A 57671-nucleotide genomic window follows, 5' to 3' on the forward strand; every position below is an offset into this window, starting at 1 on the left:
TCAACCTGTTTATGCTTTTTCAAACTTTGCAGCAGAACCAAAAAGGGCAACTTGTTTTACCGGAAAAGTCTGTCCAAAACCAGAAAGAATTTATTCATAAATTGTTTGGCTTAGCTTCATAAGATAGAAATGAAGAGAAAATTGCTACTCTATGTTTCTAACTAATATTTTCGCACCAGAACCCAAAAAGCTACCTAATGAAATAACCTATCTAATTTATGGGAGGCACTTCAAATTGCCGTGCCCTTACAAAATAGACCTCCCCCAATAACCCCCGAAAATAAACATTTTTTGAAAAATTTATAAAAAGGAAAATCGACAAAAATCTCTAAAAAAAAGTCTCTATACTAGGTTTTTTGAAAATCCTAATATAAAAATTAAAATAATATAAATACCCATAATTATTCCTAGTATTGTTTTATCAGGAAAAATTTTACTTAATTTTCTGAATAAATTTTATCTACAAATATAATTTATTTATTAATCAGAAAATTCTACTTTTATGCTAATATTGGTGGTGCAGCTCTGTTGCAAATATTTGAATTACACAATTATCTATATAAGGGGGAATGTGAAATGGAAAAGGAATATATTCATGAAGAAATGCTAGAGCTTGAAGATCTTGAATTAGATGAAGAGGATTTACTAATTCGTGCAGGCAAGACATTAGGTTAAGTTTTAAAATAAGGAGGTTACATATGCAGTTTAACTGTATATGTAACTTTTTTTAAGGTAGGGTATACAGTATGAAAGAAAATAAGATTATTTTATTATATGAAAGATTTATTGAATTAGACTATGAAGAAGAGTTAGATAAAGTACCAAAATTAAAAAATAGAGGGGTACTTTTGAATTTTTGGAAAAAATGGTATGAAATTAGTGAAAAACAATTCGAATTTATAATTTGGAAGTCCATTAATACTGTAGATACTTTAGATGATCTAGTCAAAATAACTGGGACTTTAAGTTTGGCTTTAAGATTATTAAAAGTATTAAAAGAAAGAAATTTAGTTGAAATTATAGAAAATAAAATAAGGTTTTCACAAGATTTAACAAGTAGTATTTTATATGAACCAACCTCTCTTCCTAATACAGGATATGAGAATAAAATAAACAAAAAAAAATATGCTCAATTTAAAGCTACTTGGGATAGTTCGTTGAGGAGAGCTGAAATAATAAATCAAGAGTTATCATCTAATAAAAATATCTTTTTTTGCGGAGATGATGATTATACAAGTTTGGCCCTTAAACAATATAAAAACAGAGAAATAAGTGTAGGAGATATTGATGAAGAACTGATTGAATATTTTAAACATACAAACAATGATATTGAGTTTTATAATTTTGATGTTAGAAATGAAGTTATGGAAGATTTAAGGAATAAGTATGATGCAATACATTGTGACCCTATAGATGATGGTAGAGGGTTAGATTTGTGGTTAAATAGAGCTAATGAATTATTAAAAGGTCAAAAGGGTGATTTAATTTTTTTAAATATAAGTGTTAAAAGATTAGGTAATAGGGCGGTTTATTTGCAGAATTTCTTGACATCTTTAGGTTTTTATTTAAAAGAAATTATTCACGATTTAAGTTCTTATAAAGTGGCTGAAGAGCCTTACATTGATGAAGAATTAATAAAAAAGGACTTAGATGGCATTGGTTTTTCTAAAGATACATTCCATAATTTGTATATTCAAACAGATATGTTAGTTTTTGTACGATTAATAGATAAACCAACCCTTTTTCCGCAAGAATATTATGAGATTAGAAGAAAAATATAAAATAACTGCGAGGTAATATAATGTATGTTTTAGGAGTCAATGGGTGGGACTTTGATGTTCATGATGCAAGTGCGTGTTTATTTTATAATGGTAAATTAATAGCTGCAGCTGAAGAAGAAAGATTTATTCGTCAAAAAAAGGCATTAGATAAAATTCCATATAATTCAATAGCTTATTGTTTAAAGGAAGCTGAAATTACTCCAAATGAAGTAGATCATATTGTTATGGGCTGGGATGTAGAACAATTATATTTTGAGAAGTATTCAAAGAATCTTAACAAAGATGATTGTCTTGAAAAAATTTTTCCGAAGAGAATTTTTAAGAGAGATAAAGATCCTCAAATTCATATGTGTTCTCATCATTTGGCACATGCTTCTGGTGCGTTCTTTAGTTCGGGATTCAATGAAGCCACCATAATAGTTATTGATGGAAGTGGAGAAGAAGAGTCAATAACGATAGCAAAAGGAAAAGGTAATATAATAGAAGTACTAGAAAAATACCCGTTGGAACATTCTTTAGGTATTTTTTATGAAGCATTAACTGTATTTTCAGGTTTAGGGAGGCATAATGAAGGGAAGTTAATGGGCCTATCTTCATATGGGGAAGAAATATTTGAATTTCCTGATATACTGGAAAATCCTTTGAAACCAAATAAAAATACAGTTAGTATGAATGGTAAATATTTTTCGGTATTAAAAGATTGGATAAAAGTTATTAATAGTATAACAAAGATAGCTCCTAATTATAGTAAATATGAATATAATCCAATAGATTCAATACTATTAATGAATTCATCAGTAATGGAGTATAAAAATATTGCAGCCTCAGGTCAGGCAGCCTTGGAAAGAGCAATTGTTAAGCTTGTAAAAAAAGCTATTAATCTAACTGGAATAGATAATTTGTGTCTTTCGGGAGGAGTAGCATTAAATTGTATAGCGAATAGAATTATAGCTGATTTACCAGAAGTGGATAGTTTGTACATTCAACCAGGTGCTTCAGATAGTGGGGTAAGTATTGGAGCAGCTGCATGGTTTCTTGCCGAAAATGGTATAGCGCCTATGTTCACTGAAGATCATGTATATTCCGGTCCGGAATTTCCTGATTCTAGTATCTTAAATATATTAAAAAAATATAATCTATCATATATAGAATTAGGTTCTAATAAATATGATAAATGTTCCGAGTTATTAATTCAAAATAAGATAATAGGAAGATTTTCTGGAAAGATGGAATTCGGTCCTAGAGCTTTAGGAAATAGAAGCATAATAGCTAACCCTCAAAGGAGGGATATGTTAAATAAAGTAAATACCATTAAGAAAAGAGAGCAATGGAGACCATTGGCCCCTAGCATCATAGATGAAAACGCTTCTGTAGTATTAGAAGAAAAAATAAATAACCCTTATATGCTGTTAAATTCTACTGTTAAAAAAGAGGTACATCATTTAGTTCCAGCAATAGTTCATGTTGATGGATCAACAAGGGCTCAAGTAGTTACGAGGGCTATGAATTCTGATTATTATGAAACAATCTATAACTTTTACCAGAAAACAGGAATTCCTGCAGTTATGAATACATCGTTTAATGTAGGAAAAGAGCCAATTATATGTAACCCAAGTGATGCTATTAGGTCATTTTATGGATCAGAGTTGGATGCCCTTTTATTAGGTTCATTTTTGATTCTTAAATAAAGGAGGAGAGATTTTGAGAAATAGAAATTATTCTAATCTACAAGATGAAGGGATAAAGGATTTGGTACTTAATAAAAAAAGTTATCCTTACTACCCAGAATATATACTATTAGATTTAATAAAAGAGGAAACAATTTTTAAACGAGGGGCTTGCTCAAAGTATATTCATCATGAAGAGTTCAATACATGGCAGGAATATTTTTGTGGGGATTATTACGAAAAGCCTCAGGGGAAAAGAATTGCTTTTTTACAAGTTTGTTCTTGGGCTAAACCATATGACTTTTCATATATTGGTAAAAAAATTAGACAAGTTACAAATAAATACCCAATGGTTCATCCAATTATTCTATCAAATGCGGGAATTATACCATATGAATACCAAATGAATCCTACTTTTTGTGCGTACGATTGGATGGAAGATATTGAGGATCCAGTAAATTACGAAGCATTAATGAAAGAATATAGGGATATATTGATACAAAGAATTAGGAGATACCTGGAATCAAATTCATACGATGTAGTAGTACAATATGGTATACCGGTAAAAAAATATTCAATGGCTCCTGCAATTAAAGATATTTGTAAGGATCTAGGAATTGCTTTTCTTTTAACCCCAGATATAGAAACATATAGAAATAATAAAGGTAAATTAGTCGAGTTAAAGGATTCAGGAGAATTTTATTGTTTAGATGAAGTTTTGAATAGTATGGATAATTGTTTAAATAAGGTGAGTAGATATGTTGAATCTAACAATTGTAATACCAGCTTATAACGATATTAGATTGGAAAAGTGTTTAAAAAGTATTGATGAAAATGTAGAGGTAGTCGTTGTCTTAAATGGTGCAACAGAAGAAGTTAAAAAAATCGCATATTCTAGCGATGCAGTAATTGGGGAATTACCTACACCTAATTTAGCAAAAGCTTATAATTATGGAATTGAAATTTCTAGTAAAGATAATGTGTTAATTATGGATTCAGATTGTGTTTTTATGCCAGGTACCATCAATAAATTATATAAATTATTAGATGCAGGATCTTTGGCTAAAGGAAGGGTGATGTTTTCCTTTAACAGCAAAATTGGAAAAATCATTGCACGTGCAAGACATATACATACTTGCAAAAAAAATGCATATTCACCTCCATTGGCATTTAATAAAGGAATCTTAGCGAAGGTAAATGGATATTATTTTGATGAGAATTTATCTTGGACAGAGGATTATGATTTTGATATTAGAGTTCAATCTGCAAGTCTTAAGATTTTATATGATGATAATGCAAGAATTATTCATCCAGAGTTAAGCATTAAGCAAGATTTGAAAAGTTCATTTAATTATGGGGTAGGTCATGCACGTGGGGTTTTACACAAAAAAAATGGTTATTATGAACCTAAAAATAAAACGAGGTCGATTATTAACTCATATAAGTATATCAAAAAAAAATACGGTTATTTAACTGCTTTCTATCTCATATTTTGGCAGATTGCCTTTTATAGGGGATATGAAAAAGAAATACATTAAGGAGGAAAACAATGCAGCAACAATACGATGAAATTTCTGAATTATACGACATTATCATCCCAGAACCTGATGGTATTTTTGATTTTTACAGTGGTTTGGTAAAACCAAATGATGAAGTTTTAGATTTGGGGTGCGGTACTGGTAGATTATCTTTTATTCTCGCTGAAAAAGGCGCTAATGTAACTAGTGTTGATATATCAGCAGGAATGATTGAAAAAGCTAGTAAGAAGTTAGATGAGATGCCAAATATTAAGGATAAAATAGAATTTAAGGTTTCTTCTGCTACAGATTTTAAGTCTGAAAGAAAATTTGATTTTATATTTATGTCTGGTGGCGTATTTGAATATTTACTTACATCGTCACAACAAAAATTAGCTCTTAGAAATATTAAATTACTATTAAAAGAAGGCGGGATTTTTGTTTTCGATATTATTACACCTCCAACTATTCTTCCTTATTCTAAGAGAGTGAGTGATGGAGGAAATAGTCCTATTAAAGGGGAGAATTTTAAAAATTATAAAGTTAAATCATGGGATGTCGTAAAAGCAGATCATTATAAGCAAATAATTGAAACCACTTGTTATTTTGAGGTGTATGACATAGCAGATAATTTCTTAAGTGAAAAAAAATTCAGATTTCTTTCAAAATATACTTTACCATCCGAAATGCAGTATCTCTTAGAAATAGAAGGATTCAATATAAAAAATTTTCATGGTGATTACAATAAAAATCCTTTTGGGAGGAATAGTGAATTTATGGTTTATGAATGTAGGAAGCAAGGGGGAAATTTTAATGATATACAGTGCGAATAGACGCTCGTGAACTACTCGCCACTTAGCAAATCTTGAAGTGGGAGCTTCTCAGTTCCACGACGAAAGTAACCTTTCGTCTCCCTGAGCGTTACTTCGGGGTGTTCCACCCCTAGCTAGATGTCCAACGCTTGGACGCTCTCTTGGTACGGTTGATATTTTACGCAGGAACCGAATGGCTTGGTTTTCACACTCTATTTTCTTCCTGCAACCTCCTATATCAAGTTATCAAAGAACTTCATATAGCTAGTTTATCAAAAGTGTTTGGCTATGCCAAACCAAAATTCATCTCCCACCTACAGTTGGGCTATCGCCCTTCACACGCTTGAGGAAGGAGAATTCTTTCGGTAAATTCGTTAAAAAAGTATATTTTTCTAGTGGAAATAAAATGTATCCAGTTAGTATACTTCAGAGTAAATAATTTTTAATTAAAATAATAGGTAAATGATTTACCTGTTCAATAAAGGTGATGCTGAATGAAGGATATAGTAAAAAAACATTTAGTTATAGCGCCACACCATGACGATGAAGTCATTGGCTGTGGTGGAACAATTGCTCAAGCTATTAGTAAGAGTGAACATATAAAAGTAATAATAATTACAAAAGGAGATTTATCTGGAGGTGTAGGGGATTTAAATGAAATTATTTCAAATAGAGAGAACGAGTGTATAAATGCTTGTAATACATTAGGGATAGAAAAAGGAAATGTTAAATTTTTAAAGAAACCAGACAGATCACTTGTGTATTCTTTAGATTTTGTGGAAGAAATTATTCACGAAATCTCTATATATAAGCCTAATTTTATTTATTTCCCCCATGATATGGAAAGTGATAGGGATCATCGAATAGTAAATGAAGTTGTATCAGAAGCAATATTCCTGTGTCAATCAGGGTTCTTAAAAGAGAATTGTGCTCCGATGTGTTTACAGTATGAAGTATGGACTCCCATGAAAAACTATCAGGTTGTAAAAGATATTACCAGGTTTATTGAACTGAAAAAAGCATCAATTAAAAAATATGAATCCCAACTTAAAACATTAAATTTGGTTGATGGAGTTTTGGGGCTAAATTCTTATAGGGGTATGCAGGCAGGAGTGCAATTTGCAGAAGTTTTTAGAGTGGTAAGTAAGTAGTAAAAAGGAGAGAGAAGATGGATATCATTGAAATTGAAAATGTATCAAAAACTTTTGAAAGAGTAAAAATTGAAGAAGGATTAATAAACTCTTTCAAGAGTTTATTTAAAAGAGAAAAGGTCAAGGTTACTGCTTTAAGTGATGTGTCATTCAAAATAAAAGAAGGTAAAATAATAGGGCTTATTGGCGCGAATGGTGCTGGTAAGTCTACCTTAATGAAAGCAATGGTTGGGTTAATTAAACCAACTTCCGGGAGAATTTTGGTAAATGGATTTAACCCCCATGATAAGAAGAAAGATTTTTTAAAGTCAATTGGCGTTGTTTTAGGACAAAAAAATCAGCTATGGTGGGATCTTTCCCCTTACGAAACATTTTTATTACATAAAGAAATATATGAACTGTCTGATACAGAGTTTAGAAAGAATGTAGATGAATTAGCTAAAAATCTTGGGGTATCAGAAATTCTTAAATCGCCAGTAAGGAATCTATCGTTAGGAGAGAGAATGAAATGTGAGTTAATTGCTTCAATCTTACACTCACCTAAGATATTATTTTTAGATGAACCGACTATTGGATTGGATTTTCTTGCTCAAAAGAATATTAGAAATTTTCTCAAGAATTATTGCAAAGAAAGAAATACAACAGTTGTAATAACTAGCCATTATTTCCCGGATATATATGAGTTATGTGAAGAATTAATAATATTGAAGAATGGAGAAGTTGTTTTTAATAACAATTTCAAAAAAATAAAAGAAGAAATTAAGAGTTATAAATATATATATCTTAGCTTTGAAAATGAAATAAATTCTCAAAATCTTAAGAAATATGGAGAAGTTAAAGAATCGGATAAATTTAGTGTAACAATAAAAGTTCAAGATAAGTTAGTGAACGAGACCATATCTAGCATATTAAAAGAATTCAATGTTATTGACTACAATTTGACTGAAATGTCATCACAAGACCTCATTGAAGATATTTATTCAATGGAATCGACTGGAGTGAAAATAACAGTATGAAGAAGTATTTAAAACCAATGATGCTTTCATTTCAAGCGGTTTTTCAGTATCGTATGAATGTTGTATTATATATGATTTTTGGTTTAATACCGCTTGTGGCTTTAATACTATTGTGGCATTCTCTCTTTGAAACACAAAGCAATATTCAAGGTTATACTCTTGAAATGATGATTACTTATGTAATAATTGCTAAGTTAATTGAACTTTTACTAATTCCTGAAATGCACTGGTCGATAAATGAGGAAATACAATCCGGTGAATTATCAAAATATCTTATAAAACCATTTTCATATTTTGGATATTGGTTTAGTCATAATTTAGGTAACAAAATTATTCATTTACTGATGTCAGTGATACCGATAATACCGATAATATTCCTGAACAGGGATTATTTCCTTTTGCCTACTTTAAAATATACTTTCCTGTTCATTCTTTCAATAGTAGGAGCATTAATACTATATTATATGATTTATTATTTGATATCACTCTTCTCATTTTACTTTGTAGAGATATCATCCTTTTTCTTTACTGTAGATATAGTATTAGAATTATTATCTGGATCGCTTATTCCGCTTGAATTTTTACCAGCTCCGTTAAATACAATAACTCAGTTTTTACCTTTTTCATACTTAATTCACTTTCCGGTAAATGTATATTTAGGAAATTTAAGTGGCACTGAAATTGTAAATGGATTAATTTCACAAGTGATATGGTCTTTAGTTTTCTATGTCCTTATTAGAGTACTTTGGAAGAAGGGGTTAAATAAATATGAATCTGTTGGTGCATAAATATGATTAGATATTTAAAAATGTTAAAAGCAATTCTTAAAATTAATTTAAGTAATATTATGATGTATAGAGTTAACTTTTTTTTAAATATATTAGATAGCGTTGTTTGGTTCATTGTTACATTAGTATTTTTTAATAGTATATTTGATAGTTTTGGTAATATTAATGGTTGGAACACAAATGATATTTATTTGTTAATTGGAACAAGTGAGTTGATAAAATCTTTGATGTTTACTCTTTTTATTAATAATCTACCGTATATACCGAGTTTAGTTAACCAAGGAAGTTTAGATCAGATATTGTTTAAACCTATTAATAGTCAGTTTCTAGTTTCATTAAGAAAGCTTGATTTAGGGAATTTAGGGAACTGTTTACCAGCCGTACTGTTAATTAGTTATGCATTATTACAAAAGGGAGAGAGTGTTAGTATTGTAAATGGATTTTCTTTCTTGGGTCTATTGTTTTTAGGGATTATGCTCTCGTATTCTCTGTGGTTTATTGTAATGACTTTATCTATATGGTTAACCAAAGTTGAAGGTATGCATGAGTTATTTCTTGGTACTATGACATTACTTAGATACCCATCTTCCTTATATAAAGGAATAAGTCGATTTGTTTTTTTATTTGTTTTTCCTATTGTTATTGTTAGTAATATTCCAACTTATGCTTTAATTGGTCGATTAGAACTAAACGATGTATTCGTGTTAATGGGTTATTCTATTGGATTTTTTATTATTTCAATTTATTTTTGGAAGTTTGCCTTAAGATATTATAACAGTGCAAGTAGTTAAGGGGAGAATAAAATGTACTCTAATGATAAAGCAATAGTTGTTTTTAGTGGTGGACAAGATAGCACAACATGTTTATTTTGGGCAATGCAACAGTTTGCGGAGGTGGAAGCTGTAACATTTAACTACAATCAACGTCATAAGTTAGAAATTGATTGTGCAGCGGAAATTGCGAACGAGCTTGGCATTAAACATACAGTGATAGATATGAGCCTACTAAATCAGCTAGCTCCAAATGCGTTAACAAGAATAGATATGGAGATTACACACGAAGAAGGTGAATTACCATCGACATTTGTAGATGGGCGGAATTTACTATTCTTATCATTTGCTGCTGTATTAGCAAAACAAGTTGGAGCACGTCATATTGTAACGGGTGTATGTGAAACTGATTTTAGTGGTTATCCAGATTGCCGTGACGTGTTTGTAAAATCGTTAAACGTTACATTAAATTTATCCATGGATTATCCGTTTGTCATTCACACACCACTTATGTGGATTGATAAAGCAGAGACGTGGAAATTATCTGATGAACTTGGAGCATTCGAGTTTGTTAGAGAAAAAACATTAACTTGTTATAACGGAATCATTGGTGATGGTTGCGATGAATGTCCAGCATGTCAACTTCGTAAAACAGGATTAGATACGTACCTACAAGAACGCGAAGGAGGGAATGAATAATGGAAAACTTTTTCGGATTTCGCATTGTAGAAAATTTGCAAAAAATGGACAAGGATATTCAGCGTGAGCAATTAAAATACCATAATAAAAGAGTAATGGTCAGCAAGGAATTTACATTTGATGCAGCACACCATTTGCACTGTTATGAAGGGAAATGCAAAAATTTACATGGTCATACATACAAAGTTGTATTTGGTATTAGTGGATATGTAAATGACATTGGACTTGCAATTGACTTTGGAGATATAAAAGAAATTTGGAAAAACGAAATAGAGATTTATTTGGATCATCGCTATTTAAATGAGACATTACCAGTGATGAATACGACTGCGGAAAATATGGTTGTTTGGATTTATGAAAAGATGGCGGAAGCATTAACAAAAGGGAATCGAGCAGAAGAATATAAAGGAGCTCGTGTCGAATTCGTACGTCTCTTTGAAACACCAACGAGTTATGCAGAAGTAAGACGGGAGTGGATACTCGATGAGTAAGATTCCTGTGTTGGAGATATTTGGCCCAACCATTCAAGGAGAAGGAATGGTTATCGGACAAAAAACGATGTTCATTCGCACAGCAGGTTGTGACTATAGCTGCTCTTGGTGCGATTCAGCCTTTACATGGGATGGCTCAGCAAAAGAACAAGTTAGACAAATGGCGCCAGAAGAAATTTGGAATGAACTTGTTGAAATTGGTGGAGAAAATTTTTCTCACGTTACAATTTCAGGTGGGAATCCCGTTTTGCTGAAAAATATTCAGTTTCTTCTTACTGTATTAAAAGAGAATGGAATTCGTACAGCGATTGAGACGCAAGGGAGTAAGTGGCAAGAATGGTTACTTCAAATTGAAGAAGTGACAATTTCGCCTAAACCACCAAGTTCGAAGATGAAAACAGATTTTACGATGCTAGATTCTGTTATTCATAAATTAGAAAGAAAAGATTTTAGTTTAAAAGTAGTTGTATTTGAAGATTACGATTTTGAATATGCAGTAAAGGTGCACAAGCGATATCCGCAAGTACCATTTTTCTTACAAGTTGGGAACGATGATACGAAAACGGTGGATGATGCAGCGCTTATTAAAAACTTATTACAGAAATATGAACGGTTGATTGAAAAAGCTGTACAGTGTAAAGAAATGAATGATGCAAAAGTATTACCTCAACTTCATGCTTTAGTGTGGGGAAATAAACGAGGCGTATAAATAAGAGCATTTTATGAATAAATTGATAAGGGGAAATAATATATGAGCTTAAAAACAATCCAAAGTGTAGAAATAGATACTGACAAAATTGAAGTAGCAGTAAAAATGATTCTTGAAGCAATTGGAGAAGATATTAATAGGGAAGGTATTTTGGAAACCCCAAAGCGAGTAGCAAAAATGTATAAGGAAGTTTTTCAAGGTTTAGGTCAAAACCCTTCTGAACATTTGTTAAAAATATTTAATGAAAATCATGAAGAATTGGTATTAGTTAAAGAAATTCCGTTCTATTCTATGTGTGAACATCATTTGGTACCTTTTTTTGGAAGGGCCCACATAGGTTATATTCCTAATAATGGAAAAGTAACTGGGTTAAGCAAATTAGCTAGAGCTTTAGAAACCATATGCAAAAGACCACAGTTGCAGGAAAGAATAACCAATGAATTAGCAAATGTAATTTTTGAAACTTTAGAGCCAAAAGGAGTAATTGTAGTAATTGAAGCTGAGCATATGTGTATGACAATGAGAGGTGTGAAAAAACCTGGTTCAATGACTATAACTTCGTCATATAAAGGAATATTTAAAGATAATAGTACACTTCGAAGTGAAACTTTAAATTTGATAGAGAGATAGAATTATATCGATATTATGCTAAAAAAGTACATACAGAACCTATGTTAAATACAAATTTGTATTCTATTCATGAGCAAACGTATAGAAGAAAGTAGACGCTCATTATCCTAGTACGTCTAATCGAAAGGCATTGCTGAAGACTTTGGCAGTGCTTTTTCTAAATCAACTTTTTGATATTTTTCATTCTGCTCACAATATCACTTTATATTTTTTGAGAATATATTCACACCTATCGGCATATATCTTAAACACAATAGATATATGAAAGGGTGAGAGTATGATTTCATCATATTCAGTAAGATACATTTTAATAACAGGTAATACTTTTATAAAAAAAGTGATTACTGTATATGCATCTTCAGCTTTCTTTGCGATTGAAAAAATCAAAAAAGAATTAGAACGCCGCTTTTCTAATCCTACAAAAATTGAAGTCTATGCAGTATAAATATTTAAAACAATTCAAACGGACAAGGTGAAACGGGATATTTGTTTAACCTTGTCCTATCTCGAATTTATTATATATTAATTACATATTAAAATTCATCATCACCAATTAAATTTCCTACATCATTATCCTTTGTAAGTCTTTGCTTCAAGTAATTTTCTTTTGTAGTTCTATCATTTTTATGGCCAACTGCAGCTGCTATGACATGAGGTGCTAGCCCCTTATAATCATATAAGTACTGTACATAAAAATGTCTAAAGAAGTGAGGGGTAATTCGTATATTCTCTGTAAAAAGTAACTTGGTATCCTTAATAATTTTAGAAATATATTGTGACAAGTAATTCTCTCTATAAGCAGTATGGTTCTTTGTTTGAAATATAGTCCCACCATTTTTAGTCCCAATGTTTACAGGTAACCTTCTCCGGATTCGAAATGCAACAATACGATTAAAAATGTCCTTATTAATAGAAACAATCCGTTCATTATCTCCCTTTGTATCAACTGTTAAATAGTAACGTCCACGTATAGCGTCATACTCAAGATCTTCCCATTTGGCATGAGCGACTTCTGCAACACGTAATCCCGTAGTAGCCAGGACCGATAATAAAGCGTAATTGATTTCATTGTCCTTATAGTAATGAAGCAGATGCTTCACTTCCTCATATGATAACTCGCGTTTTGGTTTATGTTGTTTATTAACGGTCGTACTTAGAATCTCTACATGAAGAGGTTCCTGGATATATTGAATTTCATACAACCATTTCAAGTAAGAGCGGATTACACCAAGTTTTCTACTAATCGTAGATGCTTTGTACTTTTCTTTTGATTGATAGGAGATTGCCTCCTGGGATAACCACTTTTGGTAGTTTCGGATATGTCGTTTTCTTAAGTTCCTCCAAACTTGGCCAATTACATAATCTTTAACATCTTGCTGCAGAAATTCTGTGCTTTGTTTGATGAAAAAATAGAACTGGCTTAGATCACGTGCATATAGAGTCCTGGATGCATCCTTTATACGTTTTTCTTGGTCAAAATGTGTTTGCCGATTTAAGTAGTAGTACAATATTTCTTCATCTGAAAATCCCTCATATGTATATGAATCTTCTCTTTCGTTATTTTCCTTTTTAAATTCAGCTTCATTTATATAATCACGATTCCATAATGCAATTATGTTTGCGAAATTTTGTTTTTGTTTCTCTATATTTTCTAAAGAAGTTTCACTATGAATTGTAATCAATTCAAATTTCATTGTCATTCAACTCCTTATAAATTTCTTTTGTATCTATTATTATAACTGAATTACATTCAAAATTATTTACATATCAAAATTAAATTTTATAAAAATGAAAGTGTTATATAACCATAGAAAAACTCACATTTTCTATGGTATTAATTAAATTATTTTTTAATATTATCTTTTATATGTTTTCTAATTATATAATAGGTAATTTAATTAGAAAATGCATTTATCTTTCGCATATTTTTTAAAATAATTTAATTGTTTAATGTGTTATAATTAATTTAAATCATATATTTTAGTAATTTAACTTTACATAATAATATTATAAATTTCACATAAAGGCAGCATAATCGTAGGAGGAAAGATAATGTTTGAAATGCAAGAAATGAATATGAATACGAATGAAGTAAAGGCTTATTTAGAAATTAGTGGCTTCATTTTCAATACTCTTATGAAGAAAGGTCAATTAAATCCAATTAATAGAGATACCTGGCGTTTAGATGGCAGTTTTTTATTTAAGCGAGAAGATATAGAAAAATTAAAAGAAGAACGTGAAACAGAAGGAATTACCTTATATCAGGCAACCAAAGATTATAATGTGAGTATGTATCAGCTTGAAAAGTGGATAGAAGAAGGGGATTTGACTTGTACTATACAGAAACATCGTAATCGTGAAACGAAGTTTGTAAAAGAGGAAGAAATACACGGATTGGTACAGCAATTGGATCAGACAAATACTCTCTATACATTCTCACAAAAGCATAACGTAGTGTTGTTCCAAAAATTTATGGAGGGTAATAAATTAGCACGCATTATATCCATTCCGAAGCGTGGGGATATTGTTCTTCTTGATGAATTTGGAAACAATATGACACTGGAAGATGCAATAAATATGGGGTATGAACCTTCATATGTTTTATCCGATAAACCCAGAAGTCATCATCAAAAGTTTATAAAATTTCGTTTTCCCAAATCAAATCAATTACGTAGTAATATCTTTCATTTGATTGATTTAATATTACAGTATGCTTCACCACGAAACATAAAAGTATCTGAAGAAGATGGATTCTGGTATTTCGATATTCGCCAATCTGTTATTCAATTACCAATGCAGATGCAATTAGAATGGATTGAAAGCCTAACGCCGTATATAATAGAAGGAAAACTAACACAGCGTGTCAATAATAGTATATATTTAGACAGTAGCAGTGTGACTAAGCCAGTAACCATTACAAGCAATGAATACCATACAATCACAAAAATTGTAAAAGAAACGAACAGTTCTATTGAAGAATTTATTGCAAGCGCAATCCGAGATAAAATTAATCAACATATGTTGTATAAACGCTAAAAATCTCCCCATCAAAACAACATATATTAATGAAAAAGGAATTTTGTCAATTAGAAATAATATTAAACTAAAATCTAGCATGATAAAAATTCTTTAAAATTAGTAACTAAAAATATATTTCCAAACAAAATTCCCATCAAACTCATGGAATATCTCTCATATAGACTTAAAATCAACATTGTTAACCGTAAGTACTATTCTATTTAATAGGCTAATAAAGCCTCTTAAAAATGAATCTGAGGATTCATTTTTTTTTTACAATGTATGAAAAAAGAGGTTCTGGTGCAATCTTTGCACCAGAACCCAAAAATCTGTTTCTTTAAAATAAAGTTTTATCAATTATGTGCTAACAACCATTGATAAGTTAATGAATTCGAATTTTGAAAAAATGAATATTTTGGAGTATATGTTGTTGAGCATTAGCACCCTTTACCTGAGTAAAGAGAATGTTATTCATGTATGTAATTCATAACTTCTCGAATGTAACTTTCTAAAGGCTGTTTAGTATCTACAACTAAACACTTATATTCAGGAGGTTTTTTACTATTCTTGATAGTATATTTAAAAGATTCTTCAGACTGGATCTCTTTAATTTGGCTTAGCATTCTATCACGGTTTTTTAATCTGAAATTTATTTCATTGCTATCATCTAGGTAACATTCAATATATTTATATTTAACATTATATTTTTTTGATAAATCTGTTCCTTTTTCAACCATTTCTTCATACAAGCAAGGACTATCAAATATTACAGCCTGTCCCTCTGATAAGTGAAATTCACTTAAAGACCAATTAATATTGTATGAAATCTTACCAGCAAGCTTTACATCAATTGGAGCCTCCGCAATGGAAAGTAATAAAGCGGTTTTTACAATATCGTGGTCAATAATAACTGCTCCTGTTCTCTTAGCGATTTTTCGAGCAAGTGTTGACTTACCAGAGCCAGGGAAACCTGACATTTGAACAAAAAACATATAAAACACCCTCTCATGTATTCTCTTTTAACTATCCTTCACCCGTCAGTTTAACCGAGTGAAAATTCCAAATTTTTATTATGGGATTTTAACCAAACCTTATTACAAACGATCAATTTTTATTATACATTAACAAACTTTATTCAAAAGCCTCAAAAGGTTATTCTTTCTAAACAAGCTAGATTAGAAAGGATGACATTTTCTTATGAATCTCTCGATACAAGATGAACTACAACCATTTAGGATATTTTGACCTGGAAGATCTCCATCAAATGGATGAGAAAGGAGCCTGTTATATTTCTCGCTTAAAATTAAACACCCGAATTTATCAGAAGAATCCTAATCCAGAATATTTTAACGAATTTACCGAAAGAATTCTCCTTCCTCAAGCGTGTGAAGGGCGATAGCCCAACGGTAGGTGGGAGATGAATTTTGGTTTGGCATAGCCAAAAATTTTTGATAAACTAGCTATATGAAGTTCTTTGATAACTTGATATAGGAGGTTGCAGGAAGAAAATAGAGTGCGAAAACCAAGCCATTCGGTTCCTGCGTAAAATATCAACCGTACCAAGAGAGCGTCCAAGCGTTGGACATCTAGGGGTGGAACACCCCGAAGTAACGCTCAGGGAGACGAAAGGTTACTTTCGTCGTGGAACTGAGAAGCTCCCACTTCAAGCTTTGCTAAGTGGCGAGTAGTTCACGGACGGACGAATGAAAAAAAAGTCGGAGTATGTTCAATTAGACATGGAAGATCTCATGTTGCAGCTACAACCAGGACAAACCCACGAAATTCATAAAGCCTATATCGGATTGTATCAAAAGCTTCCAACTCGAGTGGTCCTACATCGATTGACAGAAGAACAAACATGAAAACGCTGGGAAAACCAGGCGTTAAAAGAGAAGAAGAAGGGCATTGTCATGAAAAAACGAATTAAGCGTTCAAGTGCGATGAACGTTTATATTTCGATTATTCCATTTTTTGGTAAAATTATAGTTTATCGTTTGGTTGCTGGTTCTGGGCCTAATTGCTTGAGGAACTAAAATATAGTCAGTGTCCAAATTGGTCACAGGGCTTCAACCTTAGGATTTCTCCACCAGTTGCCTGTCAGCTACGAGGCGACTTGGCTCGTACCTCGGTTGGACTTTCACCAACTAACAATTAACGGCTTGCTCGGCACACAACATAAAAAAACCGCTCCTTTTCAAGCGGTTTCCTCTTAGAATGAAGGTTATCCATTCTATGTGGCAATGTTTGCATGAAAACAATAAAAATTAATAATTTCCTACACAAAAAAACAGAAACAGAAAACCACTATCCAGCATTACGTTCCATTACAAGAACCAAACAACCCTTTTCAGACCATGGTTCATGTTCTGTATTAGGTCCATAACAGAGATAAGAACCTGCTCCATACTCAACATCATTGCTGATAAGAGCTCCATCTAATACGAATAATTCCTCGGTATCCTTATGCGTATGTTGAAGGAATTTTGCCCCCGGTGCAAATCGCACGACATAACGCAGTTCACCATTCTCATCTCGTAATGGAATTTGTTCTATACCATCCATAACAAATTTCCACTCACTGTTTGTGATATCAACGGAAAATAAATCTTTCATGTTATCATCTCCTTCTATACAAATAATAATTCACGATGATATATTGGTCAATATGAACAAAAATGAACTATTCTTCAGGAGGAATGAATTATGGAAATTCGTTTGTTACAGACATTTCAAGCTGTTGTCCAATGTGGTAGTCAGATAAAAGCAGCAAATCTGCTGCAATACGCACAATCTACCATCACCCTACACATCAATCAATTAGAAGAAAAACTCGGCATCGAACTGTTTGAGCGTAAAGGAAAACAAATGGTGCTAACCGAAGCCGGAAGACTTGTGAAAGAACAGGCAGATATTTTATTAAATCAAGTGGATGTAATCACCGAAACCGCAAAAGAATTTTCAATCGGTCAGAAAGGACTTATTCGGATTGGAGCAATTGATTCCATTGGCAAAACAAATTTGATTTCCGTACTAACAACATTTATGAAAGAACATCCACAAATTTGTCTTTCCATCGAAAGTGGCGTAACCCAACAATTTAGTCAACGGATTATCGCTAACGAACTTGATATTGCCTTATGTCCCCCTCCATCACCAGAATTAAATCTTGAATTTTATCCGTTATATGAAGAAAAGCTTTGTTTGATACTGCCAATCGACCATCCATTATCTACACAAGAAAAAATTTACATGTGTGATTTGGAAGATGAAAATTTCATTTTAACTGGACAATTGTGTGATTATCGGCGAAAAATAGAGCATGTATTTCTTCATCATGGCTTTCATTTACACTCTAATTACGATGCAGCAAACATGGAGATAGTTTTAAATCTTGTATTACAAGGGTTTGGTATTGCTATGCTACCTAGCAATTTCGTTGCCAATTCACCTCAATACGTTATTCGTGACATCGATGATATTTCATTCGCTTTACCTGTTGGATTAATCCGCAAAAAAAATAAAGTCCTCAGCCCTGCTACAGAAAAATTGGTAGCTAACATATTTTCATCCTGCTAAACAAGCACAAAAACCAGCTAATGTTTGTCAAGCAGATCTGCCTTGGTACCTAAAAGATTTTTTGTTATAATGTTTATGGAAATGACAAATTAACCTCCATCAGCGTGGAAGTTTATGGAATTTATTAGTTATGTGCGATAGGGCTCGCCTCGGGTAAGGATGGCATAAACGTGATGTATAAGCTTGTTGACGCAGGCGATCACGGCCACCTTGTAGGGCTTGCCCTCTTTCTTTTTCTTGTCATAGTAGGCCTTGATTCGCTCATTATTTCCTTTGCGCAAGCCACACTGTACTGCTATATATAAAGCTCGCCTTGCTTCCGGATTAAAACAGTCAGCTATCGCGAGAATTGAAGGCGCTAAAGTAATTCCGCGTATCGATACAATACAATTACTTGCAAAAACTCTGGGATTGAAATTGGATATTGTTGTCGATGAAAAGCTTCAGGATTAGCTATGGTATAGGGGTACAGCCGACATCGCTATCAAGCTAAAATTTTATAGTACCCCCAGAACGAAATTTTGTGCTAACTTGTAACAAAAAAGCTCATTTTTTCGTTTTGGGGTAATTCTGAATTCTTAAGTTGATGGGCATGTATGGTGACCCCTATTATAAGGATTCTGCAACAGGAAATAGGATAACTTTGCCCATCCCCCGAAAAAGGGGTATTAATACAAAGTATTCATCAGTTGTAGGGGTACGGAAACGATTCTGGGTATGAGGGGCCACTCTGGGATTTAATTACAAATTTAAAAAGAACTTTATTCAAGTTCTTTTAGGGTTCTCGCCACATCGTCATAAAGATAAGAAAAGTAAATACCCCAAAACGAGAAAATTGAAATCTCTAGGTGAAATGTACATTTTTCTATTTTTGGGGCAACCAATTTTTTAAGTTGATGGGCATGTATGGTCCCCCCACCTAGAAAAACCTTATAGTTTCCTAAATTTTTTCAATGCTTGTGTGTTTATAAAATACAACAGAAGCGCATATACGATTAATCCGAGTAGATACCCCCAAATTTGAAGAAAACCGTCTCCTTAAAATGAAAAAATACTCTCCTACTTTTAGGAGAGTATTTTTTCATTTATTATATATCTTAATTATTTATATTTTATTTCTTTTTTATATAAATCTGATTTATTTTGTTTTTTTATTAGATTTTATCAAATCATTTAGTAAAGAATCTAATTCCCTACTAAAAAAAAGTACCTTTTCATGAGTGAATCCATACTGTTTAACAAGCGATATCAATTCTTTTTTTTTTCAATCACCTGATCTAACTTCTTACAATTAGACATATTTTTTATACACTCCCATATTACCTAAATAAAGGTCATCAAGGCGGAATTTCTTCAGACATCAAATACAAAATCTATGAACTAAAAAAGATATACACACTGAATTTATTACACACCTTGATATGCTTGTTTATATACTTCTCTTAATTCTGAAATCAATGGCAGTTTCGGATTTGCTGGTGTACATTGATCTTCAAATGCTCTTTCTGATAAAACATCCACAACATTTTCAAATGCTTCTTGTTTTACCCCTTGTCCTGCAATGCTCATATTAATATTTAATTCTTTCCCAAGACTGATAATTGCTTGTACAAGTGATTCCACACCCTCTTCTACGGTACTCGCTGGCAATCCCAGTGCTCTTGCAATATCTGCATAACGTTCATCTGCTACAAAGTGCTCATATTTTGGGAACAATGCATGTTTTCTCGGTTTAATAGCATTATATCGAATTACATGCGGCATTAAGATCGCGTTAGCGCGTCCATGCGGAATGTGAAATTCTGGTCCAAGCTTATGTGCCAAACTATGATTAATACCAAGAAATGCATTTGCAAACGCCATACCTGCAATTGCAGAAGCATTATGCATTTTCTCACGTGCCTTTTCATCATTTCCATCTTTATATGCTCTCGGTAAATATTTAAATACGAGATCAATTGCTTTTAAAGCCAACCCATCTGTATAGTCATTTGCCAAAATAGACACGTATGCTTCAATCGCATGTGTTAGCACATCCATTCCAGTGTCCGCTGTTACATGAGGTGGCACTGTCATGACAAACTGTGGATCGATAATCGCTACATCTGGTGTTAATTCATAATCAGCAAGTGGATATTTTATATTATTTTTTTTATCTGTAATAACTGCAAATGGTGTCACTTCTGACCCTGTTCCCGACGTTGTTGGAATCGCAACAAATTGTGCTTTTTGCCCTAGTGTTGGAAATTTACATGTACGTTTTCTAATATCTAAAAACTTTTGTTTTATTCCAAAGAATTTTGTTTCTGGATATTCATAGAATAGCCACATTCCTTTTGCTGCATCCATCGCTGAACCTCCGCCCAATGCAATAATTACATCAGGTTTGAAACTTCTCATCATCTCAGCGCCCTTGAAAACTGTTTCATCTGATGGGTCTGGTTCTACCTCTGAGAAAACACCTACTTTTACATCATTTAAATGTTGTTGTAAGTAATGTGTAACTGTATCTACATATCCTAGTTCTACCATTCCTGGATCCGTTACAATGAATGCTCGTGAAATGTTTGGCATCTTAGCTAAATATTGTGTCGCATGTTTTTCAAAAAAAACCTTAGGCGGTAATTTGAACCATTGCATATTATTTTTTCTATTCGCCAAACGCTTTACATTTATTAAATGTGTAGCTGTTACGTTTTGTGAAACAGAATTCTTACCGTATGATCCACACCCTAATGTTAAAGATGGAATAAATGCGTTATATATATCACCAATTCCACCTTGTGATGACGGTGAATTTACAATAAGACGACAAGCTTTCATTCGTAAACCAAATTGTTTTTGTACTTCTTTATTTGTGGAATGGATAACCGCTGAATGCCCTAAGCCACCCATATTTAACATTTCCTCACAGTATTTAAATCCTTCTTCTCGTGAATTTGCTTTGATACAAGCTAATACTGGGCTTAATTTTTCACGCGATAGTGGATATTCTGCACCCACTCCCTTAATTTCAGCTACAAGTATTTTTGTATCTTCTGGTACCTTAATGCCTACTAATGATGCAATATAATGTGCTGATTTCCCAACGATATCACTATTTACTGCACAAGTATCTTCATTAATGACAAGCTTCTCTAATTTTTTTCTCTCTTCTTCTGTAACAAAATAACAATTGTTGTCTTGCATTTCTTTCTTTACACCATTATAGATTTCTTTATCTACAATAATCGCTTGCTCAGAAGCACAAATCATACCATTATCAAATGTTTTTGATAAGATTAAATCATTTACAGCGCGTTTTACATGTGCCGATTTCTCTAAATAACAAGGTACATTCCCAGGCCCTACTCCTAAAGCCGGTTTCCCAGTAGAATATGCTGATTTCACCATTCCAGCACCTCCGGTTGCAAGAACAAGTGCAACCCCCTCATGGTTCATTAATCTTTTTGTTGCCTCAACAGAAGGTTTTTCGATCCATTGAATGCAATTTTCTGGTGCCCCTGCCTTAATTGCTGCATCACGTAAAACTTTAGCCGCTGCAACAGAGCATTGCTGCGCAGATGGATGGAAAGCAAAAATGATTGGGTTTCTTGTTTTCATTGCAATTATTGCTTTAAACATAGTAGTTGAGGTAGGATTAGTTACTGGTGTCACACCAGCAACTACACCCACTGGTTCGGCAATTTCAATAACTTCTTCATGTGGATCTTCATGGATAATCCCTACAGTCTTATCTTTTTTTATGCTATGCCAAATATATTCAGTCGCAAATATATTTTTTGTACATTTATCCTCATACACACCTCGGCCAGTTTCCTCAACCGCCATTTTTGCCAATGGCATATGTTGATCTAATCCAGATAGTGCCATTTCATGAACAATATGATCTACGTGCTCTTGAGTATAAGATTCCAGCGCTTTTAGTGCTTCTTTTCCATTTCCAACTAAAGTATTAACAATTTCCTGTACTTCTTTTCCATCTTCAATTACTACATTGACCATTGCTTGTACTTCTTTTTCATCTGTCTTGTTTGTCATATTAAAGCCTCCAGATCACTATAAAAATAGATTTAAAATGTTGGAACTTATTATTTTCCTCTTGCATATTAAGTAAAAGCTTAAATAATGTGAAGTATTTCACAAATAATAATGTGAAGTTTTTAACTACTCTTACTATACATGAAATAACTAATTTTTTTTGTGTATTATTTGTGAAACATTTCACAAATAATACAATAATTCTAATCAACAATTACTTATTTACACAATCAATGTATACAATTACATTGTCAGTTGTATTATTTCTCAATTCAATGTATACCTTAGCATTGAGATACAATATTTGTTGATGCCTTAATATCTCGATTTCATTATCAATTATAGCCATTATTTCACCAAAAACTACATACATACATATATCCTTGTTCAACTGTTTTGGTATGACAACACTACCTGATGGGTTAATAAAAAAAAATGTTGGACATGTATTTTCAGTTTTATTAATAATTGTTTTGAACACTTCATCATTTAATCCCATAGGTGTTACATTTTTTAATTGCATAAATATCACTCCTTTTCATTTATAAAAAATTAAATAAAGTATAATCTATTTTTATAAACTTGTAGCTATGATCTCGACTTTGCCTATAAGTTTATAACGGTTCTGGTGCAAAAACTATAAGGCTCATGTGACGAATCTTCGAAACTTGGACATACTGATACTAGTACTTTAAAAAAGGACGTGATTAGTATGGAAAAGCAAAACTTATTCAAGTGGAAACACTATCAGCCTGAACTCATCTTATTAATAGTAAGATGGTACCTGCGGTACAATTTAAGCTTTCGTAACCTGGTGGAAATGATGGAAGAACGAGGAGTATCAATCGCTCACACAACCATTATGCGTTGGGTTCATCAATATGGGCCTCAATCAGAAGAGAAAGTACGATATCATCTTAAATCAACAAATGACTCATGGAGAGTTGATGAAACCTATATCAAAGTAAAAGGTCAATGGATGTATTTATATCGTGCTGTAGATTCCGAAGGGAACACCATTGATTTTTTTCTTAGTAAATCAAGAGATAAACAAGCAGCCAAGCGCTTTTTCAAGAAAGCCTTGGCTTTTTCGTATGTTTCTAAACCTCGTGTGATAACATTAGATAAGAACCCCGCTTATCCTGTAGCAATTCGAGCGTTGAAAGAAGAAAAGCATATGCCTGAAGGCATAGAGCTAAGACAAGTTAGATATCTCAATAACATAGTGGAACAAGATCATCGTTTTATTAAGAAACGTGTGCGTTCTATGTTAGGGTTCAAGTCTTTTGGCACAGCTACATCCATTCTTGCAGGAGTGGAAGCTATGCATATGATTAAAAAAGAACAGATTAATTTACGGGATCTGGACTTATCCCCGTCAAGTAGACAACTGTAAAAAAGACTATGCAGCCATCGAAATTCGATATTCGATCGGAGCTCGATGATTGAGTCGCTTTTGGAATCGTTTGTAGTTATAATGATAGATGTATGTTACCACGGAGGATTAAGTAAAGGAAATATTAATGATCAGATTCAAAAAGTAATTTCATATTAAATTTCTAGAACCTTCTTCAACTATCTGGCGCTTTAATGGAGCAACGAAAAAAGCCTAATTTCTCAATTTTAATGAGAAATTGGGCTTTTTATATTTACTTATAGTGCAAAATAGCGCTTAAAATAGGTGCAAAATAACTCCTAAAGTGACATTCAGCGATACAAGTAATATTGGACCAAATCGCAAAATCTTTACAGCAAGGAGAAAAAGTACAGTTGCTTGGTTTTTGAGGACATTCGAAGTCCAGGAACTTGCAGAGCGCAACGGTCGTAACCCCAAAAAAGGAGAAGCGATGACGATTCTTTCTTCAAAATTACCAGCTATTAAAACAGGCTAAGAACTTAAATATATGATAAAGTAAAAAAGTATTTCCCTACATATTAGGAGAATACTTTTTTTAAGGAACTTTAAAACTCACACATACCCTATACAGTAAAGGAAGTTTGGTACATGCAATTTTCTATAGATGCGATTCGTAATTTCCTCATACAAGATATGGAATCTTATCGTGAAATGATCCTACAAGAAAATGATTATGATAATATGAAATGGAGTTACACTACATTCATTGATATGAATAATTACCTAAAGAAAACAAATATGGATCAAGAGGAAATTCAAGAGTTATTATCGGTGAGCCGTGAAGGGATCTCTTTTGGTTCGGTAACAACACGTGATATGCTCTTTATACATTCTCTTACTAGTCCAAATCGATGTTTGGAACTAGTAGAAACCTTTGAACTACCCCCACTTTCACTTCGTTTAGAAGTGGGGGATTCCTAAGTAAAGAGTTCTATCGAACTCTAATTTATTAGGCTATCTCCGCAGTCCTTGCGGTTAGAAGCCTTATCGCTTCATTCTTTAGATTGATACTTGCGTTAATATCTCTATCATGATGTGTACTACAAGAAGGGCAATCCCATTTACGTAGGTTTAGATTTTTAACGTCTTTGTTTTGATATCCACAACAAGAACATAATTGGCTTGAAGCAAATGTTTTCGATACGACAATGACTTGTTTACCGTACCATGTTGCTTTATATTCCAACATGGTTCGAAACTGTGACCATGATACCTCACTAATCGCTTTTGCTAACTTATGATTCTTTAACATATTCGATACTTGCAAATCTTCTATACCGATAACATCGTGGTTTTTGATGATTTCAGTTGAGATTTTGTCCAAGTAATCTTTTCTAGCGTTTGTCATGTATTCATGAATTCTAGCAACCTTTATTCGTTGTTTATTCCAGCGAGAAGATCCTTTCGTTCTTCTAGAAAGAACACGCTGTACTTTGGCTAACTTCTCTTCTAATGATCGAAAAAACTTCGGGTTTTTATAGGTTTTTCCATCTGACAAAATGGCAAAATCTTTTAGTCCTACATCAATTCCAATGTAAGAATGTGTTTTCGGAAGTTCTTGCACTTCTGCTTCTACTAACAATGACGCAAAGTATCTGCCAGAAGGGTTCCGTCTAACCGTAGCATTTAAAATACGTCCATTTACTTCACGACTTTTGGCAAATCGAACAAGACCTAGTTTCGGCAATTTAATTTTGTTCCCTACAACGGCAATGTTTTCATTTGTTTGTTTTGTGGTGTAAGATTGTACATTGTTCTTCTTAGATTTGAAACGCGGAGCACTGTTTTATTTTTTGAAAAAACGTGTATAAGCATCCGCAAGGTTGCGAACAGACGACTGAATAGCAATGCTATCTACTTCTTTTAACCAAACAAACTCTTTCTTCATGGCAGGAAGTTTGGCAGAGCATGTACCATATGTCAAACCGTTTCCTGTTTCTTTGTATGCGTTATCCCATAGAGATAGGAAATGATTGAATACAAAACGAGAACAACCAATCGTTTTATTGATTAGCGTTGCTTGTGCTTTATTTGGATATATACGAAATTTATATGCTTTATTGATAATCATTCGTTTCACCTCCAGTTCGACATGTGTCTATTATACAACAAACATACATTCGATAGGTAGTGAAGTGATAATGACAAATTACCCAGTAACACTTTACATATGTCGAACAATTAAGATGGCTTCATGCCACCCCTTGTCCGAAGCCAATTCATCTCCCACCTACTCACTGGGCTGCGACCCTTCACGTTCCTTGAGGAAGGAGTCTTCTTGGATAAAATGATAAAAACGAAGTCTTGGGAAAGACTTCGTTTTTTCAACGCGCAATGAATTACAGAAATTATTAATAGTTTCATATTATTCGACCATTCTCAATGCAGTTCTTTAAGTTTAAAAACCTTGCTTTAGAACCGAAATACTCTCTTTTTAATGTAGTTAAAAACTTTCATATTTTCGTTAGTTTGATAGCACTAGGGATAGTCTCCCTATTAATATTCAAATGGTAGGTCAGAAAAAACCTGTCCTTTCTCCTCTTCATGACCTTCACCACATAATATCGCAGCCGGTATAATTAATCCTTCCGTTAACGAAAGCTCTATCATTTCTTCTTTACTTTGCATATTTTCCACCTCGCATATCATAAAATATCATATTAAGATGGAATGGTTTGTCTAATCGTGTCGAAAAAACAGAAGAATATATTTCATCAAATTTTTTCTGTAAATTTAAATTTACAGTCTATTTCTGGTTATTTGTGACGGATAATGTGTGTCATTACTGAACTAATAAGGATTACCGTACATTCCCATCAAGCTAAAATTTTGATGTCCCCCCAAAGGGGTACGGAAACAATTATGGGTTTCAAAGGCCAATCTGGAATTAAATACCACGCTTCAATTCTGATAAGGGTTCTGGTGCAAATACTTAGGAAAGATATAAAGAGGCGAAAAGTTTCCTAGTGGAATCTAGTCTTAAGCAACAATTCCAAATAGTTGATGGATAAACTTCACTTGATTTTGGACAGACTTGTCCAGTAAAATAAGTTGCCCTTTTTTTACCATATGCATAGCTTCTATTCCAAAAATAATGGATGTAGCTGTGCGAAAGGATTTCATTCCTAACATCGAACGAACTCGCTTTTTAATAAATCGATGATCTTGTTCCACTATGTTATTGAGATATTTCACTTGCCTTAGTTGGATGCCTAATGGCATCTTTTTTTCTTTTCTCAATTCTTCAACTGCTATAGGATAAGCTGGATTCTTATCGACTGTCACGACACGAGGCTCAGAAATATGAAAAGACTGCAAAGCTTTCTTGAAGAATCGCTTTGCAGCCTTGTGGTTTCTTGCTTTGCTTAGGTAAAAATCGATGGTATTTCCTTTCGAATCGACAGCACGATACAGGTACATCCATTGACTTTTTACTTTGATATATGTTTCATCGACTCTCCAAGAGTCATTGGTTTGCTTGAGATGACGACGGATTCTTTTGTCTAATTCAGGACCATACTGATGAACCCAACGCATAATCGTTGTATGGGCAACGGATAAGCCCCGTTCCTCCATCATTTCCACCAAATCACGAAAGCTCAGGTTGTACCGTAGGTACCATCTTACTGTTTGCAAAATAATATCATGATGATAATGCTTCCACTTGAATGAATTTCGCTTTTCCATACTGATCACGCACCTTTTTTAGAGTAATAGTATCAGTATGTCCAAGATTTAGAGATTACTTGCAATTATCTTGAAGTTTTCGCACCAGAACCTTTTGTTCTGACTGTGCTAATAATGCTGAAATAGATTTTTTTCGAAATAGATTCATATAGTTACCTCATCTCATGGTTGTTTTAATATTCCGAAAAATTACATCGTTTTGTCGTATAATGTCGAATCCTTGTAGTTCACATTTTTATTCAAATAAATATTTTAAGTATCACTTTATTTCTTTTCGCTCAATCCATTTGTTCCAAATATATGCCTTTAAGGGAAATACTTATATCCCTATGAAATCAAGGTTTGTTGCGGTTATAAATTCCTTAGCGTACCATTTTCTCAAAATGATATGGTGACCCCAAATCGTCTTTGATAATCTATTGTGTATATCTGTATGCATCCTCTATATAAATCATAGAGATTGTTTGCATGTTGACTTTGGTTTTATGTACAATATAGGTAAAGATATAGTCTGAAACAGGAAGAGGAAAACCATGTCCAATTCATTAGTAAATTTACGTATCGATTTTGCATTTAAGCAGTTATTTGGCACAAATGGGAATGAAGATATTTTAGTTGCTTTTTTAAATGCCATTTTAAAAGATTCTTTAGAATCACCTATTGTTTCCCTACAATTAGAAGATCCACATTTACATCGAGAATATGAAGAAGATAAATTATCAATTTTAGATATTTCGGCTACATTAAATACAGGAACAAAGGTAAATGTAGAAATACAGTTGAATAACAATCACGATATGATTAAACGAAGCTTGTATTATTGGGGAAGGTTATACACCTCTCAATTGCAAAAAGGAATGCCTTATAGCTCACTTCATAAAACGATTACCATTAACTTGTTAAACTTTGTGATGTTTCCAGAATATGAAGCGTTTCATACAACAGGAATCCTTTGGAATCAGCAACAACAAAAGTTATTAAGTGACGATATAGAAGTTCATATTGTAGAGATTCCAAAGTTACTACAGCAATGGCGCGAAGAGAAAGTTAATCCGTGGGAAGATTCGTTTGTTCGTTGGTTATTATTATTACCAGCGAATGAAGATGAGTATCTCACACAAACATTGGAGGACATTGCCATGAACCAAGATCCGATTTTACAAAAAGCAATGAATAAGTGGGAACGTATGAGTCAAGATTCATCTTTCCGTCAAGCATATGAAGCAAGAGAAAAGGCTTTAATGGATGAGGCTGCAAAGTTTGCTCATGCTCGTAATGAGGGGAAAAAGGAAGGAATTCAAGAAGGGGTTCAGCAAGGGGTTCAGCAAGGAAAAATACAGATGATTAAAGGTATGCATGAACTTGGTGTACCACTTGAAACGATTGCTAAAGCCAGTAAATTAGGCATAGATGAGATTGAACGTATTTTAGAACAAAAATAATCAGCAACAAAAAAAGAACCTATTAATTGGGTTCTTTTTTTGAGCTATTTGTCAACTCGGGGTACGGAAATGATTCCGGGTATGAGGGGCCAAGCTGGAAAAATATTCAATAATAATGTACCTTTGAAATAAAGTCGTACTGTTTATAAAAAAGATGTACCGTTTTAAAGAAAGTTATACCGCTTATAAAAAAGTTGCACCGCTTTATCCCTTTGTATAAAGGGATATTTTTTGTGCGTATTATTAATGGTTCTGGTGCAAACACTCCAAAACGCTTGTAAGTAACCTCCTAAACTTGGACATACTGATACTAGTACTCTGAAAAAGGATGTGATTGGTATGGAAAAGCAAAATCTATTCAAGTGGAAACATTATCAACCTGATATTATTTTATTAACCGTGAGATGGTACCTACGGTACAACCTCAGTTTTCGTAATTTAGTCGAAATGATGGAAGAACGTGGGTTATCCCTTGCTCATACAACTATCATGCGATGGGTTCATCAATATGGTCCTGAATTAGATAAGCGAGTACGACGTCATCTTAAATCAACCAATGATTCTTGGCGAGTCGATGAGACGTATGTGAAAGTCAAAGGTCAATGGATGTACCTATATCGTGCTGTTGATTCAAAAGGAAATACAATTGATTTTTATTTAAGCAAAACAAGAGATCATAGGGCTGCAAAGCGTTTTTTCAAGAAAGCTTTGCAGTCTTTTCATGTTTCAAAGCCCCGTGTGATAACAGTAGACAAAAACCCGGCCTATCCTATAGTGATTGAAGAGTTGAAGAAAGAGAAAAAAATGCCTGTAGACATCCAAATAAGGCAGGTAAAATACCTTAATAACATTGTAGAGCAAGATCATCGCTTTATTAAAAAGAGAGTTCGTTCAATGTTAGGATTGAAGTCTTTTCGTACAGCTACATCCATTCTTTCAGGAATAGAAGCGATGCATATCATTAAAAAAGGCCAACTTATTTTACGGGACAAGTCTGTCCAAAATGAAATAAAGTTTATTCATCAACTATTCGGAATGGCTGCATAAGAATAGATTCCATTAGGAATCTATATACCTCTTTCGAATAAATGAAATCTTTGCACCAGAACCCAAATATTGAATAATGTTTTCTATCAGATTTATAGGGGGATGTGGTTTTATTGTGGGAAGAAGTGTGTTTCAAAAGGTGTACCTTTTGAAGTGTTAAGGTATGAAATGATTTAAGGTTTGGAAAAATATTTTTATAATTTAATATTAGAATTCATTAGAGCCATGTTCAGTTTAACTTCGGTAAATGTGTTTTAGAATTTATTATGAGAACGCGTTATTAAAAAAAGGGGGGCTGCTACAAATGTGGAGAAATATAGAAAATCATCGAAAGTGATTGCGCTTTGGGTTAACATAGTATTAAGGTAACTTTCCTAAGTAAGTATTTAAGGGGTGAATAATTTGAGTTTCACATATAAGAGACCGTTAATTTTTATAGTCCTACTGTATATTGTATTGATAGCTTTTAACTATGCAAATCATAATCAATTTAATTGGTTTGAAAACCTTATAAAAACACTATTTATAGTAGTGTTTTTTGAAATTATGATGTGGTTATTTTCTTCAAAAAAAACAACCTCTAGAAAATAAGAGGTTGTTTTTTATCACTCACCATGTTTTTCCAGTCCAGCCTTCTTCTTCATATAAACATGTACCAAAATACCATGCAAGTTGACCAGCTAAACTAACTAAATTACCTTTGACGCCTAATTTTATCATTTTTCTAGCTGCTAATTCATATTCTTTGTTAGTAATATTAGCAATAATAGAACCTAAAAAACCTACTGATAGAAATTCTTTGAAATTAGCTACAATTTTTCTTTCTATACATCTATCTACAGCTTCTGTTTCTTGTTTGAATGGATCCTCATAGCCAGGCGGTGTATTTACACGTTGGATTTCTTGTCTCAATTGTTCTAATTCTTCAGTTTTACCATATTTGTTTTCTATCATATCAATATCTACTACTCTTCCGTGTTTATCTTTAACTGCAGCCTCTTCCATAACAAACTTCAATTGAGCAGCTACTTCTTGTACTAATTTTTCTTCTTCACTATTAATCTCTTGAGCTTTGGAGATTCCAGCGAAAGGAGTTGTAAACAAAGCGAGTACGAGAGCCATTGATACAATATTTCTTAATATAGCCTTCATTTTTAATCCGGTTCTGGTGCAAACACTCCAAAACGCTTGTAAGTAACCTCCTAAACTTGGACATACTGATACTAGTACTCTGAAAAAGGATGTGATTGGTATGGAAAAGCAAAATCTATTCAAGTGGAAACATTATCAACCTGATATTATTTTATTAACCGTGAGATGGTACCTACGGTACAACCTCAGTTTTCGTAATTTAGTCGAAATGATGGAAGAACGTGGGTTATCCCTTGCTCATACAACTATCATGCGATGGGTTCATCAATATGGTCCTGAATTAGATAAGCGAGTACGACGTCATCTTAAATCAACCAATGATTCTTGGCGAGTCGATGAGACGTATGTGAAAGTCAAAGGTCAATGGATGTACCTATATCGTGCTGTTGATTCAAAAGGAAATACAATTGATTTTTATTTAAGCAAAACAAGAGATCATAGGGCTGCAAAGCGTTTTTTCAAGAAAGCTTTGCAGTCTTTTCATGTTTCAAAGCCCCGTGTGATAACAGTAGACAAAAACCCGGCCTATCCTATAGTGATTGAAGAGTTGAAGAAAGAGAAAAAAATGCCTGTAGACATCCAAATAAGGCAGGTAAAATACCTTAATAACATTGTAGAGCAAGATCATCGCTTTATTAAAAAGAGAGTTCGTTCAATGTTAGGATTGAAGTCTTTTCGTACAGCTACATCCATTCTTTCAGGAATAGAAGCGATGCATATCATTAAAAAAGGCCAACTTATTTTACGGGACAAGTCTGTCCAAAATGAAATAAAGTTTATTCATCAACTATTCGGAATGGCTGCATAAGAATAGATTCCATTAGGAATCTATATACCTCTTTCGAATAAATGAAATCTTTGCACCAGAACCAAAATAACAAAGTAATAAACCGATTACTAAAGATAAAAATGTATAACTTTTTAACATCTTTTTTATCATTTTAGCCAAGAAGACTCCTTCCTCAAGGAACGTGAAGGGTCGCAGCCCAGTGAGTAGGTGGGAGATGAATTGGCTTCGGACAAGGGGTGGCATGAAGCCATCTTAATTGTTCGACATATGTAAAGTGTTACTGGGTAATTTGTCATTATCACTTCACTACCTATCGAATGTATGTTTGTTGTATAATAGACACATGTCGAACTGGAGGTGAAACGAATGATTATCAATAAAGCATATAAATTTCGTATATATCCAAATAAAGCACAAGCAACGCTAATCAATAAAACGATTGGTTGTTCTCGTTTTGTATTCAATCATTTCCTATCTCTATGGGATAACGCATACACAGAAACAGGAAACGGTTTGACATATGGTACATGCTCTGCCAAACTTCCTGCCATGAAGAAAGAGTTTGTTTGGTTAAAAGAAGTAGATAGCATTGCTATTCAGTCGTCTGTTCGCAACCTTGCGGATGCTTATACACGTTTTTTCAAAAAACAAAACAGTGCTCCGCGTTTCAAATCTAAGAAGAACAATGTACAATCTTACACCACAAAACAAACAAATGAAAACATTGCCGTTGTAGGAAACAAAATTAAATTGCCGAAACTAGGTCTTGTTCGATTTGCCAAAAGTCGTGAAGTAAATGGACGTATTTTAAATGCTACGGTTAGACGGAACCCTTCTGGCAGATACTTTGCGTCATTGTTAGTAGAAACAGAAGTGCAAGAACTTCCGAAAACACATTCTTACATTGGAATTGATGTAGGACTAAAAGATTTTGCCATTTTGTCAGATGGAAAAACCTATAAAAACCCGAAGTTTTTTCGATCATTAGAAGAGAAGTTAGCCAAAGCACAGCGTGTTCTTTCTAGAAGAACGAAAGGATCTTCTCGCTGGAATAAACAACGAATAAAGGTTGCTAGAATTCATGAATACATGACAAACGCTAGAAAAGATTACTTGGACAAAATCTCAACTGAAATCATCAAAAACCACGATGTTATCGGTATAGAAGATTTGCAAGTATCGAATATGTTAAAGAATCATAAGTTAGCAAAAGCGATTAGTGAGGTATCATGGTCACAGTTTCGAACCATGTTGGAATATAAAGCAACATGGTACGGTAAACAAGTCATTGTCGTATCGAAAACATTTGCTTCAAGCCAATTATGTTCTTGTTGTGGATATCAAAACAAAGACGTTAAAAATCTAAACCTACGTAAATGGGATTGCCCTTCTTGTAGTACACATCATGATAGAGATATTAACGCAAGTATCAATCTAAAGAATGAAGCGATAAGGCTTCTAACCGCAAGGACTGCGGAGATAGCCTAATAAATTAGAGTTCGATAGAACTCTTTACTTAGGAATCCCCCACTTCTAAACGAAGTGAAAGTGGGGGTAGTTCAAGTCAAAGGATTGAAAATACCTTTTTGCTAATAAATGATAAAAATAGAGAAATTGAAATAATTGAGGATAACTTGATTATAAATTACTTTAATATAAGGGGCGGGATGATTGTAAATTGGCAAGGTGAAGATATCCCCGTGGATGAGCTATATGGGTTTCTCTATGATGATTCAAGAGAATTAAGAGAAGAAGCTCTAAAGCTCATGTGTAGGACATATTCCTCAAAAGAAAAAGAACTTCAGTTACTCCTTGACGAAATGATTGCTTTAAGGACACAAAAAGCAGAAAATGTGGGATTAAAAAACTATAGGGATTATATGTTTAAAAAATATGAACGATTCAATTACACGCATAAAGATTGTGAAAATCTAGGTGAATCAGTAAGAAAGTATGTGCTTCCATTAATTAATAAATTCCATATAGAAAGGAAAAATAAACTTCAACTAGATTGTCTGAAACCTTGGGATACAAGGGTTGATTGTAGTGAAAACAATATTTCCGTTCCTTATGAAAGTGTTTCGGAGATGATTAATAGGGTGAAGGAACTGTTAAATAATATATCGCCATCTTTTTCTGAATTGTTGAAAAGAATGAAAGAAACCAACTGTTTAGATTTAGAAAGCCGTATAGGTAAGGCTTCGGGGGGATTTTGTGAGTTTTTTCCATCATCCAAATCCTCATTTATTATGTTAAATTTAGTTAATACAAAAGATGATCTACCAATATTTCTTCATGAAATGGGACATTGTATACACCATGATTTAATGAGTGATATCGAATTAAGTGAATATAAACAGCTACCAATGGAAACAGCAGAACTCGCCGCAATGTCCATGGAACTTTTCACCTTAGAAAACTGGGCATCAATGTATAAAAATCAGGAAGAGTTTAAATACGTTAAAAAGGAACTATTTAAACAAATCCTTGAATTCATCCCTATTACTCTTGTAGTGGACCAGTTTCAACAATGGTTATATACAACTCCTGACCATACACATGAAGACAGGAAACTAACATTTCAGAGGATTCTAGAAAAATATGAGAGTGATAAAGTGAATTGGGAAGGCGTCGAGGAATGGAAAAAGCTTCAATGGTTAGATGTTATTCATCTATTTGAAACTCCATTTTATTATATTGAATATGCAATTGCACAGTTGGGTTCCTTACAGTTATACAGAAACTTTAAGAAGAATCCAAGGAAAACCATTAAACAATTTACCGAAGCGTTATCATTAGGATCTTCAAAGTCAGTAAGTGAGATTTATAGAGTCGCTGGAATAGAATTTAATATATCCGAACAAAATATTAAAGATTTAATGGAGTTTGTGGAGAATGAAATTAATTCTTTAGAGGTGGTTAATTAAAAACTTCTATAGGAAGTACAGGATTGGGCTTAAGTTAAATTCCCATTTGAAAATTAAATAATCTATTACAAATATTGATTTTCCATTAAGGGTGCTTTTCCGGAGTAACAAAAAAGTCCAATTTCTCAGCATTAAAATTGAGAAATTGGGCTTTTTTATATTTACTTATAGTGCAAAATAACACTAAAAATAGATGCAAAATAACTCCTAAAGTGACACTTTTTATATGAAAACAGCTTAATTTTAGATACTTTTTCATTCTTCTGAAACAGAAAAATTCGATTTTGTAAAAAGATCAAGAACATATTCCACTGATAATGTCCGATAAGTATCATTAGCGGACATCACAATACACAAAATGGTTATTTCATGTCCACTAACATACGAAATAGCCCGTAAAATGAATGTCCGCTAATACTTAACGTAAGTTTTGGTTCCATTGCTACACATACCCCACTATGAGGTTTCTTCTTTTGTTAGGTGACTATGTTTTTTCGAATAAACAAAGTATACAACTACTCCAATTGCTAACCAAATACCAAAGTATACCCATGTTATTAACGGTAAATTTAGCATTAAGAATAAACAACACACAATTGAAATAATCGGTAAAGTTGGTACAAGTGGTACCATAAATCCACGTTGTAATTTCGGATGTGTTTTACGAAGAATGATGACTGATACACCAACCATGGCAAATGTTAATAACGCTCCAATATTTGCTAAATTTGATAATTCTTTTAAATCGATAAAGCCAGCAATTAAAGCACTACCAATTCCTGTTAACCAAGTTGTAAATGTCGGCGCTTCTGTCTTCTGGTTAATTTTCGCAAAATATTCCGGCAATAATCCGTCACGACTCATCGCAAAGAATACACGTGTTGCTGCATAGATATAGGCAAAAATTACAGCCATAATACCAATTACAGCTCCAAATGCAATTACTCCTGCTACTTTATCTTGTCCAGCAACTTCTAATACATAAGCCATTGCTTCTGGTACATCTAATTCTTTATAAGAAACCATACCAGTCATAACAAGACAAACTACAACATAAATGATTGTACAAATAACTAACGAAGCAATAATACCAATCGGTAAATCACGTTGCGGATTTTTTACTTCTTCTGCTGAAGTTGCTAATGCATCAAAACCTAAGAAAGCAAAGAATACCGCTGCTCCCCCCGTGAAAACTCCACTTAAACCGTACGGTGCAAATGGTATCCAGTTTTCTGGTTTCACGTAGAATACACCAACAGCAATGAATAAAACAACAATACCAATTTTAATTAATACCATTATATTATTCACACGCTTACTTTCTTTCGTACCTCGTGATAATAACCAAGTTATAACTAACGTAACGAAAACTGCTGGTAAATTCACCATACCACCTTGCGACGGAATCGTTAACAGCGCTTTTGGAATTTCAAGTCCCAATCCACTTACTAAGTTGTGGAAGTAACCAGTCCATCCGCCAGCTACTGCGGCAGTCGTTACAACGTATACTGACAATAATGTCCATCCCATTAAATGAGCTACAAACTCACCAATCGTTACATATGAATATGTGTACACACTACCTGAAACAGGAAGTGTAGATGCAACCTCTGCATAACATAAAGCTGCAAATCCACAAACAATTGCTGCAATCATAAATGAAAAAATAACTGCTGGACCAGCATCTCTTGCTGCCACTAATCCAGTTAATACTAGAACTCCTGTACCAATTATCGCACCAATTCCTAGCATTGTTAGGTCAAATGCCCCTAGTGTTTTTGTCAAAGTCTTACTTTGGCTTTCTCCCAACAATTTCGAAACAGATTTTTTTCGTAATAAGTTGGCCAAAATACATGCCTCCTTTTATGAAAGAAGAGCTAAGATATCCTTCCTAGCTCTTCTTTCATAAAATCAATCTATGTTATAGGTTATCTAAACCTTTATTTCACTTCATTTGCAACAAAGAAATGCTCGCATACACTGGAAATGCGTTTTAAGTCTACATTTCCACCTGAAATAACTGCTACTACCTTTTTACCTTTTATATATTGATCAACTTTTCCTGCAAGAAGTGCAGCTGTAGCTAATGCGCCTGCCCCTTCTACGACAGCTTTGCCACGTTGTAGTAAATCTTTCATGGCTACCTCTAGTTCATCTTCTGATACCGTTACAATATCATCTACTAATTCTTTTACAATTTCAAAGGTTAAATTTCCTGGTATTTTAACCGCACATCCATCTGCTATTGTAGGCGCTTCATAGTGTGATACAATTTTTCCAACATCATAAGAAGCTTTCATTCCATGGACATTAGCAGCTTGAATACCAATAATATTAATTGACGGATTAAATGATTTCAGTGCAACTGCAATTCCTGAAATTATACCACCACCACCAATAGGTACAATTACAGTATCAACATCCCACATATCATCAAGAATATCTAAACCAATTGTTCCTTGACCCGCCATTACCTCTACATCATCATATGGATGTAAATATGTTTCACCTGTTTGCTGTATTATTTCTTCACATTTAGCCTTAGCATCATCAAAAGTGTCTCCATGTAAAATAATTTCAGAACCATATCCTTTAGTAGCGTCAACTTTAGCTTGTGGTGCAGAAGTTGGCATAACAATTTTACTTTTAATTCCAAGCAAATGAGAAGATAATGCAACACCTTGTGCATGATTCCCAGCTGAACAAGCAATTACACCGTTTGTTTTTTCTTCGTCTGTTAGATTTGAAATTTTATTAAATGCACCACGAAATTTAAATGATCCAGTTAACTGCATATTTTCCAACTTTAAATATATTTCTCCACCGGTTTTACTTGTCAAATAGAAAGATTTAACAAGCGGAGTCTTACGAACATTTCCAAAAAGAATTTGTTGAGCTTTTTTTATATCACCAATGTTAAGTGGTAAAGCTTTGTTAATCATATTAACACTTCTTTCAATGGTTTATAATCTAACTCTAATGTTGATCCTAAATTTTCATAGGTAATCGTACCTTTATAAATGTTTATACCAGATGCCAAAGCTGGTTTGTTGATAATTGCATTCTCTAATCCATCTTTAGCAATTGCTAATAAGTATTCAATATTACCATTTGCTAAAGCCATGGTCGAAGTACGTGGGGTAGCACCAGGCATATTTGGTACAGCATAATGAATTACATCATGCTTAATAAATACAGGGTTATCATGTGTTGTATAGTGATCAACTGTTTCAACTGTTCCACCCTGATCAATTGCAATATCAACAATAACACTACCAGGTTTCATAGATTGAACCATATATTCTTTTACAATTTTCGGTGGTCTAGCTCCTGGTATTAAGATAGTCGAAATAAATAAGTCTGCCTCTTTTATATGTTTTTCTAAGTTTTCAGTATTAGATTCAATAACTTGCACAGAATCATTCGCATATTTTTCTTTTATATAAGCAATTTGTGTGTTGTTTATTTCTAAAATTGTTACATGACAACCAATTCCAATTGCCATATCACATGCATTAATAGCTGCATTTCCTCCACCTAAAATGACAACATTTCCAGCAGAAATTCCCTCAATTCCTGATAATAAAATTCCTTCTCCTTGATGTTGTTTTTCTAGATAATAAGCTCCCATAAAGACTGCGCGACGACCAGCAATCGCACTCATTGGTTTTAATAGTGCTAAAACACCATCTTCACTAATTGTCTCTCCAGCAATTGCAGTAGTCCCTGCTTGTCTCATTGCTTCCACACATTCTTTAGAAGCTGCTAGATGTAAAAACCCCCAGACAATAAGGTCTTTTTTAAAGTAATGATATTCTGCAGGTAATGGTTCTTTTACTTTTACTACCATATCAACATCCCAAGCTTCTTCTTGCGTTACTAAACTTGCACCTGCATTTGTATATTCATCATTTGTATATCCAGAACCTAAACCAGCATCTTTCTGCACTAAAACTTGATGACCTTCTTTAACTAACTTTCTAACATTTTCAGGAGTCATCCCTACACGAGCTTCTCCTTTTTTTATCTCTTTTACTATTCCAATTTTCATTACTAACACGTCCTTTCAAAACGAGTTTATTTCTCAAACAATACCAGCGATTACGAGTGAGTAATATTAAACACAATATATTTATGGTGCCATATATGGTATTTTTTATCGCTTGATTGCCACTATACGATAGCAACATTCAAATTGTTATGTCAATTGATTGTGAAATAGTTCACAAAATATCTTTAATTTATAGGTTTAAAAAACCTATTGCAAAATAATGATTGAATCCTATTTTTTTGTATGCTAGACTTTGTCACGAATAGCATCTCTTCTGAATTTAAAGAAATTTTGGTTATACACTACAAGCTGGAAATTATATAAATTTATGTTGGATATAGATGTTCTTATCTGAATGTTTTATTAAAGATATAATTGCAGATAAACATGTGAAATGTTTCACAAAAGTATCTACAATTGTTCATTTTGCTATGTTATTTAATTTTCTATAATAAAGTTCAAAATTTCACTAGCAAAAATATTTTATAAACAAATAGGGAAGAGTATTTAAACAAAAATTTAAATTCATTAGAGAGTGTATCTATTCTTATAAAAGAGGAGTGATCACTTTGTCACAACAACTAAAAAAAGACATCGGTTTCTTTGCTGCTTTAACTACTGTAATTGGTACTGTTATAGGAGCTGGTGTTTTCTTCAAACCAACTGCTGTATATGGTGCAACTGGCACGGCAAGCTTAGGATTGCTTGCATGGATAATAGGTGGAATTTTAACTATATGTGCTGGATTAACTGCTGCTGAATTATCAGCAGCTATCCCAGAAACAGGTGGCATGATGGCCTATTTAAAACGTACTTATGGAAATCTAACAGCATTTCTATTAGGTTGGGCACAAACAGTCATTTACTTTCCAGCAAATATTGCAGCGCTTGCTATTATTTTTGGGACTCAAACTGTTAACCTGTTTGGACTAAATCCTAATGAAAATCAAATGCTTATAGTTGGAATTGCTATTATTACTGCAACTTTTGTAACCTTAATGAACTTTTTAGGTGCAAAAGCTGCTGGTGGAATTCAGATGGCTTCTACCATATGCAAATTACTCCCTTTAGGACTTCTTATTATTTTCGGGTTACTACATCAAGGCGATGTAACGTTTCAATTATTCCCAATTGAAGCTGGATCCGATAAGTCTTTTATTTCTGCACTTGGTTCTGCTTTATTAGCAACAATGTTTGCATATGATGGATGGATACATGTTGGGAATATTGCTGGAGAAATGAAAAATCCTAAAAAAGATTTACCTAAAGCTATTATTTTAGGTTTAACAATTGTTATGATTGTATATTTACTAATTAACATTGCATTTCTACTGGTCATGTCTGCAACTGCGCTCGCAGGTACTGATACACCAGCATCTGAAATAGCAACAATTCTCTTTGGTACAATGGGTGGTAAATTAGTTAGTATCGGTATCTTAATTTCTGTGTTTGGAACAATTAATGGATATATTATGACTGGAATGCGAATTCCCTATGCAATGGCCTTAGAGAATAAACTGCCTTTTAGTAAATGGTTTGCTACATTATCTAATAAAAGCAGAATTCCTTATAATTCTGGCATATTTATCTTATTAATTTCTGTAATTATGATGGTTGTTGGTGGGTTTAATACTTTAACAGATATGTTAGTGTTTGTTATATGGATATTCTATACAATGACATTTTTAGCTGTTTTCATTTTACGTAAGAGAGAGCCAGATCTTATACGTCCTTATAAAGTACCATTATATCCAGTTATACCAATAATCTCTTTATTTGGTGGGGCATTTATTGTGTTAAATACATTATTTACACAACCATTACTAGCATTATGTGGAATAGGGTTAACTGGTTTAGGTCTCCCAATATATTTTAAAATGCGCCATAAACATACTAATGTTAAAGTGGAGAATTAGTGGGTTAGTTGCACCTGAAATAAAATCAATTATTATTAAGTGAATTTAAGGTTATTATTAGTGTTCATAAAACTTTGGAAGAAGAAGAAAAATATAAATTTACAGTCGTTTTGGAAATTAGATAAGATTTAAATAAAAATTTAATTGGAATAGTCGTAAATCTATTTTGTAATTGGTAGAAAGTACACATTGGATTTTCAACTTCTTAAAAATTGAGGTTATCAGGTTGCATATGTTTTTATGAAAAATTTAATGAGAGCATTTGAATAATGTCATAGAGCAAGAGCATAGATGTGTAAAGCAATGTTTTGCCAATTTAGAAGGAATTCAAAAGTCTTTGTCATACTGCATGTTCCTTCAAAGAAATCCAAATAATCTATAACAAAAACGCAGTTTGCAATCAAACTGCGTTTTTTCAACATACAATGAATGGTTCTGGTGCAAATACTTAGGAAAGATATAAAGAGGCGAAAAGTTTCCTAGTGGAATCTAGTCTTAAGCAACAATTCCAAATAGTTGATGGATAAACTTCACTTGATTTTGGACAGACTTGTCCAGTAAAATAAGTTGCCCTTTTTTTACCATATGCATAGCTTCTATTCCAAAAATAATGGATGTAGCTGTGCGAAAGGATTTCATTCCTAACATCGAACGAACTCGCTTTTTAATAAATCGATGATCTTGTTCCACTATGTTATTGAGATATTTCACTTGCCTTAGTTGGATGCCTAATGGCATCTTTTTTTCTTTTCTCAATTCTTCAACTGCTATAGGATAAGCTGGATTCTTATCGACTGTCACGACACGAGGCTCAGAAATATGAAAAGACTGCAAAGCTTTCTTGAAGAATCGCTTTGCAGCCTTGTGGTTTCTTGCTTTGCTTAGGTAAAAATCGATGGTATTTCCTTTCGAATCGACAGCACGATACAGGTACATCCATTGACTTTTTACTTTGATATATGTTTCATCGACTCTCCAAGAGTCATTGGTTTGCTTGAGATGACGACGGATTCTTTTGTCTAATTCAGGACCATACTGATGAACCCAACGCATAATCGTTGTATGGGCAACGGATAAGCCCCGTTCCTCCATCATTTCCACCAAATCACGAAAGCTCAGGTTGTACCGTAGGTACCATCTTACTGTTTGCAAAATAATATCATGATGATAATGCTTCCACTTGAATGAATTTCGCTTTTCCATACTGATCACGCACCTTTTTTAGAGTAATAGTATCAGTATGTCCAAGATTTAGAGATTACTTGCAATTATCTTGAAGTTTTCGCACCAGAACCATATTTATTTAGTTCTTTAATAAATGGATATATATTCATTTATTAAAAAAATAAGAATTGAAAGTTTTTTATTTTTTTTACAAATAGCACACAAAAATGACATACTTCTAGACTATTTTTATATAGAGGAATTATTTTTTGAAATGGTTACTACATATAAAGGAGACTTCAAAATGGATATGGATTCATATTATTGGGAAATGGTTAAGAAGAATATTGGTGTGTATTCTGAACAGGAACAAGAATGTCTTCGAAATAAGAAGGTCATTATTTTTGGACTAGGGGGAGTAGGTGGATATGAAGCAATTCTGTTTTCGCGAATGGGAATAGGGCATATTACCGGTGTTGATCCCGATGAATTTGAAGTTTCTAATATTAACAGACAAATGTTAGCGCTTTCTAGTGTTATAGGTGAACCAAAAGCAAAAGTTGCAGAACAGGTTGTAAAAGATATACATCCCTATATATCAACAAATTTTATACAAACAAGAGTAGATGAAGATAATGTAATCGAGCTTATAAAAGGGCATGATATTGTAGTAGAAGCCGTAGATGATATGCCTTCAAGAGTTATTATACATAGAACAGCTAGAGAATTAGGCATACCAAGTGTGGGGATGTCAGGTAGCCCCCCAACACGAGGATTTGTTTCTACATTTTTTCCAACCGGAATTCCTTATGAAGAAGCATTAAACATCTCAAGTGTCGGATGCAAATTAACAAATCAAGAATTAAGACAACAGATTGCTGATATAAAGAAAAGTCGAGCTTGGTATTCTGTGGAGAAAGGCGCACCAAAAGAGTGGGCGCAAGATTTTTGTGATGGAAAAGCAGGCTGGATTATCACACCGATGCGTGCTCATCTATTGTCACTATTTAGCTTTCATGAAGCAATACAAGTTTTAACTGGTCGTGAACCTCTAGCTAGAGCGCCTAAAGGCATTGTAATGGATTTAGATAGTCATATCCCGGTTCAAGTAAAAGAAGTCCCAAAGGGTGGATGGGATTATAAAACACTGTAAGGAGGAATATAATTTGTTAACAAAAAATAATGATATGCAAAATATATATGAAGAAAGTTTTACGCGAAATATTGGTGTTATCTCTGTAGAGGAGCAGGAGAAATTAAAAAATTCTCGAGTTACTGTAGTTGGAGCAGGGGGCGTAGGAGGAATTACACTCATCCAATTGGCGCGAATGGGTGTGGGTTCTTTACATGTTATTGATCAAGATGTATTTGAAGCAAGCAATATCAATCGACAAATGCTAAGTTCCAACAGTAAATTAGGACAGCCGAAGGCAGATGTTGCTTTAGAAGTTTTGCAAGACATTAATCCATTATTACAAATAGAGATAACGAAAGAATTTGTTACCGAGGACAATGCATTAGAACTTCTAACGAATACAGATGTCATTATAGATGCAACTGATAATTTAGTAGCGAGAGTAATTATCCATCGTACAGCTCAAAAATTAGGGATTCCTTCTATTTGGATTGCAGTTACACCTCCCTTTAGAGGTGGCGTCATGTCTTTAACTCCTGACTCTACGCCTTATGAAATCGCGTTAGGATATCCGTCTTATCAACAAGAACTAACACCAGAAATGCAAAATAAAATTCATAAATTAAAAGATGGACGTGCTCTTCATTCGGTCAAGCATGGTGCGGATGAGCAATGGGCAAATAATTATGTACAAGAAGATCGTCCATGGGCTGTACTGTCTCCCGTTGCGAATATCGTAGGCATTCTGGCAAGCTTTGAAGCATTTAAATTTATAATAAATCGAGAAGACTTAAAACCTGTAATAAGTCCAAATTTAATACAAATTAACCTTGCAAATCAAAATATGGTACATGTGTCTGTACCTGAAAATGATAGTTGGGATTATACAACATTATAGATGAGGTAAGAGAATATGCTTCCTTTTTTGTTACTGGGGATTATTGTTACACTCGCTCTACTTGTTAAGGATTATGCGCTAGCTGGTGCGGCTTGTTTATTAGGAGTTTTACTTGCTGTTGGACAAAAAACTTTATTACATCTTATTCAACAATATTCTTTTCCAATTGGTATTTTCTTTCTGATGCTATTCCTTTTAGTACCAATCACATCTGGAAAGATTACAAGTGAAAATGTAATAAAATTAATTACCTCTCCTATCGGATTAGGATCCATTCTAGCAGGTTTTACTGTGTCATACATAGGAGGAAAAGGTGTAGGAGTTCTACCTATGAATTCTACGATATTGTTAGGTGTCTTAATAGGTACTCTTATTGCCGTATTATTTACAAAAGGGTTACCAGCCGGATTAATTATTGCGGCTGGGATCATAGCTATCATTTCTATGAAATGAAAGGAATATTCTAAATGAAGATAAAATGGACACATATTAGTTTAGTAGGGATTTTTTTGATAATACTTATGTCTAGTTGTTCTAATATCAAAGAAACTTCTCAAAATGATCAAACTTCTAAAGTGGTAAAACAAGAATTAGAAATTCAGCAAGGAGAAGAAAAATTATTTTTACTTCATAAAAACTTAAATAATAAAAAACAGTATACATCTGATGAAATTATCTTATTTTTAGAACCATTTAGTGTACCTACAGCTCAAGCATTTGATGTACCAAAATTTTCGTGGATGGATGAGTACGCCAGAAAAGGGTATGATACTTGGGCTATGGATTTCAGAGGGTTTGGTCGTTCTTCTCGCCCTAAAGAAATGTCAGATCCTTCTTCCCAAAACCGTCCGGTTATTCATTTGAATGATGCAACTAAGGATCTAGAAACTATTGTAAATTGGATTAAAAAGAAGAGAAACGTAAAAAAAATTCATATTGTTGGATGGTCATATGGAGGCGTTGTGGCTGGAAATTATGCAATATCCCATCCTCAAGATATTAATAAACTTATTTTATATGGGTATATGCACGGGTTCACACTTCCTATGATGACACAACCTTTCGAAAACCCACTACACCCTAATCAGTTTAATCCTGAAGCACCAGCTTATCAAATCGTAGATTTTGATAAAGGAATGCATCATTGGCATATGATGATGGGAAATAAAAAAATTGTTACAAACGAAGCAATGGATGCCGTAAAACAAGTTTTTATTGATTCAGATCCTATGAGTAAGAAAAATAATCAAACGATTCGTCGACCAGTTGGTCCACTTGAAGATTTATTTTATATTTGGAAAAATCAGCCTCTATATGATGTATCTAAGATTACCGCTCCATTACTTGTCATTTACGGGGAAGATGACATATTTGCAGACCGAAATATGATGTCAAAATTAACAAGTGCAAAACAAAAAAAAGAAGTAGTAATCCCCGATGCAACACACTGGGCTGTTTATGAAAAGAATCGTAATACCCTATTCGAACAAACATTAAACTTTATAGAAGCGAAAGAAGGCAAACAGGAATGAAAAAGGGTTTAACAATATTAGATGCTACCTTACGTGAAGGAGAACAACAATGTGGTATTCGTTTCTCCAAGGAAGACAAAATTACATTACTTCACATGTTAGAGGATTTTGGAGTAAGTCTTATTGAAGTTGGACACCCTGGCATCTCTGAAGAAGAAGAAGAGATTTGCCGAGAAGTTGCAGCATCTGCAAAGCACGCCGAAATACTTATGCATGCTCGGGCGAAAAAAGAAGAAGTTCATGCGGCTTATCGTGCTGGTGCCGATTGGATAGGAATCTGGGCGTCTATTAATTCTATTTCTTTACAAACAAAGTATACCAATCGATCAAAAGAGTATGTTATTAATCAGGTGAAACATGCTATTGAAGAAGCAAAATCTTTAGGAATGAAAATCCGTTTTACTATTGAAGATGCTTCACGAACGGAATGGGAAGATATCGCCTACATTGGACAGATTGCACATATAGCTGGAGCAGATCGAATCAGTTTAGCAGACACTGTAGGAATTTGGGAGCCAGGTCAGTGTGCGACAATTGTGAAGAAATCTGTTGAGACATTCCCTTGTGAGATTGAAGTTCATCTTCATAATGATTTAGGATTAGCCATGGCAAATGCTCTTGCTGCAATTGATTCAGGGGCATCTGTCATTGATGCTACATTGTGCGGAATAGGTGAACGTGCTGGGATTGTTGATTTGCTAAATTTATCAGTATTTTTATCTCAAAAGCGTAATCTACAGTGCTTTAAACTACAGATGATTCCTGAATTAACGCAATCTCTCCAATTAGCTACTGGTTGTCAAGTAGATCATTGGAGACCGATTATTGGAAAGAATATATTTACTCATACTGCATCCTATCATATAAAAGCTGTTCAGCAGAATTACTCAGCATATGAGGGTATTCAACCTGAAATGATAGGCAGAGTAAGGAACATACAACAAAAACGTATAGAAAGAAAAGGGCCTCGGCTTTCAAAGTCTCTCCGAGTTAGTAAACCATTTGTAAAAGGAGCATCTGAGCTTTTATATCATCGTGATGGTCCAGGAGAGCGTTGGGTACAGATGGATTATAGAACTGATGAACGTGCTTCATTTTATGTAATACAGCGTGTATTTTACGACGCCCATATGGATGAGAACTTAGAAGGACATGTAGATACTCACGCACATCATTGTGATAGTGCCTTTATTTTTTGGGGGAATAGAATAGATGGTACAGGCCTCTTATGTGAAGTGGAAATTGAAGGAGAATTGCAAATAATTGAAAGTCCAGCATCTGTTTTTATTCCATCGGGGTTAAAACATAGGTACAAATACCTTTCGGGTACAGGGACATATACAAACATCGTACTAGCACCTAATTATAATTCTAGTTTGTTAGAGGAAAACTCATCAAAAGTATTTGTATATTAATTAAATAAAAAAGTTTTTATTTCTGTTATGATGATGTTTTAGTAAACCATCTGACTGATAAGAGTATAAGCAACCTCAATGTTCTTTATGTAAAAAAATAAAAAACAGATAGAATTCAATATGTTCTTTGAATTCTATCTGTTTTTTGAATGGCCCCAAAAAGAAGTAATCGTTGCCGTGCCCCTTTTACCTAATGACTAATATTAGCACTTGGGTATAATGTCGTTCCTCCAATTGAAACTTTTATTTCATTTGTTAATGGAACATTTTGTTCATTAATAATTGTTCTCCACCATTCCCATGCAAGACCTGTACATTCTCTCGCTACGACTTTTACATTTTTTGAATTCGGTGGAAGCGGTATAACTGTAGAGTAATGAGCCGTTTTGTCTTGGCCATTCCCTTCCCAAGTTTTATGGGTTAATACTTCTTTTCCATTTTCATCATATGAGAATTCATCCCAAGATACATCAAATTGAGCAACATATGCACCGTAATGATCAAGCGTCATTTTAGCACTTGAATATTCTGTAGTTGTCGTCTCAATATAGTCTGTATTGTTATGAACAGCAGCAGTTGCGTTATCTTTTAAGAAAGTGCTTGTATATGAAATTGGGTATGCTGGATTTTTAGAACTTAATTCTGCATTATCTTTAATGACATTTCGGATTTCATTAAAATCTTTTGAAACAACCTTGTTATGCTCTTTTGCATCTCCGCCTAATACTACAGCGGTAAAGGTACTGTCTTCAAAAATGTCTTTGTACTGTCCACTCGCTTCAACGCCTTGCCCCTTAATTAAGGCTTTAAAGGCAGCTTGTACATCTTTGCTCTTAGATGATGTTTCTAATTTCACATAAACTGTTCTACCATAAGCTACATTTGACACCATAACAGGCGGAGCCGCATTACTTACCCCTTTACGAGTTAGCTCATCAAAAGTAACGCTATTATCAAAAAGATCTGATGGATTGTTAGGTAGTTCTGCACTTACGGTATAAAAGATTTGCTTATATGCCGCAACCATCACTTTTTTCTCTCCATCTGCAATCGCTTTAAAATCAATGTTCAGTGAATTGTCAAGATATTTAGCGTTAACATTAAGAGCACTTGCTATTTGAGATTTACTATACACCATAGATTCTGTATACTGCATTCTTGCAGGTAACGTATGTGTTTTTGAATACTTTTCATTCCAAGTAGATACTAATTCATCTACTGCTCCAGACACATTACCATATGTAGGATTTTGAACAGTAATTGTATTGTCTTTTCTCATGCCAGGTAAGTCTATACTAATATTCAAAGGTTTTCTCTTAGCTACTAACAAACTAGGTTGATTATCTGCAAAAGCTTTATTTGCAAGTTGTACTGCTCCTGGATAAGTACGATTAGCCACAGAATCAATAATTGAAATATCCACCGGTGAAGTTGTAAGTGATTTTTTCTCGCGTTCAACTACTACAAATTTACCATTTGAATTTGTACTTTCTTTCGGAACAAAACTCTCTACTTTATCACCATTTACTGCTAAAACCTCTTGATTATTATACTTAAGATTTCCTATGCCAGTATCAATACCACTAGCATTTTTTGTTGCATCAGCTGAATTACTTGTTTTTGTTTCAGCGAAGGAAATAGAAGAATAATTAATAGTGCATAAGCCAATTGATAAACATGCTAATAATTTGATTCCTTTAACACTTTTTATAATTTTCAAAAAATTCAACCCCTTCCTTTTTTCGTATTAAGGTATGATAATTATTTATAAATAATTGCTAAATAGTGAACTTACATAAATGCTTTTAAAAGTTCTTGAACGAATGGAAGTGCTCCACCTACAAATTTTAAAATTGTCATTGCGATTGTCATATTATTTCCTCCTCTTTTGTTGTTGCTAAGATGTGATTTATCTTTATGCTTTCATTATAGTAAGTACTTATATATATATCAACACATTCTGATATGCAATATTACATCTTAAAACCATGTTGTATGCTGTTATAATAGAATAGGTAAATTCTACAGCATTTTTCGATGAACTAAACAGCTAATGAACATGAAATTTCTCGTAAATAAAAAAGGAAGAGAATTATAAAAATTCTCTTCCTTTTTTATGTTTTGTGATGTGTTCATAAACATAATGCATCTATATTTATAGAAAATACATAACAGCTATAGAAAAATCCACATTCTATCTATTTACACACGTACTGCTGTACCGCTTACCGCAACCATTAACATTCCGTCACGAACCACTTCGTAGTCTACATCGATACCAACAATTGCATTTGCTCCTTTTTGCGTTGCAAGTTGTTTCATTTCTTCCATCGCAATGTCACGAGCTTCTTTTAATTTACTTTCATAAGCACCAGAACGGCCACCTACAACGTCACGAACAGAAGCGAAGATGTCGCGTACGATATTTGCACCCATAATTGCTTCACCGTTTACGATGTCCACATACTCAATAATTTCTTTACCCTGAATAGTATTAGTTGTTGTTACGATCATTGCTGACACACTCCTATAATCTCTAAAAATTTATTTTCGTTTTTTATAATCTTATTATTCATTTATACTTGAATCGTCTTTTTTGTATGTGAAATTTTCCCTTAACGTACAATATTTTTTTGTCGTTTCGAGCTAAATATAGCATACATACAACAAGGGAATGCAGTACATATCAGCATACAAGCATTCCCTTGTTATTTTTATGTTATTACTTTACATTTTATGTCCCCACTGGTCAAAGTGATAATCTTTACCGTCGATTTTAAACCAACCGTCTGAATAAAGTGAACCATCTTCTCTAGCACAATACCAAAGGTATCCGTATGCAAGAGGCCAAGGTCTATATCCACCACCAACTTGGAACCATCCTGTTTTAGCTGCTCCATTCTCATCGAAGTAATAATATTTATTATCGATAGTTTGCCAGCCCGTTTGTGCTACGCCGTTATTGTCAAAATGGTATAGTTTACCATCTGTTTTTTCAAATCCTGCGCGGTTAACTGATCCGTCTTCATGAAAATAATATTTTTTTCCGTCAATGTTTTTATAATCATTGAACGTATCATTGAGGCCATTTGTGAAATAGTATCTTTTACCGTCTATCATTTTCCAACCGGTATAGGAAGGTCCATCCTCTAAACTATAATATGCTATTGTATTCGTATTTTTGTTGATTCCTGTTTTTAAAATCGAACCGTCTTGATTAAATGCTAATGTTTTCTTGTCAAGCTTAACATTAACACTGCTGTTTATAGCTTCTCCATTTAGCTTAGAAACTCTCTCAATCACACCTTTGTCGGAAAAGTGAAGAGTGACATCTTGATCTTTTATAGGTAGTTCATTTGTAGTAGGATGATAATCTTTAAAATAATAAACTTTACCGTCTATATCTTTCAAGCCTTCTTTAACAAATTCTCCTGAAGCATCGGAATAGTTATTACCTATCCAGACTGATCGTTGCAGAACACCGGAGTCGTTGAAGTTATAGAACTTCCCATCAATCAGTGAATCACTTCCACCTCCAGTAACCATGTAGCCATAAGGCGGTGAGAAATAATAAGTCTTCCCTTTAATGTCTTGCCAGCCTGTCAAAATGACTCCATCAGCATCTGCAAAGGAATAACCAGTACCTCGATTTATCCAACTGTTCTTTATCACGTTTCCAGAGGAATCTTTTGCAAGATATTTAGTAGGGTCCTTTTCATCAGTTATAGTCTCTATTTTGTCATACTTCTGTCTCTCATTTTCTTTACCCGGATACCACTCTATTAACCAATTATGAATTTCATTGTTGCTTTTATCAGGGAAACGAATTTCAGATTTGAAACTCCAATCAGTAGCGAATCCATGAATATTTTGATTACCAGCCAAACTTACCCCATTTTTATTATTCAAACGGAACTGAAATTTATCATCGTAAGAATTTCCTATCTGAACAAGTTCAAACACTTCATCATCGCCAAGCGAATCGGAATATTGAAGTCTGTTTCCTTCTTTTCCTGAAAGGTATTTTGAACCTGTTTTTACGATTACTTTATTCGTTCCTTTTTTATAAGGGATAATTTGATAAGATTTACCATCATTTAGTGTAGTAAATGGTAGTGCAATAGATGTCTCTAGGACGTTAACACGCTCCGCCAATACATCAGATAATCGATCATAAAAATCTGCACGAGCTTTAGGCTCATTATTAACATAATTGTCAAGAACATCTTTAGATACTGGCTTTGAAGTCAATGTTATCAATTGTTTTTGCTTATCTGATAATTTATTTTCTATCTGACCATATAGGTAATCCGAATTTCTAGCAATCACCGTCCAATCGCCAAAGGAGTCGCCGGAATATTTTTTGTAAAGTGGACCAAGAAATCTTGGGTTTTTACCAGATGCTTTTTCTACAAATGCATGTTGGCCTTGATTTATCACAACTCCGGTCTTTCCTTCGTCTAATTGTGCTTGTGTAATGTAAAGAAGATCGTGTTCTGAGACATTTGCTCCATTAGGGTTTAAATCTATAATTGCACCTGCTTCAGTAATTTTAAGCTGCTGCCCAGATCTTAGTTGATGAATTTCGATTCTTCCATCTGGATAGCGTACTTTAACTGGTTTAAGAAAATTCGAATCACCTTGTGTATGATACATGGAAATATTAAATTCCCCAGATGTAAAACTAGGAGCCTGGTAAGTTTCGTTTTCTGCATATACATCAATGTGAGTGCCAGGGTCTCGATCCCCTGGGCTTATTCCAAGTGCTTCATAAGTGTTTGCTACAGCACCTAATACAGTAATACTTATATCTATTACCGTACCTATCCCTGCGCTAGCTTTGTTTTCTGCAATAGGAGCGACAGAAAAAAGAATACCTAATGCCGCTGCAGTAGGAATTACTTTCTTTCCAATTCCAATTGTTTTAAATTTTTTCTTCATTTTTGTTGTCCTCTCTTAGTAAGATTTAGCCTAGATTACTTACATGTAACACTGTAAAAAACAAACATATAAATACTGTCGTATATTGATTTAAAATATAAAATCAATATTTATAAATTCATCTTAGTTTAAAAACCTTTCAAATTTCTTTCATAAATGTTACAAAAGTCTTTCATTAATATCGTATAAAATTCTGAACTTTTTACGATAGTCTATATTTTTTCAGCTTGGCCCCATGCTCATTAAGCGAAGATTTTTAAGTATCCCCAAAACAAAATTTTTATTTGTAAAATGAATGAAGTAGTAAACAAGAAAGGCTGGCAAAATGCCAACCTTTCTTGTTTTTTGGGTCTCAATTTTTAATTTAATAAGATATATCGGGGGTCCCGCCAACCAAATGACATAAAACCCACGTTAAGCAAATTTCGACAAAATAAAAGCCGATTTCCTGTACGCTAAGAAATTGGCTTGTTTAGATGTTTTTGAAATGGTAACCCTACATTATTGAACTACCCCCACTTTCACTTCGTTTAGAAGTGGGGGATTCCTAAGTAAAGAGTTCTATCGAACTCTAATTTATTAGGCTATCTCCGCAGTCCTTGCGGTTAGAAGCCTTATCGCTTCATTCTTTAGATTGATACTTGCGTTAATATCTCTATCATGATGTGTACTACAAGAAGGGCAATCCCATTTACGTAGGTTTAGATTTTTAACGTCTTTGTTTTGATATCCACAACAAGAACATAATTGGCTTGAAGCAAATGTTTTCGATACGACAATGACTTGTTTACCGTACCATGTTGCTTTATATTCCAACATGGTTCGAAACTGTGACCATGATACCTCACTAATCGCTTTTGCTAACTTATGATTCTTTAACATATTCGATACTTGCAAATCTTCTATACCGATAACATCGTGGTTTTTGATGATTTCAGTTGAGATTTTGTCCAAGTAATCTTTTCTAGCGTTTGTCATGTATTCATGAATTCTAGCAACCTTTATTCGTTGTTTATTCCAGCGAGAAGATCCTTTCGTTCTTCTAGAAAGAACACGCTGTGCTTTGGCTAACTTCTCTTCTAATGATCGAAAAAACTTCGGGTTTTTATAGGTTTTTCCATCTGACAAAATGGCAAAATCTTTTAGTCCTACATCAATTCCAATGTAAGAATGTGTTTTCGGAAGTTCTTGCACTTCTGTTTCTACTAACAATGACGCAAAGTATCTGCCAGAAGGGTTCCGTCTAACCGTAGCATTTAAAATACGTCCATTTACTTCACGACTTTTGGCAAATCGAACAAGACCTAGTTTCGGCAATTTAATTTTGTTTCCTACAACGGCAATGTTTTCATTTGTTTGTTTTGTGGTGTAAGATTGTACATTGTTCTTCTTAGATTTGAAACGCGGAGCACTGTTTTGTTTTTTGAAAAAACGTGTATAAGCATCCGCAAGGTTGCGAACAGACGACTGAATAGCAATGCTATCTACTTCTTTTAACCAAACAAACTCTTTCTTCATGGCAGGAAGTTTGGCAGAGCATGTACCATATGTCAAACCGTTTCCTGTTTCTGTGTATGCGTTATCCCATAGAGATAGGAAATGATTGAATACAAAACGAGAACAACCAATCGTTTTATTGATTAGCGTTGCTTGTGCTTTATTTGGATATATACGAAATTTATATGCTTTATTGATAATCATTCGTTTCACCTCCAGTTCGACATGTGTCTATTATACAACAAACATACATTCGATAGGTAGTGAAGTGATAATGACAAATTACCCAGTAACACTTTACATATGTCGAACAATTAAGATGGCTTCATGCCACCCCTTGTCCGAAGCCAATTCATCTCCCACCTACTCACTGGGCTGCGACCCTTCACGTTCCTTGAGGAAGGAGTCTTCTTGGCTAAAATGATAAAATTAACAGCATCTTCATATTCTACTTTTTGATTTTTTGTTGTAAAGTGAAGCATTAAGGAGAAAAGTTCATCGTGGATTAAATAAAGGGGAAGCTATGAATTCTCTAGCTAGATCTATTTTTTTTGGTAAGCGTGGAGAGTTCCGTGCATTGCAGGATCAACTCCAAAGAGCTAGTGCATTAAATATTATCATCAATGCTATCAACATATGGAATACAGTGTATTTAACCCAAGCGATTGAATACAGAAAAAAGAAGAGTGGCTTTCAAGAAGAGCTATTACAGCACATTTCACCACTAGGTTGGGAGCATATTAACTTCCTTGGTGAATATAAATTTAACTTTAAACAGTCCACTACCTTAGAATCTTTGCGACCACTTCGGAAATAAAAATTAGACAGCCGATTTTCTTAGCGTGGAAAAACCGGCTTTTTCTTTGTCGAAATTTGCTTAGCGTGGGTTTTATGTCATTTGGTTGGCGGGACCCCACTTAGTAAAGCGATTTGAAACCTTTGCTGCAAACATTACAGAAATAAAGACAAGAAAACAAAGTTTGGCAAATAACACAATATCCCTCCTTTCATGATGAACATATCCTATGTACATCAGAAGCAAGAAAGGTTTATAGACATTGAGTAAAAGTGAGTAGAAGTGAGTTTTTTACTCTGTTAGATACGTCTTTTACTCTGTTTGATGACTCTTAACAGTCAATATTCACGATTTTGTGTTGTTAGATGCTCTAATTTGAGGTTTTAGACTTAGTAACTTCTGACTTATCAATGCAACCTAACAGTTAGTATGAAAAAGAGCATTATGTAGTTATTTCCACGCACTTTTGACTATTGTTTTATGATGTTGTTGAGGAAAAGCAGAAAGAAAATATGCAATTTTGTATACGGTAAAATACCTTATACAAGAAGCACGGTTCACCATCTATACTTTATGAATGATATTATTGAAATAAAAGGGAAGAAGGGTGTAGATTTTCAAGAAAACATCCTTTACTAATTAACCGATGAAGGTAAGAAAGAATACGACAGCTATAAGAAACAAATGAAAATAGAACTGGATTATTTAAGGTCCTGCTTGATAAGGCACTTGGAGAAGGTCATTATGGTCCAGTTAGTTAACTTTTTTAGGGGGAAATAGGGAATATGAGGGACAAATTAGAACAACTTTTAGTATCTGAAGAAATTTTACCATTAAGCTCTTCTAAATGGTCAGTATTTCAGGTGGATTTTAAGAAGGGATGTAAGGAAATAACACATAAAATGATAAATAACAGTGTGCCCAGTAGTATTATTGGAGTATATGTAATTCAAACTAGTGACGGAGAAGTATTGTATGTGGGGCAAGGGAAGGTAAAAGAAAGAATTAAACGTCATTATAAAAAGTTATTTGCTTCCAAACCTAGTTACAGGCAACAATTTTTCCAAGAAAGAGAGGGGACAATGAATATATATTGGGCAGCATTTGAAAAGGATAGACTTGTAGTAGAGACGTTATTGCACCTTACCTTGAATCCTGTATTTGAAGTATATAAAAGTAAGAAAAATGGTAACTACTAAGCCATATATTTCATTTAGAAGTTTGGTAAGGGGTATGATTCCAGCGAAAATACGCCCATTATTACCTATAGGATTATCTTCAAGGAAAAAGAAGATGATCCTATAGCGTATAAAAGCGTTAAAATGTGAGTCTTCCCCATAATTCAACATAAAATTAAATGTAGATTTTGGAGCTATTTTGTGTTTACATTTCAGATAAAATGATAAAATTAAACAAAAACCGCGTATAAGGGTGGGGAAAAAGATGAACATTTCTAAACAATTCATTAAACCGTTTCCTGCATATGAAGAAGTATTTTATGATAATTTGGAACAGCATAAAAAACACTTTTTACCCATTTGCTCCATAAACTTACAATGCATTGAACCTGAATGGAACGAATGGTTACATATTGTGTCAGCAAAGGAAATTCACGACGGGTGCGTTGGCGATTTTACCCAACCGTTTCACACGAATTTTACGAAAGAAGATACGTTAGGCTTTGATGTCGTTGAAGGAAAGTATAAATTTGAAGCAAATTGGAATTACTTTGAATTTGAGAAAAATCCTTCCCACATTGTAGAGAAAGCCTATGTGCGTAATGAAAAAGACTATCAAATCCGTAAAGAATTTTTCCAACGTAATCAGAAAATTCATCCTTATTCTAGCTTTGAAAAAGAATTTACATCCGTAGAAGCATTAGAGCAAGAGTTTGTCGAAAAACAAACAAATGGTTGGGGATTAGATTATCCCAAGGTAAATGGAATCCTGGATGATATACGTTTTATGACAGAAGAAGGGCAAGAATTATTGGAAGATTGCGTTAGCGAAGACGAAATTTTTGACTATACCAATCTACTGTATGTGCCAAAAGATGAAGATGGCCATCCATTTACATATGTTGGATTTGCTACAGGCTATTACTTTCAAGCTTATGGTGCGGATCGTATATACCTATTCTTTAATAAAGAATTAAGAAAAGCAGTAATTTGTTTTGAATATACATAAGGTACAAGAAGCAGGAGAGACGGGACAGGGCTGGCGGCAAGCATTTGATAGTAAATTAGGCAATATGCACGATTCTGGAACAACACATTAAAGGGATTAAAACAACTTACAGATCCTTAATCTACAGAAAATAAATTCAAAAAAAGTCTAATTAAAACACATTTAGAATTCTTTAATCGAAAAGGACCAAAACGGTGCAACTTTTTTATAAACGATTAGATTTTTTTACAAACAGTCAAACTTTTTTCAAAACGGTTAAACTTTATTTCAAATCAACAATTGCATATATTTCCACGGCGGATTTCACAAGAAATGAAAATGTATATTTTTTACAAAGTGTGAGGTGTAACAGTGTTTTCGATTCTAGATTAGGGTGGTAACAAATCATATTTAGAATCTAATGGTATAAAGGTTATCATACCAAATGATCCTGAAAGAGATGTTGTAAACAAGATTATTTATGAGGAGGATCAATTTGAACAAAAAAATTATAAATTTTTCTGTATATTGTACTTTGAATGTCTTTATGTATCTAATGGCATATTTCTTTGCCATAAAACCTGCTATTATTACAGCAACAACTGTGGACTATAATAGGATGAAATTTTTAACTATACTATTTGTACTTACAGTAATTTCAATCCTATATGGCTTTATAATGAAAAAAATTATTCGTCATAATTCCAAGCTCTCGCATTCAATTACAAATGAAAGCATACTGTTTACGTTTAGCCATATTTTTACTGTTTTTATTTTCTTGGCTATAATGTTCATTTAACTCATATATGGTGTGTGTTATAAGTGAATTTGGTAAGTTTCAAGACTAATTGATGTTATGTAAACTTATATAAATAGCTTATTTACAACACAAAAAAACAGAAAATTCATTATATAATAGACCTAATAATATCCATAATTCGGAAAATAAATATTAGGAGGGAATTTATGCAACCACTTGTTGGACAAAAAATAATTAATTATAAAACAATAGACAAGCTGTTTCTAATTTTA

The 57671-nt window shown here is 33.5% G+C and carries 52 protein-coding genes and 5 pseudogenes (1 of these 57 running past the window's edge); 36 read left to right on the plus strand and 21 right to left on the minus strand.

Going from position 1 to position 57671, the window contains the following annotated elements; genetic code table 11:
* Nucleotides 1-746 precede the first annotated feature (746 nt).
* The 13 genes from MHI07_RS27840 to folE all read left to right on the plus strand — a co-directional run bounded on the left by MHI07_RS27840 (nt 747) and on the right by folE (nt 12031).
* Entirely contained in the window at nt 747-1781 is a 1035-nt protein-coding gene (locus tag MHI07_RS27840) for a bis-aminopropyl spermidine synthase family protein (RefSeq protein ID WP_340827152.1), read from the plus strand.
* 20 nt (nt 1782-1801) lie between these two features.
* Nucleotides 1802-3469, plus strand: coding sequence for a carbamoyltransferase family protein (locus tag MHI07_RS27845; RefSeq protein ID WP_340827153.1), 1668 nt, complete (start codon nt 1802-1804; stop codon nt 3467-3469).
* A gap of 13 nt (nt 3470-3482) precedes the next feature.
* A complete protein-coding gene (locus MHI07_RS27850; protein WP_105588330.1) occupies nt 3483-4241 on the plus strand; it encodes a DUF5591 domain-containing protein in 759 nt (252 codons plus the stop codon).
* Nucleotides 4207-4986, plus strand: a complete 780-nt coding sequence (locus MHI07_RS27855) for a glycosyltransferase family 2 protein (RefSeq protein WP_340827156.1) — start codon at nt 4207-4209, stop codon at nt 4984-4986. Before MHI07_RS27850 ends, MHI07_RS27855 begins: the two co-directional genes overlap by 35 nt.
* Nucleotides 4987-4997: 11 nt before the next feature.
* A complete protein-coding gene (locus tag MHI07_RS27860; protein WP_340827157.1) occupies nt 4998-5798 on the plus strand; it encodes a class I SAM-dependent methyltransferase in 801 nt (266 codons plus the stop codon).
* Between the two features lie 473 nt (nt 5799-6271).
* On the plus strand, nt 6272-6928 hold the full coding sequence (locus MHI07_RS27865; RefSeq protein ID WP_340827158.1) for a PIG-L deacetylase family protein: 657 nt from the start codon (nt 6272-6274) through the stop codon (nt 6926-6928).
* A 17-nt stretch (nt 6929-6945) separates the two neighbouring features.
* Entirely contained in the window at nt 6946-7944 is a 999-nt protein-coding gene (locus tag MHI07_RS27870; RefSeq protein WP_340827160.1) for an ABC transporter ATP-binding protein, read from the plus strand.
* Nucleotides 7941-8732: an ABC transporter permease gene (locus MHI07_RS27875; RefSeq protein WP_000760370.1), complete on the plus strand. Its 792-nt coding sequence runs from the start codon at nt 7941-7943 to the stop codon at nt 8730-8732. Before MHI07_RS27870 ends, MHI07_RS27875 begins: the two co-directional genes overlap by 4 nt.
* Nucleotides 8733-8734: 2 nt before the next feature.
* Entirely contained in the window at nt 8735-9523 is a 789-nt protein-coding gene (locus tag MHI07_RS27880; protein ID WP_199663497.1) for an ABC transporter permease, read from the plus strand.
* 12 nt (nt 9524-9535) lie between these two features.
* On the plus strand, nt 9536-10201 hold the full coding sequence (queC, locus tag MHI07_RS27885; RefSeq protein ID WP_340827161.1) for a 7-cyano-7-deazaguanine synthase QueC: 666 nt from the start codon (nt 9536-9538) through the stop codon (nt 10199-10201).
* Nucleotides 10201-10692: a 6-carboxytetrahydropterin synthase QueD gene (queD, locus tag MHI07_RS27890; protein WP_000426941.1), complete on the plus strand. Its 492-nt coding sequence runs from the start codon at nt 10201-10203 to the stop codon at nt 10690-10692. The genes queC and queD overlap by 1 nt, the downstream gene beginning before the upstream one ends.
* Nucleotides 10685-11401 carry a 7-carboxy-7-deazaguanine synthase QueE gene (queE, locus tag MHI07_RS27895; protein ID WP_002191885.1) on the plus strand — a complete coding sequence of 239 codons (717 nt, stop codon included), beginning with the start codon at nt 10685-10687 and terminating at the stop codon, nt 11399-11401. Before queD ends, queE begins: the two co-directional genes overlap by 8 nt.
* Nucleotides 11402-11443: 42 nt before the next feature.
* On the plus strand, nt 11444-12031 hold the full coding sequence (gene folE, locus MHI07_RS27900; RefSeq protein ID WP_000054143.1) for a GTP cyclohydrolase I FolE: 588 nt from the start codon (nt 11444-11446) through the stop codon (nt 12029-12031).
* A gap of 533 nt (nt 12032-12564) precedes the next feature.
* Here the strand turns inward: folE and MHI07_RS27905 are convergent.
* Entirely contained in the window at nt 12565-13725 is a 1161-nt protein-coding gene (locus MHI07_RS27905; protein WP_048517102.1) for a tyrosine-type recombinase/integrase, read from the minus strand.
* A gap of 358 nt (nt 13726-14083) precedes the next feature.
* Between MHI07_RS27905 and MHI07_RS27910 the strand changes: the two genes are divergently transcribed.
* Nucleotides 14084-15067 carry a DNA-binding protein gene (locus MHI07_RS27910; RefSeq protein ID WP_199710197.1) on the plus strand — a complete coding sequence of 328 codons (984 nt, stop codon included), beginning with the start codon at nt 14084-14086 and terminating at the stop codon, nt 15065-15067.
* Nucleotides 15068-15516: 449 nt separating this feature from the next.
* Here the strand turns inward: MHI07_RS27910 and MHI07_RS27915 are convergent, their stop codons facing one another.
* Complete coding sequence (locus MHI07_RS27915) at nt 15517-16041, minus strand: AAA family ATPase (protein WP_215582417.1); 525 nt, start codon at nt 16039-16041, stop codon at nt 15517-15519.
* 696 nt (nt 16042-16737) lie between these two features.
* Here MHI07_RS27915 and MHI07_RS29475 point away from each other — a divergent pair.
* Nucleotides 16738-17007 (plus strand): annotated as a pseudogene (locus MHI07_RS29475) (IS4 family transposase); the annotation flags it as partial.
* Between the two features lie 346 nt (nt 17008-17353).
* Here MHI07_RS29475 and MHI07_RS27930 read toward each other — a convergent pair.
* Nucleotides 17354-17662 (minus strand): cupin domain-containing protein, encoded by a 309-nt coding sequence (locus tag MHI07_RS27930; RefSeq protein ID WP_199710191.1) that lies wholly within the window; start codon nt 17660-17662, stop codon nt 17354-17356.
* A gap of 90 nt (nt 17663-17752) precedes the next feature.
* On the opposite strand from MHI07_RS27930, the gene MHI07_RS27935 reads away from it, so the two are divergent.
* Entirely contained in the window at nt 17753-18625 is an 873-nt protein-coding gene (locus MHI07_RS27935; RefSeq protein WP_328027416.1) for a LysR family transcriptional regulator, read from the plus strand.
* A gap of 128 nt (nt 18626-18753) precedes the next feature.
* Here the strand turns inward: MHI07_RS27935 and MHI07_RS27940 are convergent.
* A pseudogene (locus tag MHI07_RS27940) lies at nt 18754-18876 on the minus strand (IS110 family transposase); the annotation flags it as partial.
* 22 nt (nt 18877-18898) lie between these two features.
* Here MHI07_RS27940 and MHI07_RS27945 point away from each other — a divergent pair.
* Nucleotides 18899-19078, plus strand: coding sequence for a helix-turn-helix domain-containing protein (locus MHI07_RS27945; protein WP_275958650.1), 180 nt, complete (start codon nt 18899-18901; stop codon nt 19076-19078).
* Between the two features lie 685 nt (nt 19079-19763).
* Here MHI07_RS27945 and MHI07_RS27950 read toward each other — a convergent pair.
* The 3 genes from MHI07_RS27950 to MHI07_RS27960 form a co-directional block, all read right to left on the minus strand.
* Nucleotides 19764-19877, minus strand: coding sequence for an aspartyl-phosphate phosphatase Spo0E family protein (locus MHI07_RS27950; protein ID WP_078177481.1), 114 nt, complete (start codon nt 19875-19877; stop codon nt 19764-19766).
* A 155-nt stretch (nt 19878-20032) separates the two neighbouring features.
* A complete protein-coding gene (adhE, locus tag MHI07_RS27955) occupies nt 20033-22630 on the minus strand; it encodes a bifunctional acetaldehyde-CoA/alcohol dehydrogenase (protein WP_374191614.1) in 2598 nt (865 codons plus the stop codon).
* Between the two features lie 250 nt (nt 22631-22880).
* Complete coding sequence (locus MHI07_RS27960; RefSeq protein ID WP_199710185.1) at nt 22881-23189, minus strand: hypothetical protein; 309 nt, start codon at nt 23187-23189, stop codon at nt 22881-22883.
* Nucleotides 23190-23378: 189 nt separating this feature from the next.
* Here MHI07_RS27960 and MHI07_RS27965 point away from each other — a divergent pair, with 189 nt between their 5' ends.
* Nucleotides 23379-24062 carry an IS6 family transposase gene (locus MHI07_RS27965; protein ID WP_002193667.1) on the plus strand — a complete coding sequence of 228 codons (684 nt, stop codon included), beginning with the start codon at nt 23379-23381 and terminating at the stop codon, nt 24060-24062.
* A gap of 6 nt (nt 24063-24068) precedes the next feature.
* Here the strand turns inward: MHI07_RS27965 and MHI07_RS29480 are convergent, their stop codons facing one another.
* Nucleotides 24069-24164 (minus strand): IS3 family transposase, encoded by a 96-nt coding sequence (locus tag MHI07_RS29480; protein WP_350200072.1) that lies wholly within the window; start codon nt 24162-24164, stop codon nt 24069-24071.
* Between the two features lie 202 nt (nt 24165-24366).
* Between MHI07_RS29480 and MHI07_RS27970 the strand changes: the two genes are divergently transcribed.
* A complete protein-coding gene (locus tag MHI07_RS27970) occupies nt 24367-24558 on the plus strand; it encodes an HU family DNA-binding protein (protein WP_050551333.1) in 192 nt (63 codons plus the stop codon).
* A gap of 113 nt (nt 24559-24671) precedes the next feature.
* Nucleotides 24672-25004 carry a hypothetical protein gene (locus MHI07_RS27975; protein WP_340827166.1) on the plus strand — a complete coding sequence of 111 codons (333 nt, stop codon included), beginning with the start codon at nt 24672-24674 and terminating at the stop codon, nt 25002-25004.
* A 28-nt stretch (nt 25005-25032) separates the two neighbouring features.
* Here the strand turns inward: MHI07_RS27975 and tnpB (MHI07_RS27980) are convergent.
* The 3 genes and pseudogenes from tnpB (MHI07_RS27980) to MHI07_RS27990 all read right to left on the minus strand — a co-directional run bounded on the left by tnpB (MHI07_RS27980) (nt 25033) and on the right by MHI07_RS27990 (nt 27770).
* Nucleotides 25033-26154, minus strand: a pseudogene (gene tnpB, locus MHI07_RS27980) (IS200/IS605 family element RNA-guided endonuclease TnpB).
* Between the two features lie 425 nt (nt 26155-26579).
* Nucleotides 26580-26711, minus strand: coding sequence for a hypothetical protein (locus tag MHI07_RS27985; protein ID WP_257149419.1), 132 nt, complete (start codon nt 26709-26711; stop codon nt 26580-26582).
* Nucleotides 26712-27062: 351 nt separating this feature from the next.
* A complete protein-coding gene (locus MHI07_RS27990; RefSeq protein WP_340827168.1) occupies nt 27063-27770 on the minus strand; it encodes an IS6 family transposase in 708 nt (235 codons plus the stop codon).
* A 533-nt stretch (nt 27771-28303) separates the two neighbouring features.
* Between MHI07_RS27990 and MHI07_RS27995 the strand changes: the two genes are divergently transcribed.
* Nucleotides 28304-29212 (plus strand): Rpn family recombination-promoting nuclease/putative transposase, encoded by a 909-nt coding sequence (locus MHI07_RS27995; protein WP_002192079.1) that lies wholly within the window; start codon nt 28304-28306, stop codon nt 29210-29212.
* A gap of 339 nt (nt 29213-29551) precedes the next feature.
* Nucleotides 29552-30259, plus strand: a complete 708-nt coding sequence (locus MHI07_RS28000; protein ID WP_340827169.1) for an IS6 family transposase — start codon at nt 29552-29554, stop codon at nt 30257-30259.
* 609 nt (nt 30260-30868) lie between these two features.
* Here the strand turns inward: MHI07_RS28000 and MHI07_RS28005 are convergent.
* On the minus strand, nt 30869-31411 hold the full coding sequence (locus MHI07_RS28005; RefSeq protein ID WP_340827170.1) for a hypothetical protein: 543 nt from the start codon (nt 31409-31411) through the stop codon (nt 30869-30871).
* Nucleotides 31412-31511: 100 nt separating this feature from the next.
* Here MHI07_RS28005 and MHI07_RS28010 point away from each other — a divergent pair, with 100 nt between their 5' ends.
* Nucleotides 31512-32219 (plus strand): IS6 family transposase, encoded by a 708-nt coding sequence (locus MHI07_RS28010; protein WP_340827169.1) that lies wholly within the window; start codon nt 31512-31514, stop codon nt 32217-32219.
* Between the two features lie 12 nt (nt 32220-32231).
* On the opposite strand, the gene MHI07_RS28015 is transcribed toward MHI07_RS28010, so the two are convergent.
* Entirely contained in the window at nt 32232-32360 is a 129-nt protein-coding gene (locus MHI07_RS28015; protein WP_340827172.1) for a hypothetical protein, read from the minus strand.
* A 207-nt stretch (nt 32361-32567) separates the two neighbouring features.
* Here MHI07_RS28015 and tnpB (MHI07_RS28020) point away from each other — a divergent pair, with 207 nt between their 5' ends.
* Together tnpB (MHI07_RS28020) and MHI07_RS28025 are read left to right on the plus strand one after the other, a co-directional pair.
* Nucleotides 32568-33689, plus strand: coding sequence for an IS200/IS605 family element RNA-guided endonuclease TnpB (tnpB, locus tag MHI07_RS28020; protein ID WP_340827173.1), 1122 nt, complete (start codon nt 32568-32570; stop codon nt 33687-33689).
* A 77-nt stretch (nt 33690-33766) separates the two neighbouring features.
* A pseudogene (locus MHI07_RS28025) lies at nt 33767-35128 on the plus strand (M3 family oligoendopeptidase); the annotation flags it as partial.
* Nucleotides 35129-35584: 456 nt separating this feature from the next.
* Here the strand turns inward: MHI07_RS28025 and MHI07_RS28030 are convergent.
* The 3 genes from MHI07_RS28030 to ald all read right to left on the minus strand — a co-directional run bounded on the left by MHI07_RS28030 (nt 35585) and on the right by ald (nt 39179).
* Entirely contained in the window at nt 35585-36976 is a 1392-nt protein-coding gene (locus tag MHI07_RS28030) for an amino acid permease (protein WP_340827175.1), read from the minus strand.
* 92 nt (nt 36977-37068) lie between these two features.
* The gene (gene tdcB / locus MHI07_RS28035; protein WP_199710629.1) at nt 37069-38070 is read right to left on the minus strand and encodes a bifunctional threonine ammonia-lyase/L-serine ammonia-lyase TdcB; all 1002 of its coding nucleotides are present in this window, start codon (nt 38068-38070) and stop codon (nt 37069-37071) included.
* Nucleotides 38067-39179, minus strand: coding sequence for an alanine dehydrogenase (gene ald / locus MHI07_RS28040; protein ID WP_340827177.1), 1113 nt, complete (start codon nt 39177-39179; stop codon nt 38067-38069). Before ald ends, tdcB begins: the two co-directional genes overlap by 4 nt.
* Before the next feature lie 569 nt (nt 39180-39748).
* On the opposite strand from ald, the gene MHI07_RS28045 reads away from it, so the two are divergent.
* The gene (locus MHI07_RS28045) at nt 39749-41095 is read left to right on the plus strand and encodes an amino acid permease (protein ID WP_199710633.1); all 1347 of its coding nucleotides are present in this window, start codon (nt 39749-39751) and stop codon (nt 41093-41095) included.
* 495 nt (nt 41096-41590) lie between these two features.
* On the opposite strand, the gene MHI07_RS28050 is transcribed toward MHI07_RS28045, so the two are convergent.
* Entirely contained in the window at nt 41591-42298 is a 708-nt protein-coding gene (locus MHI07_RS28050; protein WP_340827168.1) for an IS6 family transposase, read from the minus strand.
* A gap of 265 nt (nt 42299-42563) precedes the next feature.
* Between MHI07_RS28050 and MHI07_RS28055 the strand changes: the two genes are divergently transcribed.
* Genes MHI07_RS28055 through MHI07_RS28075 form a run of 5 tightly spaced genes read left to right on the plus strand, consistent with a single transcriptional unit; the run spans nt 42564 to nt 47239 of the window.
* Complete coding sequence (locus tag MHI07_RS28055; RefSeq protein ID WP_002144027.1) at nt 42564-43412, plus strand: HesA/MoeB/ThiF family protein; 849 nt, start codon at nt 42564-42566, stop codon at nt 43410-43412.
* A gap of 13 nt (nt 43413-43425) precedes the next feature.
* Nucleotides 43426-44292, plus strand: a complete 867-nt coding sequence (locus MHI07_RS28060; RefSeq protein ID WP_340827178.1) for a HesA/MoeB/ThiF family protein — start codon at nt 43426-43428, stop codon at nt 44290-44292.
* Between the two features lie 15 nt (nt 44293-44307).
* A complete protein-coding gene (locus tag MHI07_RS28065; protein ID WP_002161856.1) occupies nt 44308-44745 on the plus strand; it encodes a DUF441 family protein in 438 nt (145 codons plus the stop codon).
* 14 nt (nt 44746-44759) lie between these two features.
* A complete protein-coding gene (locus MHI07_RS28070) occupies nt 44760-45824 on the plus strand; it encodes an alpha/beta hydrolase (protein WP_340827179.1) in 1065 nt (354 codons plus the stop codon).
* Complete coding sequence (locus tag MHI07_RS28075) at nt 45821-47239, plus strand: homocitrate synthase/isopropylmalate synthase family protein (protein ID WP_340827181.1); 1419 nt, start codon at nt 45821-45823, stop codon at nt 47237-47239. The genes MHI07_RS28070 and MHI07_RS28075 overlap by 4 nt, the downstream gene beginning before the upstream one ends.
* Nucleotides 47240-47429: 190 nt before the next feature.
* Here MHI07_RS28075 and MHI07_RS28080 read toward each other — a convergent pair whose 3' ends face one another.
* The 4 genes from MHI07_RS28080 to tnpB (MHI07_RS28095) form a co-directional block, all read right to left on the minus strand.
* Nucleotides 47430-48968 carry a thiol-activated cytolysin family protein gene (locus tag MHI07_RS28080; protein ID WP_340827182.1) on the minus strand — a complete coding sequence of 513 codons (1539 nt, stop codon included), beginning with the start codon at nt 48966-48968 and terminating at the stop codon, nt 47430-47432.
* A 473-nt stretch (nt 48969-49441) separates the two neighbouring features.
* Nucleotides 49442-49753: a heavy metal-binding domain-containing protein gene (locus MHI07_RS28085; protein ID WP_000637487.1), complete on the minus strand. Its 312-nt coding sequence runs from the start codon at nt 49751-49753 to the stop codon at nt 49442-49444.
* Between the two features lie 213 nt (nt 49754-49966).
* Complete coding sequence (locus MHI07_RS28090) at nt 49967-52180, minus strand: N-acetylmuramoyl-L-alanine amidase family protein (RefSeq protein WP_340827183.1); 2214 nt, start codon at nt 52178-52180, stop codon at nt 49967-49969.
* Nucleotides 52181-52759: 579 nt separating this feature from the next.
* Nucleotides 52760-53881 (minus strand): IS200/IS605 family element RNA-guided endonuclease TnpB, encoded by a 1122-nt coding sequence (tnpB, locus tag MHI07_RS28095; protein WP_340827173.1) that lies wholly within the window; start codon nt 53879-53881, stop codon nt 52760-52762.
* Between the two features lie 268 nt (nt 53882-54149).
* Here tnpB (MHI07_RS28095) and MHI07_RS28100 point away from each other — a divergent pair.
* The 5 genes and pseudogenes from MHI07_RS28100 to MHI07_RS28120 all read left to right on the plus strand — a co-directional run.
* A pseudogene (locus tag MHI07_RS28100) lies at nt 54150-54494 on the plus strand (Tn3 family transposase); the annotation flags it as partial.
* Nucleotides 54495-55258: 764 nt separating this feature from the next.
* Nucleotides 55259-55672 carry a GIY-YIG nuclease family protein gene (locus tag MHI07_RS28105; RefSeq protein ID WP_340827184.1) on the plus strand — a complete coding sequence of 138 codons (414 nt, stop codon included), beginning with the start codon at nt 55259-55261 and terminating at the stop codon, nt 55670-55672.
* Nucleotides 55673-55916: 244 nt separating this feature from the next.
* Nucleotides 55917-56660, plus strand: coding sequence for a siderophore biosynthesis protein (locus tag MHI07_RS28110; RefSeq protein ID WP_340827185.1), 744 nt, complete (start codon nt 55917-55919; stop codon nt 56658-56660).
* A 475-nt stretch (nt 56661-57135) separates the two neighbouring features.
* On the plus strand, nt 57136-57438 hold the full coding sequence (locus MHI07_RS28115; RefSeq protein ID WP_002191567.1) for a hypothetical protein: 303 nt from the start codon (nt 57136-57138) through the stop codon (nt 57436-57438).
* 167 nt (nt 57439-57605) lie between these two features.
* Nucleotides 57606-57671, plus strand: partial view of a hypothetical protein gene (locus tag MHI07_RS28120; protein ID WP_340827186.1) — the 5' portion only. 195 nt of this gene lie beyond the right edge of the window; the window shows 66 of its 261 coding nt (coding positions 1-66); it begins with the start codon at nt 57606-57608; its stop codon lies beyond the right edge, outside the window.

The organism is Bacillus sp. FSL H8-0545, from assembly GCF_038006105.1.
Classification (GTDB): Bacteria; Bacillota; Bacilli; order Bacillales; family Bacillaceae_G; genus Bacillus_A; species Bacillus_A cereus_U.

Bases quoted from the DNA above. Each gene is read 5' to 3' on its own strand.
- MHI07_RS27840 (WP_340827152.1), top strand. From the start codon at position 747: ATGAAAGAAAATAAGATTATTTTATTATATGAAAGATTTATTGAATTA.
- MHI07_RS27845 (WP_340827153.1), top strand. From the start codon at position 1,802: ATGTATGTTTTAGGAGTCAATGGGTGGGACTTTGATGTTCATGATGCA.
- MHI07_RS27855 (WP_340827156.1), top strand. From the start codon at position 4,207: ATGTTGAATCTAACAATTGTAATACCAGCTTATAACGATATTAGATTG.
- MHI07_RS27860 (WP_340827157.1), top strand. From the start codon at position 4,998: ATGCAGCAACAATACGATGAAATTTCTGAATTATACGACATTATCATC.
- MHI07_RS27865 (WP_340827158.1), top strand. From the start codon at position 6,272: ATGAAGGATATAGTAAAAAAACATTTAGTTATAGCGCCACACCATGAC.
- MHI07_RS27870 (WP_340827160.1), top strand. From the start codon at position 6,946: ATGGATATCATTGAAATTGAAAATGTATCAAAAACTTTTGAAAGAGTA.
- MHI07_RS27875 (WP_000760370.1), top strand. From the start codon at position 7,941: ATGAAGAAGTATTTAAAACCAATGATGCTTTCATTTCAAGCGGTTTTT.
- MHI07_RS27880 (WP_199663497.1), top strand. From the start codon at position 8,735: ATGATTAGATATTTAAAAATGTTAAAAGCAATTCTTAAAATTAATTTA.
- queC (WP_340827161.1), top strand. From the start codon at position 9,536: ATGTACTCTAATGATAAAGCAATAGTTGTTTTTAGTGGTGGACAAGAT.
- queD (WP_000426941.1), top strand. From the start codon at position 10,201: ATGGAAAACTTTTTCGGATTTCGCATTGTAGAAAATTTGCAAAAAATG.
- queE (WP_002191885.1), top strand. From the start codon at position 10,685: ATGAGTAAGATTCCTGTGTTGGAGATATTTGGCCCAACCATTCAAGGA.
- folE (WP_000054143.1), top strand. From the start codon at position 11,444: ATGAGCTTAAAAACAATCCAAAGTGTAGAAATAGATACTGACAAAATT.
- MHI07_RS27905 (WP_048517102.1), bottom strand. From the start codon at position 13,725: ATGAAATTTGAATTGATTACAATTCATAGTGAAACTTCTTTAGAAAAT.
- MHI07_RS27910 (WP_199710197.1), top strand. From the start codon at position 14,084: ATGTTTGAAATGCAAGAAATGAATATGAATACGAATGAAGTAAAGGCT.
- MHI07_RS27915 (WP_215582417.1), bottom strand. From the start codon at position 16,041: ATGTTTTTTGTTCAAATGTCAGGTTTCCCTGGCTCTGGTAAGTCAACA.
- MHI07_RS27930 (WP_199710191.1), bottom strand. From the start codon at position 17,662: ATGAAAGATTTATTTTCCGTTGATATCACAAACAGTGAGTGGAAATTT.
- MHI07_RS27935 (WP_328027416.1), top strand. From the start codon at position 17,753: ATGGAAATTCGTTTGTTACAGACATTTCAAGCTGTTGTCCAATGTGGT.
- adhE (WP_374191614.1), bottom strand. From the start codon at position 22,630: ATGGTCAATGTAGTAATTGAAGATGGAAAAGAAGTACAGGAAATTGTT.
- MHI07_RS27960 (WP_199710185.1), bottom strand. From the start codon at position 23,189: ATGCAATTAAAAAATGTAACACCTATGGGATTAAATGATGAAGTGTTC.
- MHI07_RS27965 (WP_002193667.1), top strand. From the start codon at position 23,379: ATGGAAAAGCAAAACTTATTCAAGTGGAAACACTATCAGCCTGAACTC.
- MHI07_RS27975 (WP_340827166.1), top strand. From the start codon at position 24,672: ATGCAATTTTCTATAGATGCGATTCGTAATTTCCTCATACAAGATATG.
- MHI07_RS27985 (WP_257149419.1), bottom strand. From the start codon at position 26,711: ATGCAAAGTAAAGAAGAAATGATAGAGCTTTCGTTAACGGAAGGATTA.
- MHI07_RS27990 (WP_340827168.1), bottom strand. From the start codon at position 27,770: ATGGAAAAGCGAAATTCATTCAAGTGGAAGCATTATCATCATGATATT.
- MHI07_RS27995 (WP_002192079.1), top strand. From the start codon at position 28,304: ATGTCCAATTCATTAGTAAATTTACGTATCGATTTTGCATTTAAGCAG.
- MHI07_RS28000 (WP_340827169.1), top strand. From the start codon at position 29,552: ATGGAAAAGCAAAATCTATTCAAGTGGAAACATTATCAACCTGATATT.
- MHI07_RS28005 (WP_340827170.1), bottom strand. From the start codon at position 31,411: ATGAAGGCTATATTAAGAAATATTGTATCAATGGCTCTCGTACTCGCT.
- MHI07_RS28010 (WP_340827169.1), top strand. From the start codon at position 31,512: ATGGAAAAGCAAAATCTATTCAAGTGGAAACATTATCAACCTGATATT.
- tnpB (WP_340827173.1), top strand. From the start codon at position 32,568: ATGATTATCAATAAAGCATATAAATTTCGTATATATCCAAATAAAGCA.
- tdcB (WP_199710629.1), bottom strand. From the start codon at position 38,070: ATGATTAACAAAGCTTTACCACTTAACATTGGTGATATAAAAAAAGCT.
- ald (WP_340827177.1), bottom strand. From the start codon at position 39,179: ATGAAAATTGGAATAGTAAAAGAGATAAAAAAAGGAGAAGCTCGTGTA.
- MHI07_RS28050 (WP_340827168.1), bottom strand. From the start codon at position 42,298: ATGGAAAAGCGAAATTCATTCAAGTGGAAGCATTATCATCATGATATT.
- MHI07_RS28055 (WP_002144027.1), top strand. From the start codon at position 42,564: ATGGATATGGATTCATATTATTGGGAAATGGTTAAGAAGAATATTGGT.
- MHI07_RS28065 (WP_002161856.1), top strand. From the start codon at position 44,308: ATGCTTCCTTTTTTGTTACTGGGGATTATTGTTACACTCGCTCTACTT.
- MHI07_RS28070 (WP_340827179.1), top strand. From the start codon at position 44,760: ATGAAGATAAAATGGACACATATTAGTTTAGTAGGGATTTTTTTGATA.
- MHI07_RS28075 (WP_340827181.1), top strand. From the start codon at position 45,821: ATGAAAAAGGGTTTAACAATATTAGATGCTACCTTACGTGAAGGAGAA.
- MHI07_RS28085 (WP_000637487.1), bottom strand. From the start codon at position 49,753: ATGATCGTAACAACAACTAATACTATTCAGGGTAAAGAAATTATTGAG.
- MHI07_RS28090 (WP_340827183.1), bottom strand. From the start codon at position 52,180: ATGAAGAAAAAATTTAAAACAATTGGAATTGGAAAGAAAGTAATTCCT.
- tnpB (WP_340827173.1), bottom strand. From the start codon at position 53,881: ATGATTATCAATAAAGCATATAAATTTCGTATATATCCAAATAAAGCA.
- MHI07_RS28105 (WP_340827184.1), top strand. From the start codon at position 55,259: ATGAGGGACAAATTAGAACAACTTTTAGTATCTGAAGAAATTTTACCA.
- MHI07_RS28110 (WP_340827185.1), top strand. From the start codon at position 55,917: ATGAACATTTCTAAACAATTCATTAAACCGTTTCCTGCATATGAAGAA.